Genomic DNA, 57,671 nt, shown 5'->3' on the forward strand with positions numbered 1-57,671 from the left:
AAAAAAGCGCTGTCTTTTTGCTACAAAAATAGATAACTAACTCATTAAATTAAATGTGTTCGAAATTTAATTGTGAACAAAGTATTTTGCTTTTTGGTTTACCTGCTACTATTTAATGATTTTTTATTGGTACTATTGTATTGGTTTAAGTGGGTTTGTACGTGCTTATGGGTTGTTTTTGGTGTTGGTGAGGATGATATAAAATAGGTACAATTTTGTCATTATAAATTTAATACAAAAGAGCCTTACGATATATTTAATAAAAAAGTAAAAAAGGTGTTGCTAGAGCACCATCACGATCAGGCTAACGAAGTAAACTACGCACCAGAAGAAAAATTGAAGATATATTTTGAGGTTGATTAAAAATTCGATTGGCCAATTTTTTTAGCAATATCTAAATTGATGTTTAGCCATATTTTTTCAAGCGTTGATACCAAACCGTCATAGCCGTCATCATCAATAGGCACTATGTTTGAAAAATTATGAATACTTACAAGACGTCGTCCGGTTTCTGGATGTGTATAGTACAAGCGCCAGAGCCCCGAAATATCGGCGTTACCTTGCATATCGCCATTAAAGTGGTGAATCTCGTATTCAAGTTCATAAAATGTTTGTTGATCAAGTTCAGTAATGACTGGTAAGCCTTTTATTACCATCCAGTTAGGCATAGCATTAAAGAGTGTTTGCTGGGCTGTGGCAGTAAGCATTACATCCGGCGATTCGCCCCACAGGTTGTAATTTGCAGCATGAATTTGGTTGCTATCTATTTTCATAGCAATGCCCAAATTATTTAAAGCGCCTCTGAGTACAACAGTTTGTATTCTTAGTTGCGCATCTGTATCCGCAATGTTGCGAGACGAAGCGCCTATTGGCTGTTCAAACTGGTAATACTGTGTCGCAGTTTGTATTGATGAACTACAACCTGACAATAGTAATAATAAACTTGCAGTTAAAAATAACGATCTCATTATTGCTTCCTTGGTTTTGGATCTGCGGGTAATGATTTATCAAAAATTAGCATATTAGGTTGCTCGTTCAAACCACGAGTAAGCGGTTGTAACCCTTCACTTAAACGTTTAAATTCTTTTAATGTTTGCTGTATTTGATGATGAAGTTCAGAACCGGCTTGGTAACTGGCCATTGTTTTGTCGAATTGACGCATGGTTACTTCAAATTGCACCATACTTTTTGTCATTTTCTCAAAATTACGGTTAAAGTCACCCGGTAAATTTTGTGTGTCTTTTTGGCTCAGTAGCTCTCGCATTTCATTAGCAAGCGCTCGATAGTCAGTAAATGTCGCTTGCATTTGCGCTAAGCTATCTTCAATTTTTAAGTCATTAACTTTATTGAGTACATCAGATACTTGATCTGCCAATACGGTTATACCGCTGGAAATACTTGGAAAAACATCATATTGAACAAGTTTGCCTAAATGCGCTGCGGGTGCGTCGGGATATATATCAAAATCAACATACACCGCACCCGTTAATAAATTGCCGGGCTTTAATGAAGCGCGCATCCCACTTTCAATCCAGCCTTTTAAACTACCTTGCCAATATTCTTTAGCTGAAGCACTGTCATGATACAAACGTCCGTATTCTACTTTTATAAGTACCGGAACAGCCGTATTGTGGTTTCTAAAGTGAGCGGGCTTACCGTTAACAATTACATTAGCAGGGGCTTCTACAACAGTCCCTACACGCATACCTCTATATTCTACAGGCGCTCCTGTGCGCAACCCTCTAACGGATTGTTCAAATTCAATTAGGTAGTAATCAAAGTCGTAAAAGCGCTCTTCTAACGCTTCTTTATAGCTTTGGCTTAATGAAAAGCTATGCCCATCTTGTGCTATTTCACCCGGGGCCTGTTGCTCGGGTAACCCAACAGAAACACCGCCTTTTAAAAGTTTGCTTAAAGAGCCAGTATTTATATTAATACCGTCTGCAGAGAGGTCAATTTCAATACCCGCGTTCACCCAAAAAATAGAATTCATAGTGATGAGGTTTTGATAAGGTTCTTTAATAAAAACGCCATACTTCATTGCTTGGTTTTCCCAATCAAAAGTAGCGGTTTCTATTTGCCCTATTTTATAATTTTTGAAAAATATACCGGTGCTTACATCAAGTACTTCAGCGTTATAACTAAGGAGTTTAAAGCGACCGCCTTTAACGTCTTTACCGATAAGTGCGGGTTCATCTTGGAGCGTAAACCTTTCTTTTAGCTCTTTACTTTCTCCTGGAGAAAACTCTAAATAAACACCTGATAAAAGAGTACTCATACCACTAATGCCTGTTTCATCAATGCGAGGTTTAACGACCCAAATTTTTGCATCATCGGTTAATAAGTTATTGTAATTTTTATCTATTTGTGCACGAGCAATAACACTGTCTTGTGTGTCAGATAAACGAATATGATCGATTTGACCTATTTTTACACTGCGTACTTTTATTTCCGTTTTACCTGCAATGATACCTTCGGCTTGTGGCATTTCGATAAAAATAGTAGGGCCTTTATTTGCTTGATACTGATATAGCATCCACATGCCCACTAAAAGCGCAATTGCCGGAATGATCCAGATGGCGGAAATCTTCGGTTCTTTTGTTATTTCAGCAGTTTCGGTCATGCTTTATTCTCTGATATCTTATTTTTAGGTGAATCCCACAACAGTCGTGGGTCAAAGGCATGGGCAGCCATCATTTGGCATAATACCATAACTGTAAAAAATACAATGCCAAGACCTGGAGTTACCGACATTAAATTACCAAGCTGTACCAAGGCAACTAAAATAGCAACGACAAATACATCTATCATTGACCATTTTCCAATAAACTCAGTCAGTTGATAAATTCGAGTATAACTTTTTGTATGCCGATTTGCAGGCTTTGTAACCATAATACATAAAAAGCTCAGCACAAACGCTTTAGCAAGCGGTACAACCACACTGGCTAAAAATATAATGGCAGCAATGGGATAGGAACCACTCTTCCAAAGTGTAATTACACCACCAATTAATGTAGAGGGGGATTCATCACCTAAACTAGTGGTATGCATTATTGGTAAAACATTAGCAGGAATATAGCAAATAACAGAGGTTATTAACCATGCAGTTGCTTTTTGTACACTATAAGGGTTTCTGATGTGTGTTTTAGTGTGGCAACGCTGGCATATATCACCGGTGCATAGTTGGTGGCATACATGGCAGGCTTTAATATTTTCATCAATTGCGCGTTTTGCGTTATCAGCGCCTTCGAGTAATTTTACAGGCTTAATTTGAGCCCATAAACGCGGGCGATTTAAGTGAACAAGTGCTGCTATATATAAAATAACAAACCCTACATAAGCCCAAAAACTTGCCCCAAAGCTAATATCAGCCAGCGACATAATTTTAACCATACTGACCAGCACACCGATTAAAAATATTTCTGACATAATCCAAGGCTCTAACGCAAGGGTGAATTTCAATAACCGCCTTGCTATGCCTTCGGGCAATGTTTTTAATACCCCTAAGTGCAGAGGGATCAAAATAAGGAGTAAACCCATAGGCAGGGCAATAATACTAAGATCAATAAATAAGCCGAGTAGTTCGCTATCGTAATTAAATAAAATTCGTGCGGCATCGGGTAGAGTAATTGTTTGAGTAATGCCGCTACTGCTAAATGAAATGAAAGGGTAAAACATGCTGCTTAGCAACATTAACAAAGCGCTAAAACTCAGTGCAACAATACGGCTGTCGTGATTCACATCGGCTTCGCAAAGTTTATGATGGCAATGTGGGCATATCGCCATTTGTTTCGCGATTATGCGAGGTATGTCTATGATCAGATCGCAGCAGGGGCAGATAGTTTGCAATTTAATACCAGGCAAGAAGAATGTTTGTCCAATTTTGCAATATTTAATGCATTAATACAACGCGAACAGTGAATAAGCCTTTAAAAGCCAAACACTTTAATATTGTTTGGCTTTAGGGCTTTTAGTCAAATAACGCCACCGTTTGGCGTGTAAGGGCTATTAACTCCCCTGATTGTGACCAAATACAGCCATCTTCTAAACCATAACCATCTTTTGAATGATGAGTGATTGCTTCAAAGCCAAGCCATTCGCCAGGTGTTAAGTTTGGTTCTTGCACAAACTCTAAGTACCAAGACATGCTACTAGCTGGAGCGGGTTGTTTAAACATTTGTAATAACGTAGGTGGCCATGCATCTGTTAATGCAATAACGTGCGCTTCTGTTATTTGCTCTGGGGTGTGCTTAAAGCGCATCCAGCCCCCTAAGTGAGAAGTTTCTGCGCTGCTAAATGGCATAGCGCCTTGTTGTGGGCATAAATCAACATGCTGAAAAAACTCAGGCATCTGGTCTTTAACAAAAGGGAGTGTATAGCGCTCGTCTACCGGTTTTAACCCTAAAGATTTCGAAACGGGCACATTAACACCCGACTCTCTACTTTTAGCAAAACATGCTTGTACGATAACGCACACTTGTTCATTTTGAATGGCTTTGGCAAGTACTTGTGTACTACTTTTACCTTGTCGTAGTATTTCTACTGATAAAGAAAAGGGAGTATCGGCAAGCAATGGTCCTACAAAATTAGTGCTAAGAGAAAGTAGACGACGATCACTTGCAACCTTACCTCTGATTGCTTGATACAACAGTGCGGCTGATAGCCCACCAAAAGCAGTTCTGCCTTGGCACCAGTTTTCTGGAAATTGCATTGTGCTAGTTAATTGTTCGGTATTGTCTGAACTTCCAATTTTTGAAGCTTGGAGAAGTAATTGTTCAAAATGCATGAAGATGTCCTTTTAAAGTGCGATTTAATAAATTTATAACACAACCAAACTAGTCAGACCAGTAATTAAAAGCGCCTCTGGCGGTGTAAAAATCATCATTCCTTACAATTATTAGGGTTATTTTGTAAATAAATCATAAAAAATGAATTTTTTTTCATTTTTACAGTTGAAATAAGTTTGGCGCATCCCTATTTACTAAGTCATCGAACGTATTAACGAATATTGAAGTTGGAGAAGTTTCATGGGTAAAATTATTGGAATCGATTTAGGTACTACAAACTCTTGTGTTGCAGTACTTGATGGTGGCAAAGCACGTGTTATTGAAAACGCGGAAGGCGATCGCACAACCCCGTCTATTATTGCTTACACGCAAGACGGCGAAACATTAGTAGGTCAATCTGCTAAGCGTCAAGCGGTTACTAACCCGACAAACACATTATTTGCAATCAAGCGATTAATTGGTCGTCGTTTTGAAGACGAAGAAGTACAACGCGATATCGGCATCATGCCGTTTAAAATCATTAAAGCAGATAACGGCGATGCATGGGTAGAAGCGGGCGGCGAAAAACGTGCTGCACCACAAATTTCTGCTGAAGTACTGAAAAAAATGAAGAAAACAGCTGAAGACTTCTTAGGTGAAGAAGTAACTGAAGCCGTAATCACAGTACCTGCATACTTTAACGATTCACAACGTCAAGCAACGAAAGATGCTGGTCGTATTGCGGGTCTAGAAGTTAAACGTATTATCAATGAGCCAACTGCTGCGGCACTGGCTTACGGTATGGATAAAAACCGTGGCGAAAACATCGTTGCAGTATATGACTTAGGTGGCGGTACTTTCGATTTATCAATCATTGAAATTGATGAAGTTGAAGGCGAGCACACTTTTGAAGTACTTGCTACAAACGGCGACACTCACTTAGGTGGTGAAGATTTCGATAACCGTGTAATCAACTACCTAGTAGCTGAATTCAAGAAAGATCAAGGCTTAGACTTAAAAGCTGATCCTCTTGCAATGCAACGTGTTAAAGAAGCTGCTGAAAAAGCAAAAATTGAACTTTCATCTGCACAATCTACTGAAGTAAATCTTCCGTATGTAACTGCTGATGCATCTGGTCCTAAGCACATGAACGTGAAACTAACACGTGCTAAGCTTGAATCACTAGTTGAAGATTTAGTAACTAAGTCTCTAGAGCCACTTAAACGTGCACTTGCTGATGCTGATTTATCAGTAAGCGACATCAACGATATTATCCTTGTTGGTGGCCAAACACGTATGCCTTTAGTACAAAAAACAGTTGCTGATTTCTTCGGTAAAGAACCACGTAAAGACGTTAACCCTGATGAAGCAGTTGCAGTAGGCGCAGCGATTCAAGGTGGTGTACTTGCTGGTGACGTTAAAGATGTACTATTACTAGACGTTTCTCCATTATCTCTAGGTATTGAGACAATGGGTTCAGTAATGACTGCATTGATTGAGAAAAATACGACGATTCCTACTAAGAAATCGCAAACATTCTCAACCGCTGAAGATAACCAATCTGCTGTAACAATTCACGTGTTACAAGGTGAGCGTAAACGTTCAAGCGACAATAAATCTCTAGGTCAATTTAACCTAGAAGGTATTCGCCCAGCACAACGTGGTACACCGCAAATCGAAGTAACATTCGATGTTGATGCCGATGGTATCTTACATGTATCTGCGAAAGATAAAGATACAGGTAAAGAGCAAAAAATCACAATTCAAGCATCTTCAGGCTTAAGCGATGAAGAAGTTGAAAAAATGGTTCGTGATGCAGAAGCACATGCTGAGGACGATAAAAAGTTTGAAGAACTTGTAGCTGCTCGTAACCAAGCTGATGCTCTAGTACACGGTACTCGTAAGCAAATTGAAGAAGCTGGCGATGCATTACCAAATGAAGACAAAGAAGCGATTGAAGCGGCTGTTGTAGATTTAGAAGCGGCTATTAAGAGCGACAATAAAGAAGAGATTGAAGCTAAAACTCAAGCGCTTGCTGAAAAGTCTCAAAAACTGATGGAAATTGCTCAAGCGAAAGCGCAGCAAGGTTCAGCAGATGCAGGCGAGCAACAGCAATCAGCTAAGCAAGACGACGACGTTGTTGATGCAGAGTTCGAAGAAGTGAAAGACGACAAGTAATTGTTGCTAACGCTTCTCGCTAGCCAAAAACACTTAACTCAGTTGAGTGTTTAGGTTAGGATGAACAATTGAGGCGCGCGAGCAATAGCTTGTCGCGCCTTTTGCATGTGTTTAAGGTTCAAATTCAATGATAAATCGATGCGATTTATCGGTTTATCCAGCAGCTTACGCTGCAAATAGAAAAGAGTAGTGTGATAGATATGTCAAAACGCGATTATTACGAAGCCCTCGGCGTAAGCAAAGATGCGAGTGAGCGAGACATAAAAAAAGCGTATAAACGCTTAGCGATGAAATATCATCCAGATCGTACCGCAGGCGATAAAGATCTCGAAACAAAGTTTAAAGAGGTTAAAGAAGCCTACGAAATTTTAACCGATGCGCAAAAACGCCAAATGTATGACCAGCATGGTCATGCGGCATTTGAGCAAGGCGGCGGTGGTGGCCATGGTGGTTTCGGCGGCGGCCAAGGTGATTTCGGTGATGTATTTGGCGACGTATTTGGCGATATTTTTGGTGGCGGCGGTGGTCGACGTCAATCTCGTCAGCAACGAGGCTCTGACTTACGTTACAACATGGACTTAAGCTTAGAAGAAGCGGTTCGTGGTAAAGAAGTTGAAATTAAAGTACCTACATGGGTGGGTTGTGAGCCATGTGACGGCAGTGGTGCTAAAGCGGGTTCTAAACCTAAAACATGTACTACATGTCATGGTGCTGGCCAAGTGCAAATGCGCCAAGGTTTCTTTGCTGTGCAGCAAACATGTCCAACGTGTCAAGGACAAGGTCAGATTATTTCAGATCCTTGTAACAAGTGTCATGGTCAAGGCCGCGTAGAAAAAACCAAAACGCTTTCAGTTAAGATTCCAGCTGGCGTTGATACCGGTGACCGTATTCGCTTAACAGGTGAAGGCGAAGCCGGAATGCACGGCGCGCCATCTGGCGACTTGTACGTGCAGGTATCGGTTCGCGAGCATGAAATATTTGTACGTGAAGCGAATAACTTATATTGTGAAGTACCAATTAGCTTTACGACAGCAGGCCTTGGTGGCGAAATTCAGGTGCCGACACTTGATGGTCGTGCAAAACTTAAAATACCGTCTGAAACGCAAACGGGAAAAATGTTCCGTATGCGTGGCAAAGGTGTTAAGTCTGTACGCAGTGGTGCCCAAGGCGATCTAATTTGTAAAGTGGTAATCGAAACGCCAGTTAATTTGAACGAGCGTCAACGTGAACTACTGACTGAATTAGATGAAAGCATGGGCACAGATAGCTCTAAAAACCGTCCTAAAGAGCAAGGCTTTTTTGACGGTGTTAAAAAGTTTTTTGATGATTTAACTAAGTAAATTTAAATTATTATAAATAATGAAACGGCGCTTTTTAGCGTCGTTTTTTTTGCTTTAAATTTTATTTTTGTTACTGTTAATAAAAAATGATTAAGTATTATGACACCTGCAATCGATCTATTGAAAAAATCAAAAATCCCGTTTGATGTCTTAAGTTACGAGCACGACGCTAGCAATAGTCACTATGGGCTTGAAGCAGTTGAAAAGTTAAAGCTTAATAGCCATCAAGTATTTAAAACATTAGTGCTTGAAACACATGAAGGCGAATTAATTGTTGCAGTAACACCTGTTTCTCAACAAATTCATTTAAAGCAATTGGCAAAATTAGCCTCATCTAAAAAGGTGGCAATGGCGGCTGCACAAAAAGTACAAGCCAGTACGGGGTATATTTTAGGAGGGGTAAGTCCACTGGGACAAAAAAAACGCCTCGCTACCTACATTCATGGTAGTGCATCACAGTTTGAGCACGTATATGTAAGTGCAGGAAAACGCGGTTTAGAAGTGAAATTAATGACAACCGATCTTATTACATTAACTGGTGCAAAACTGGGGATATTTTAACTTTTTCTTTTTGACATTTACGGGGAGTCCATATAAGGCCCTAGTTTCCAGATTATGAGTTTGCCGCTTTAATAATTATTAACTACAGTCAAATAACCTCTCATGCATAAGTTATGGCAGTATATGAATTTTTCTGATGTTGATTATTTTGCGGTATTAATTGCCGCGCTCTCTTGTTTTATGCTTGGTGGCATTTGGTATTCAAATAGAATGTTTAAACAAGCTTGGCTTGAAAGTTGTGGTTTAACAGAGCTAGATTTGCAATCAGCAGATCCAAAATTAATTTTTGGAGGGAGCTTTTTATTATCTTTTATAGCCACTTTTTTGCTTGCATTGTTTCTAGGTGAAAACCCTAACGTTGGTGAAAGCGTAGGAACTGGATTTATTATCGGTGTATTTTGGGTTAGTAGTTCACTTGGGCTTAGTTATATTTTTGAGCAACGGCCGATGAAGCTGTTTTTAATTAATGGTAGTTTTCATATTTTACAATTTTCTTTAATGGGCCTAATTTTGGGTATTTGGCCTTAGTCTTGTTACACTTTAGGTATTACTTTGAATTAATGACTAATTATGGCTAAACCAAATAAAAAAGGGCCAACAAAAACGGTTGATATTTTTTGTTCTGCTTGTAAAACCCCCTTATTTAAGTATCGAAAGGGCGGTAAAGGAGCGCTTGTTAAATGTTTTATAGAACGTATTAGCCAAAATTTCACAAAAGAGCCCTGTATTTGCCCTAACTGTAATCGTCCTTTTGCAAGGCCTGCTGTGATAAGAGGGATACCCGCTTATAAAATTATTGGTGGTAAAGTTACATTTAAATAAGCATATTGCTTATACGGACATATGCCCTTGTTAGAATTTATCATCTTGATAGAATCGCCCGGTTTTGCTGTTTCAATGAATGAAAAAATACCCTCCCCACGGATCGGGCCAGTTTTTTGGGTTATTTAAAAATGGATAAAGGATAGTTTCGTGATAGCACTCTTATTTGACATCATAGGTATGACAGGTACTTTTTTAGTCGTTGGCTCATTCTTTTTACTGCAGCTAGGTAAAACATCTCCAACTAGCTTAATGTACAATATGATGAATTTAACGGGGGCCATTTTATTGTTGATCAGCCTTTGTTATAACTTTAACTTAGCCAGTTTTGTAATCGAAATATTCTGGATTGCAGCGTCATTAATTGGTTTATACAAATATGTTAAAAATCGAAGAGCTGTAACTGCAAGCTAATTTAGCGAATAGATAATGCTCTATATCAATCTGCAATAATACGTTATCAATTTAAGGGATGAAGCCTGAGGCTAACAGAAGTCAAAACTTCTGATTTACAACGCCATGGATGCAGTAGATAAAGCAATGCAGAAGTTATTGCTGGGAACAACGAAATAACGAATTTTTACCTTGTTATCGGCAATGTTTCCTACCTCAAAATAGATAACTTAATGAAGTGAATTGGTATAATAAAAATCACCGTGAATATTTTTGTTTGCGGTGATTTTTTGTTTTTACTCGCTCTGATTTTTGTTAACAAAAGTTTATATCGCTATGGCTAATAAGCCGTTAAACTAGGTTCTTTAAATTCATCAGGTTATTTTGTGGGTCAGTATGTTTTCTCTTTCTAAAAGAATCATTATTACTTGTATATTACCCATATTTATTTTGTTGATATCATTTTTTCTCGGACGAACTCATGATATTGAGCAAGCAAACCTTCAGGCTGAACGCCAAGTTACTCAATTAAATAATTATATTGATACTGAACTTGCACGCTTTTCTGCGATCCCAGAGTTATTAACTTATAATGAGTTGATGATAAGTTTTGTATCAGGATCACCACAACATTATAGCGCAATTAATAATTATCTAGCTGATATTCAGCAAGCCAGCGGTGCGTCTGACATCTTTGTGTTGGATACGCAAGGTGATGTTATTGCAAGTAGTAATTGGCAGACTGATTACACTTTTTTGGGCAGTAACTATGCTTTTAGACCCTATTTTAAACGTGCTTTTACGGATGATAAAGTGGCCTATTTTGCACTTGGTATACGTTCAAATAAACGAGGCATATATTTTTCACAAGCAGTTTATAGTGATAATAAAGCCATTGGAGTAGTGGTTCTAAAAGTTAATGTAAGTAAGTTCGAAAATGATAGAGAGTTGCTAAACACGTCGAAGGGGAGCCATTTTTATTTACAACTTCCCGATCACGTTATTGCCATGTCTGATATTGAACAGTGGCGTTTGAATAGCTTTACTCAGCTCGGAATTACTGCAAAGCAGGAGATTAAATCTAGCCGTTCTTATCTGGATCATCAACCGATATACATAAAGCAGTATCAGTCTCAGAGCCAAGGTACGACGCAATTTAAAATTGATAAACAGCGATATGTTTCGTCCTCAATGAAACTCAATAACTTTAACGCCACAATGCATATTCTTGTCGATGTATCAAAGGTCGATAGCGCACAAATATCGCGCTTATTTTGGGTTATTATTATCTACAGTTTTCTAATTATTATTGGGTATAGCTTATTAGCTCGTTTTGCTGGATATAAAAAATTACTTTATTCAAGGCATAGTCTTGAGCAAAAAGTAATAGAGCGTACCCAAACGCTTGAAAAGGTACAAACGGCTTTAGTGCAATCAGCTAAACTGGCTACTATAGGGCAGCTGAGTGCTGGTATAAATCATGAAATAAACCAACCTCTTAGTGCAATTAATACATACCTAGCAAGTGCTAAGCGGCTATTAGCAAAAGGTAATTACGAAGCCTTAAGTCAAAGTTTGGTTATTATTGAAGGGCTAGTTGAGCGAGTGCATAAAATTGTGGGGCAGCTGAAACACTTTAGTAAACCATCAGGGATGCAATTAAGACCATACCCGCTTGCTGCGCTTGTTAATAATGCATTAATGATTTCTAGCGCGCAGTTAAAGCAAGACAATGTGCAGGTGCAGCCCCCGCAATTTGATGAAGCAGTCATCGTCTGGGTTGATGCTCTTAAGTTTGAACAAGTGCTGGTTAATTTAATTACCAATGCCAGCCAAGCTATGAATGGTGCTGTTGAACGTAATTTGACCTTCAATTTGGAGTGTTTTGAAGAACGCGTTAAATTCTCTATTTTAGACACCGGTTCGGGTATTGAACAACATGTATTTAGTCATTTATTTGAGCCCTTTTACAGCACTAAAGATAGCAAAGGTCTCGGTTTAGGGTTATCAATATCAAAACAGATTATTGATTCATTTAATGGCTCTTTAAGCGCACACAATAGATTGCAAGGTGGGGCTGAATTTATTATTAGTCTTTCAAGTAAGCAGGGGGATAAGCATGATTGATAGTTTGTTGTGTAAACACATTATAGTGATTGATGATGAAGCGATGATCAGAGATTCGCTAAAACAACTACTCACACTAGAAGGTTATACAGTAGAGTGTTTTAACGACGCAAGTACGGCTCTTAGTAAGCTTAGCCGACGGTATAATGGAATTGTGCTTAGCGATATTAATATGCCCACAATGAACGGTTTAACTTTACTCGAGCAAATCACAGCCTTTGACAGTGAGCTTCCTGTGATATTTTTAACCGGCTATGCCGACGTGTCCATTGCGGTAAAAGCGATGCAATTAGGGGCATACGATTTATTCGAAAAACCGCTGAACGAACACTTACTTGATTGTATTGCCAGAGCTTGTGATAAGCGCAGTCTTGTTATGGAAAATCGCGCATTAAAAGTGGTTGTGCAAAAAGCATCTGCGCCGGGTGTACGTATATTGGGGGATACGCCCAAAATGCAACATATGATGCATTTATTAAATACAGTAATAGATACGCCAACAGATATAATGATTGAAGGCGAAACCGGCACAGGAAAAGAGCTCGTAGCACGCTATTTACATGATCAGAGTATTCGTTCGAGTTGTAACTTTGTGGCGATTAACTGTGGGGCTGTACCAGAGCAATTAATAGAAAGTGAACTGTTTGGTGCAGCAAGTGGAGCATACACGGGTGCTACGCAAAGCCGTAAAGGTAAGTTTGAATATGCACAAGGTGGTACGGTCTTTTTAGATGAAATAGAAAGTACCCCAATGTCGCTGCAAGTTAAATTACTGCGCGTTTTAGAAGAGCGAAAAGTAACCCCTGTAGGTGATAACAAAGCCATTGATTTAGATATAAGAATTGTTGCAGCGACTAAAGTAGACTTACTGTCATTAGTTGAAAAGGGCGAGTTTAGAGCTGATTTATATTACAGGTTGAGCTTAGTTAAAGTTAATATCCCGCCATTACGTGATCGCAAAGCCGATATATTACTTTTGTTTAAGCATTTTAGTTCCATTGCTGCAACGCGCTATCACAAGCCTCCAGCACCCCTGAACAGCGAAATACAACAGCGCTTAGTTGCTTATGATTGGCCTGGTAATGTAAGAGAGCTCAGAAACCAAGCCGAACGTGCGGTATTACTTGGCGCCGAACTTGCCTTTACCGAGGTGAATACGCAGCAGTTTGGTGGATTATCTCCTGATTTGAGCTTATCAGAAAAAGTGGCTTTTTATGAGCAATCACTGATTGAATATGCGCTTGAGCAAAATCATGGAAGCATCAAAAATACCATGGAAACACTGCAAATTGCGCGTAAAACACTTTACGATAAAATGAGTAAATATAATCTCAATCGAGATATGTTTACGGAATAGTTGTGCGGATTTAGTGACAACATGTATTTCTAAGTGTGCGGTTAACCGCACACGCTTGTGTAAATAATAACAGCAATTTTTTTTAAGGTTATGAAAAAAAAGGTTTTTATATCATTGGCAGTAAATTTGCCTTATTAGAGCCGACAATAAGTTGATTCTAATAATTAGGACGCACAATGATAAAAACAACACACCTATCTACTTTGCTTATACCCCTGAGTAGTTTAGCAATATTGCCCAGTATTACTTTAGCCGCTGATTATACCGTTTACGGTAAAGCAGAAGTTCAAATCGCAAATACCGACACTGGTATTATGCGCTACGCCAAAGAAGGTACGCAAATTGAAGCGCCTTTTTCTCGTATTGGTATAAAAGGTCAGCATAAATTAAATGAATACTTAAGTGCAGTTTTTAAATACGAAGTACAGGTGAAGGGCTTTGAAGAGGATGATACAGAAGAGCCCTTTACAGCACGTAATACTTATTTGGGTCTAAAAGGGGCGTTTGGTGAAATCGTTATAGGTAGAAACGATACGCGCTTTAAATACTCCGAAGGAAAATTAGATAACTTCAATGAAACCCAAGGTGATATGGCGCAGGTAATTGCTGGGCAAGATCGGCTTGGTGATACGCTTACATACACATCTCAATATTGGTCTAATGCTCAGTTTTCGTTTACCTATGCTCCAAAAGACGATAATAAAAATAACAAAGCAGGGTTTGCAGCGACGCTAATCTACGGTGACCGTAATTTAAATAATACACCTTATTACGTCTCATTAAGTAGGGTTGATTCTTTGAACAATATTACAGCTAGCCGAATCGTGGGCGTGTATAAATTTGAGAAATTACAGCTAGGTGCACTGTACCAACATTCGGAATCAGTTGATGAGACTAAGTCAGGCAACGGTTATGTATTAAGTGCAAGTTATACAATTGATAAATGGGTTCCAAAATTACAATTTGCTAAAGATGACTCTGCAATTCGTCAAGAGTCAAAAGCGATTCAGTGGAGTACTGGACTTGACTATGTCTTTGACAAGCAAACCACAGCGTATCTTTTGTATACCGATTTAGATCTCCAAGAAAATGCGGATAATAGTGTCGCACTTGGTCTCAAGTACAAATTTTAAGGGCAAATTATGACTCAGAAAATTATAAAAAACGAGCCAGTGAAAAATACATTAACGCAAAAAATTATATTATGGCTTGGCCCTGCTGTAATGCTATTAACGTGCTTGATAGACCCTCCTAGTGGTATGTCTGGTCTTGCATTTAAAACCGCAGGGTTAGCTTTTTGGATGGCATCGTGGTGGGTTAGTGAAGTTGTACCAATACCTGCAACATCATTATTGCCACTTGTTATATCGCCGATTGCTGATATAGCACCTATAAAAAGTACCGCAGCGCCTTATGCACACCCCTTAATATTTTTATTTTTAGGTGGTTTTTTGATCTCCATTGCGATGGAACGTTGGGGGCTACATAAACGGATCGCGTTAACGACGATGCTTTATGCGGGTAAAAAGCCGAGTTTACAGATTTTAGCCATGATGTTGGTAACAGCATTTTTATCTATGTGGATGTCAAATACTGCAACGACAGTAATGATGCTACCAATTGCACTTTCAATCATACACTTAGTGAGCGAATCAAACTCAGAGGATGATGGATTTGCTAAAGCACTTTTGTTATCTATTGCATATGGTGCGAGCATTGGAGGAATTGCAACACTAATAGGTACACCGCCGAATGCCTTAATGGCGGCCTATTTGTCAGAAAGCTATCAAATCGAAATAGGGTTTGGTCAATGGATGCTTGTTGGTGTTCCGTTAGCAATTGTTATGTTGATAGTATGTTGGGTTTGGCTCACAAAATTCAGCTACAAGGTTGATGAAAAAACAGAACATTTACACGACAGTAAATCTGTTTTTATAAAAGAACTGACGACCCTTGGTCCTTTGCAGCGTGCTGAAAAAGGGGTGTTTTATGTGTTTGTATTAGCCGCTCTTTGTTGGGTTTTTAGACCTTTACTCGCTGATTTTTCTGGACTTAAAATTTCAGATACAGCAATAGCAATAGCGGCTGCATTGTTATTATTTGTTTTACCAGCCAATAAAGGCAGTGATGAACGAATTTTAGATTGGGTGAGTGCATCGAAAGTACCATGGGGAGTACTATTATTATTTGGAGGAGGGTTATCACTCGCTTCGCAAATAAAATCATCTGGCTTAGCACAATACATTGCGCATTTAATTGAAGGTGCAAGCGCAATACCTCTGGTTATGGCTGTATTGGTGGTTGTTGCGTTAATTACATTTTTAACCGAAATAACCAGTAACACGGCTACTGCCGCTGGTTTTTTACCTCTTTTAGGCCCTGTTGCGGAAAGTATTTTCGGATCGCCTTTAGTTTGGGTTATTCCAGCAGCTATTGCATGTAGCTGTGCGTTTATGATGCCAGTGGCAACACCACCAAATGCAATTGTTTTTGGCTCGGGGAAAATACAAATACGAGATATGATAAAAGCAGGGTTTATGCTTAATATTATTGCGATAATTTTAATTACATTAGTGACGATGACTATTGCAGCAAAAGTATTTAATTTTTAAACAAACTTAAACTTAGCTTATAGCTATCTCGATATGAGTCGTTTTGCTTATCATCTCAGTTCTGGGCAAAACGACTCTTAATGCTTACTTGTTTGGCTATTATAGCTAAATTAGTGTGATTGCTCGAAAAACAGTTCAGGGTTATTATCTGTAGTAACTTTGAAAATTGAGTAACCTACTTTGACCACTGACACTTCTAATACAGTTTCTTTAACCACACAGTTTGATGGGTTACAAGATGCCTTTCTAAGTACGCCTTATTTACCAATCAATAAACGTATTACGTTGCTAAAAAATCTCCGATTACGAATTGTTGAACTTGAAGAAGAGCTTGTAGATGCAGTTTCAAAAGATTTTGGCTACCGAACGGCATTTGACACTTTACTTGGCGACATTCTGCCTACAGTACAAACACTTGCGCATATAATAAAAAAATTGCCTAACTGGTCTAAACCAAGTAATCGTGCGGTAGGTTTAAGTTTATGGCCTTCAAAAGTCAGTGTAACTTATCAGCCTAAAGGGGTTGTTGGTGTTATTGCACCGTGGAATTACCCTATTCAATTAGCTATAGTACCTGTTGTAACAGCGATTGCCGCAGGTAATAGAGTGATGTTAAAACTGAGCGAATTTACACCACACACAAATGTGGTACTTGAAAAATTATTTAGCGCCGAAATACAAGAGCACTGCAAAGTAATTCAGGGCGGCAGTGAGGTTGCAAGTGAGTTTTCATCGTTGCCATTTGCTCACTTATTGTTTACGGGCTCAACTGCGGTGGGTAAATTGGTGATGGCCTCAGCGAGTCATAACTTAACACCAGTAACACTTGAACTTGGGGGGAAGTCACCCGTTATTATTACCGAGCAGGCTGATATTAAAAAAGCAGCGCAAACGTTACTATTTGGGAAAATGGCTAACGCTGGGCAAATATGTGTCGCACCCGATTATGTATTGGTACCACAAGCACTTGAGCATCAGCTCATTCAGCAATTATGTGAGCTTTATAAAAAGCATTTTGAAGAGGGTGTTGAAGGTAAAAACTTAACATCGATTATTAGCGATGCACATTACAAGCGTTTAACGGGTTATTTAGCGCAAGCACAAGAACTCGGTGCAACGATTGTAAAACCGCTTGAGCAAAACCAGCAAGATGCAGAAAAACACCGTATGGGGCTGCATATTGTTACACAGGTAAGCGATGAAATGCAGCTCATGCAGGATGAATTATTTGGCCCTATATTACCAATAATGAGTTATAACAAACTTGACGATGCTATTGATTACATTAAACAACATCACCATCCATTAGCACTTTATATTTTAGGGCAAGATAAATCTGCTCAAGACTATATTATTAAGCAAACACTCAGCGGTACAGTTGCTGTTAATGACACGCTAGTGCAAGTTACAGCAGATGATGTACCATTTGGTGGTGTTGGGCACTCTGGTATGGGTCATTACCATGGTAAAGAAGGATTTTTAACCTTTAGCCATGCTAAAAACACGCTAGTTTCAGGTTCATTTAATCCGCGAGTTGGTATGTTACTCAAGCAAAGTAACGTGCTTATAAAGCTTTTAAAGTGGCTTTATATTAAGTAGGTGTGGCTTCAGATGAAAAAAGCTGAACTATGGTAATAGTTCAGCTTTAGTGAATATAAAGATTAGAACAATCGGCCTTCACCAGCATATGTACCAGCTAAAATTTTGGTATAAATAGCGTCCGCTTTTTCTTTAGCTTCCTCAACTTCTTTAGGTAGCATTTTTCGTTCATCGAGCTTTCGGCTATGGCTTGCTTGCATATTACCGTTGTATTCAGCAATAGTATTCCAAATGTATGACTTTTCTAAGTCTTTTGGCATGCCTAAACCTTCAAAATACATGAGCGCTAAGTTAAATTGCGCTAGTGAGTAATTATTAGCGGCTGCTTTTTCGTACCATTTTTTTGCAAGTTCAAAATCGTGGCTAACGCCATCACCATTCGCGTACATAACACCAAGATTAAACTGCGCAGCGGGTAAATTTTTATTGGCTGCTTTTTCAAATAAGTTTAATGCCATTTGTTTATCTAACTTAACGCCTTTGCCTTCATCATATAACACCGCTAATGCAAACATAGAGTCTACATGGTTCTTCTTAACACCTTCTTGATAAAGTTGAGCGGCTTTACGGTAATCGCGAATTACACCGTAACCCCCTTCATATAACTTCGCGAGTTCATATATTCCAGGTGCATAACCTTTATCAGCAAGGTATTCAAACTCTTTCAGGGCTTCTTCAAAGTAACCTTCATTAGCTGCTTTAATGCCATCTTCGAGCCCTGCATGGGCAAAAGGGCTTGTAAGCAACACGCTAGCAAGTATTAAAGTTTTTAAATTAAACTGTGACATATTCATGTCTCCAATTAGTAATCGTTGCAATATGTATTAGTCAAACGTCATTTTATTACAAATTAATGCGCTAAATAGACTGTTGTAACGTTTAAATGTGAGTGCAAAAAGAAGTGTCTACTGTTATGTTTTACGCCAGCTTTTATATAAACGCAAGATACAGTGCTTCTAGTTTGGCTGAATATGTAATGTATAGCTCAAAACAGAGTTTTTTTGCATGAAGTAAATTTATAAGTGGTGTGTAAGATACAGATATTGCAGAAAATTTAAAGAAATAAAAAAAGCCCGTTAGGGCTTTTTTGAGTCATATCAACCGTCACTAATATGAGCAATGTAGCAAGTAATTGTGATCTTGAGTGCTGACTACTTGGGTCGAGTAAGTAGCAAACACGAAGCGGCACAGTCTTCTTAATTAAATATCAGCATCCTTGCTGTAACTTCTTCCTTAGGCACTGAGGTCGTTACACTGTGTTTATGCGAACGATTATCACTTGTAATAGAATGCAAGTCAATAGTAAATGATAATTATTATCAAATGAATTTATTTAATAACAATATAAGTTAAAAAAGGAATGGGATGCTAAACAACACTAAAATGAAAAAATTCAAACATGTAGGCGTCGCTATTAGCATGTTGTTTTTATGCAGTTGCTCTGCCTCATTTACTTATAATAATTTAAGCTGGCTTTCATCGTTTTGGGTTGATGATTATGTTGATTTAAATAAACAACAAAACAAGCAACTAAAAAAAATTATCGAAACAACACAGCATTGGCATAGGTCAACGCAGTTACCAGCATACAAACAAGATATACAAAATATAAAAACCTTGTTTAACGAAGGTTTAAAACCCGTTCGGCTTAAAGAACACGTTGTTTTTGCAAAAAAACATTGGCGAAATTTACTTGAATTCGCTTATTTGCCTTTGGCTGAATTAGGTGAAAATTTAACGCCTTTACAGCGCAAAACATTCATAAATAATATTCAAGAAAAAATTGATGAAGAACGCGATGAACTTAACGAGCAAACATTTATAGCACGTAAAAAAGATCGTTTAGAAGAACAATTAGAATATTACGAGCAATGGCTCGGAAAACTTAATGCTGAGCAAAAAATACTAATTAAACTGACCAACGATAAACATCAGGACTCAAGTGAGCTGTGGCTCGAATACAAACAACAGCGTTTAAATGCTGCTAAGCAAGTATTTGAAAGTGAAAATTTAACGCAATCTGAGTTTATTGAGCAATTAAGCACGGTTATAAAAGAGCGTGAATTATATATGAGCCCAGAGCTGCTTAAAATTAATGATGAAAATCTTAGTTTATATGTAAATTTATTAAATGAGTTAAATACCACTTTAAGTGATAAACAACGCGAAAATGTAAATGAACGTTTTGATGAGCTAATCGACACATTGGATGATATTATTGAGGGCTAAAACATTAATAATCAATCACTTTGCTATAAAAGTGTTACATAAGGTTACGGCAAAGTAAGGTTGCTGTTCAATTTTTGTAGTTGTTTAAACGAATCTAAAAATTGTCACGTAAAGTGGCAGTAATCATCGGCACACACGATGATTTTTTAAGGTAAAAGTGTATGGTTACTGATTTAAAAAATATATTAAATAGCTGGGAGCCTCTCAAAGATAAACAAGAGTGGGTTTTAGCCACTTTGTATCAAATAGAAGGTTCTAGTTATCGTAAGCTAGGCGCAATGATGCTTATTTCGAGTTTAGGGCAGCGTTTAGGTATGCTCTCTGGTGGTTGCCTAGAGGCTGACATACAGCGACATGCTAAGCAAGTAATGAGCACGTTAACTAGTAAAACGATAAGTTACGATGCAACAGATGAAGATGATTTAACATTTCAGTTAGGTATTGGATGTGGCGGTATAGTGCATATTTTACTTCAGCCAATTCATAAGGCTAACGAGTATTTGCAGCTTGAACATATGAGAAAAGCACTTAACGATAATATAGCGGGGCACTACCTTCAACAAGTGAACCCTATTATACCCAGTGGCTGTGGTGAATTTGCTCTAAACGCAGAGCAACAAGGTTTATCAATTAATCGAAAAGCTCAACTGATTGAAATTAATGATGCAACGTTTTTAGATATTTCTATTTACCCTGCGCCTCATATACTTATTGTAGGAGGTGGGGCAGACGCGGTGCCTGTTTATACACTTGCTAAACAACTTGGTTGGAGTGTAACCGTATGGGATACGCGTCCAGCAAATGCTAAAAGGCAGTACTTTACAAATGCTGATGCTATTTTACGTTCTAAGCCAAATCAATTACGTGAGTATTGTATAGAAAACAAAGTGGATGCCGCTGTTTTAATGGCCCACAGTGTTGAGCTTGATGCTAGTGTGCTTTGCAAACTCGCTGATATAACATTTAAATACATAGGTTTACTTGGCCCTAAACATAGACGGGCGCAAGTGCTAACGCAGGCGAATACTTCGCTAGAGAAAGTAAAGTCACCTGTATTTGGTCCTGTAGGCTTAAATCTAGGCGGCGACTCACCGGAGAGCATTGCACTTTCACTCATTAGCGAAATACACGCCGTGTTTTCAAATAAAAATGCCACCTCATTGAGTAACTGGGGAAATGAAAAGTGTTAATCGCTAAGGTGATATTAGCGGCGGGGCAGTCATCACGGTTCAATGGTTGTAAGTTAACTGCCGATATTGGCGCAGGCCAAACGATGATTGAACGTGCGGTTGATGTTATACAAGCACTTGATAGCTCACCTGTATTTGTCGTCACGGGTGCATGGCATAAAGAAGTAAAAAACACGCTCGAAAATAATAAAAATATTAAGCTGATTGAAAATAAACAATGGGATAAAGGTTTAGGTGATTCTATTGCGACAGCCACAAAAGCTATTTTAAAAGATCAGCAGCCAGATGGTATTTTATTTATGCTTGCTGATCAGGTTGAGCTTACTACAGATCATTTGAGTGAATTAGTTGCAAATTTTAAAAAGCATCCTGCTCGTTGGTGCGCTAATTACGGCGAGCGTTTAGGCGTGCCTGCGATATTTCCTAACGTTGATCTATCGAAGCTTAGCGACTTAACTACAGATAAAGGTGCGCAGCATCTACTGCGTTGCAATGATGAAGAAGTTAATACTGTTAATTTAAAATGTGCGAGTTTGGATATAGACACTCAAGCGCAACTCCATGAGTTTATAGAAAAACGCTGTAAAGTATTTTCACGACAAAAGTAATGAGTAAGGTCAGTAATTACATTTTTTAATAGTTATAGTAACTCTTTAAGCTATACGAATAACTTAAAGAGTTGCTATAAAAGCTTAATCAAGGGGCAAGCTATGGTGACGTTTACAATTAATGGCAAGGTGATTGAATCACACGCGAGTGAAGATACACCGTTGTTATGGGTTATTCGTGATGAAATTGGACTAAAAGGGACAAAATTTGGTTGTGGTATTGGGATGTGTGGTGCGTGTACTGTGCACTTAGATGGACAAGCTACGCGTTCGTGCTTGTTACCTGTAGGCGCTATTGCGGGCAAAAAAATTACTACCATCGAAGGATTAAATAACGAACACCCACTGCAAAAGGCATGGGTTGACGAACAAGTCCCACAATGTGGTTACTGCCAATCGGGTCAGATAATGCAAGCAGCTACATTACTAGCAACGAACCCAAATCCCTCTGAAGACGAAATAGCCAACTATATGAACGGCAACTATTGCCGTTGTATGGCATACAAACGCATTAAAACAGCGATTCAACGAGCGGCTGATGAGTCACAAAGTGTTGTCAATATTTTTGATCCAAACGCACAAGACGCTTAACTGGAGCTAATAATGAAAAAATTATTTCAAAAAAATAGTGAAACCGTTAATTTAAACCGCCGTTCGTTCATGATTGGTACTGCAAGCGCAGGTTTGGTTATGGCGTTTGCTCCAGCATTTTTTTCGGGCTCGCTAAGCGCTAAAGAATCAATAGCTCAGCAAGCATTCTCTCCTACAATTTGGTGGACAATGAACACCGAAGGTGGCGTCGAAGTAAGCATTGCAAAGGCTGAAATGGGTCAACATATAGGCACTGCATTAGCGCGTATAGTTGCAGATGAGCTGGAATGTGATTGGGAAAAAGTATCAATTACATATGTAGATACCCATGAAAAATGGGGTTATATGGTAACTGGCGGTTCGTGGTCGGTTTTTCAAAGCTTTAAACCACTTTCCCAAGCAGGTGCCGCTGGTAGAATTGCGCTAATAGAAGCAGGCGCAAAAATGCTGGGTGTGGCTGTAGATACATGCCACGCTGAAAAAGGGTATATAATCTCTGGCGATAAATCTGTTAGTTATACTGATTTAGTTAAAAAAGGTGAGTTTAATCGTACTTTTACAAGTGAAGAAGTTGCTACTTTACCACTAAAACCTGCCAATAAACGCCATTTAACAGGGCTTAAACAAGATTTTAAAGCGCTTGATATACCAGCTAAAACCAATGGTACTGCTGTGTATGGTATTGACGTAGAAGTTGAGGGGATGCTCTATGCTCGTCCAGTAATTCCGCCAACACGGTTTGGCAGCAAAGTGATAAGTGTTGATGACACAGCAGCAAAAGCTATTAAAGGGTACAAAGGTTATGAGATTTTAACCGACCCGAGTAATACGGTAGAAGGGTGGGTTGTTGTACTTGCTGATAACTACCCCAGTGCCATTAAAGCGGTTGATGTATTAAAGGTTAAGTATAAAAAAGGTAACGCAGCAAACGTAACTGAGTCTGATATTCAAAAAGAGGGTATACGTTTGTGTGAGCAAACCGATTCAGGCACTTTATTTGTTGATGAAGGCAATATTAAGAAAACGCAAAGCGATGCCAAAGAATTACTTGAATCAATGTATACCACAGCGACCGCTAGCCATTACCAATTAGAGCCTTTAAATGCCCTTGCTCAGTATAAAGATGGAAATTGGATTATCCATACCGGTAATCAATGGCAGTCGCTAACACTACCTGCGATAGCTAAAGCACTTGAAGTAGCGCAAGAGAAAGTGATTATTCGCCCTTATTATTTAGGTGGTGGCTTTGGTCGTAGATTATTTGGTGATTGGACTGTACCCGCAGCCCTTACAGCTAAAGCAGTAGGCAAACCTGTAAAACTTGTATTTACTCGAGCTGATGACAGCTTATTTGACCAATCACGCTCAGCTTCTGTTGCAAAAATGACGGCATCGTTTGATAAAAACGGCGTTTTCACGGGCTTAGAACATGCTTTTGCTGCGGGTTGGCCAACCAAGGCAATGGCACCGGGGTTTTTATCCCCAGGTGTTGATGGAAAAGGCAAGTTTGACGCGTTTTCTGCATCGGGTGCCGATCATTGGTATAGCATGAACAGCCATCGCGCAAGAGCCATTAATAATGAGCTTGTACAAAGCACATTCATTCCAGGATGGTTACGCTCGGTTGGGCCAGGTTGGATTGCGTGGAGCCTTGAATCGTTCATTGACGAGGTTGCACACAAACAGGGGAAAGACCCTGTTGCTTTTCGCCTTGAAATGCTAGATGCAAAAGGCAAGCAAGCAGGTAAAGCACCAGAGAGTATCGGCGGGGCAGCACGCTTGCATAACGTACTTACAAAAGTATCTGAAAAAGTAGCCAATATTAAGTTAGGTGAAAGTGAAGGTATCGGCTTTTCAGCGAGTTCAGGGCAAGAACGTACAATGCCTGCATGGATTGCTACAGCGGCACATGTGCATGTAAATCGTGGTAATGGAAAAATTACCCTTAAAAAGCTGTATATTGTTGTTGATGCAGGTTTAATAGTTCATCCTGATGGCGCGTTAGCGCAATTAGAGGGGTCTGCACTTTGGGGAACGAGCCTTGCGTTGCATGAATCAAATACGTATCAAAACGGACAGGTTTCAGCGACCAACTTTAATACTTACTTACCACTTAGAATGAAAGATGTACCGGATATGGATATTGAATTTATACAAAGTGACGAGTTTCCGGTTGGTTTAGGTGAGCCGGGCGTTATTGGTATCGCCCCCGCGATTGGTAATGCGGTGTTTAATGCGGTTGGCGTTCGTTTACGAAACCTACCTATGAAACCAGATGAGCTTAAAAAGGGCTTATCAACATAAAACAGTAAAAGCAGTATATGTGTAAGAGGTTTGTATTTTAATGCGACCTCTTTAACATGTAATAAATATACTTAAGTTATACCCAAGGTTTAGTTATGTTAGTCGATCCAGCAGGACGAGAATTTAGTTACTTACGTTTATCAATTACCGACGTGTGTAATTTTAAGTGTGTTTATTGTTTACCAAATGGTTATCAATGTGACCACGACCGAGACTTTCTTTCGCTTAACGAAATAAGTAATACAATTAAAGCATTTGCTCATCATGGTATTAAAAAGGTACGTATTACCGGCGGGGAGCCAACGCTTCGAAAAGACTTTATAGATGTCATCCGCGCAGCAAAAGACACAACCGGTATAAGTCAAATCGCCGCGACCACAAATGGTTTTTCTTTACAAAAAAACATTAATGATTGGGTAAATGCCGGCTTAAGTGCCATTAATGTGAGTATTGATAGCTTTGATCCACGTATGTTCAACTCAATTACAGGGCACGATAAATTTGCGTCTGTGATGCGTGGTATAGATGCAGCGGTTGATAGCGGTATTTCGTCAGTAAAAATAAATAGTGTACTGATGAGACAATATAACGCCTCAGAGCTAGACACCTTTTTAAGTTGGCTTAAACACCGACCTGTCACTATTCGTTTTATTGAATTGATGCAGACAAACGATAATAAAGATTTTTTTGATGCAAACCATCTCTCAGGTGAATCAATAAAAACCAAGTTATTGCAAAAAGGGTGGCAACGTATCATTCAAGGTGCTTCAGCGGGCCCCGCGCAAGAGTTTTCGCACCCAGATTATCAAGGTAATATTGGCTTAATAATGCCCTATAGCAACGACTTTTGTAGTACCTGCAATAGATTAAGGGTGTCTTCGTTAGGTAATTTACATTTGTGTTTATTCTCTGAAGAGGGCATCTCTCTAAGAGAGCATATGAACAGCGATTCAAACGAAGCGTTAATCGCATTGTTATCGCGCTATATTAAAACTAAAAAGCCATCTCACTTATTGCAACAAGGTAATACGGGTATTACGACTAATTTATCGATGTTGGGTGGCTAGCTGATTTTTAAGTATAAATAAGCCCGCAGCAATAAAGTGTTTTTTTATTACTATTGAAGGGCGATTTAATCGCGGCGTGAGGTTTGCGAACTCGGTAACAGTTTCTGCGTTACTTTCCTTGTTACATCTATGTATGCAACAAGGAATAAATCGCTCCTAGGATGAGCCAACTGGCTGCGCGTGTTTGGTATTTATGTTGCGGTATCGCCTATTGATGGGGAATAACCACACTGCATAGGCTTTGCCTTGCCTAAAAACCAAACACACTGCTGCAAATTCACCCTCCAAAGGTCAACACGCCCTAGCTTAACTTACTAAAAACAGTACTAATACTCAGAATTTTATATTTGTAAAGCTTGTTATCTCTATTTTTCACGTTAAACTGGATTTTTATTTCATTATTAAGTTTTATGAATGGATATCGCAGCTCTTAATAGTACCAAAGTTCTGAGATGGAATGTACTTAGGTGGATGTGCTTCTGCTTTGGCAGCTTATCTGCAATCTTTTCTGCCTTTAATTTAACAGTAAACAACTTTTATACACTTGGTTATTTAGAAATATGTTTTTCTTTATATTGTTTGTACACTTTTATTCGCTTAGGTAAACAAGCGCTTCAAGCTTGGCAATCGATTGTAATGTGCGCGCTTATTACATTAATAGTGGTGTTTGGAACTTACATAGCAACGCCTAAAAATGGTGTATTCATTTGGTCATTTGCGCTCCCCATTTTGTATTATCTTCTGCTTGGTAAATACGCAGGGGTAATTTTATCAGCGTCCTTACTTAGTCTGCAAAGTATTATCTTATTCGAAAAGTCGCCATTGCTCCCCTTTACCACATTTAATCTAAGCTTAAATTTATCACTCACGTATATAAGTATATGGGCAGTGTCACATATTTTTGAAGTGAGTAGGGCACATTCTTCTAAACGATTAAAAAACTTAGCATTACTTGATCCATTAACAGGAGCAGGCAATCGACTTTCAATGAGCCATTATTTTGAAGTGGAACTACAAGATAAATCTCAACTTTTTTTGTTTTTATTAGATTTAGATTTTTTCAAACAAGTGAATGATAAATATGGTCACGATGTCGGCGATAAAGTACTCGTAGAAATTGCTGCATTGTTAAGAGTGACTCTCGCTAAAGGGTATGTATTTAGAGTAGGAGGCGAGGAGTTTGCACTTCTTAGCTCATTCAAAAACGCTGATGATGCGTTTGCCGCTGCAGAAAAACTAAGATCGATAGTTGAAACCACTAATATAGACATTGACGGTAAAGTGATTAATTTAACCATCAGTATTGGGGTAACTGAATACAAAAATGGTCAAACTCTTCTTGAATTTGTGAACTTAGCAGATAAAGAACTCTATAAAGCAAAACGCCTTGGGCGCAATAAAGTATATGGTTAACGTATTGAAGAAAACTCTACTCAACTTGGTTTAATACATTTGTTCAAAGTTAGGAATGCCATTTTCCCAAATTGGTTTATCTTTTCCTAAGTACTCTCGGACCGCATCAAAAAACAATCGCGTTCGCACAGGTAAGTCACGATGTGGGTAAACAGCATACATAGCACTGTATTCCATCAATTTTATATCCGTTAAGAGCGGAATTAATTTACCTTCGGTGATTTCATTGCCAATTATAAATGCGGGTGCTACAAAATAGGCCGTGCCTGAAATTGCTTTCATTAGGAGTACTTCCGCATCGTTTGCACGATATACGCTCTTTATTTTTTGCTCACAAGGCTCACCTTTACTATTGTAGTAATCGACTCCTTCAACCCTTATAGAATTGCTAGCATAGCTTGCTGCGGGCAAATCTGCTAAATCTTCCATTGTTTTAGGCATCCCATAAGTCTCTATAAACTCAGGTGCTGCGACAATCAATAGTCGGTTACGCGCAATTTTACGAGCAATAAGCGATGAATCTTTTGGCTCGCCAACTCTAAATGCTAAATCAAAGCCTTCGGACACAATATCAACGAGCCTATCATCTAAACGAAGTTCTACCTCAACCTGAGGAAAGCGTTTTTGAAAGTTATTCAGTACCGGTTGCAAGTAACGGCGTCCGATCAAGGTTGATGATGTGATTTTTAATACGCCTCGGGGCTCTAAATGGTAGTTTTCAGCCATGCGCACTGTTTCACCAAGCAGCTCTCTTAGCTCAGCGGCTTTTTTTATCATTTCTGCGCCTGCAGCAGTGAGTGAAAATGAGCGAGTCGTGCGATTAAGTAGCCTAACGCCGAGTTCGTCTTCTAAGCGACTAATTTGCTTAGAAATAACAGAACGGTCAATGTTACGAATTTCAGCCGCTTTGGCAAAAGAGCCTTGTTCTACCACCTCAAGCAACATCAAAAGCCGACTTGTCGTATCCATTATTACATCCTAATTAATTTATTGATGCCATTTTGGCACTAATGAATTTAAAAATCTATGCTTTTTGTCCGCAAGCTTAATACGTACTATGCAACACTAATTATAAAAGGAGCGTCTTCATGAAAAAACATTTAATTGCTGCTGCACTCGCTGGCGCATTATTAACACTTGCGGGTTGTGCTGACGAAAGCACACCACCTTCAGCTCAGGCGCAACATCTTCAACCAATTGATGTTGCAACGGTACTTGTTAAACCAGTACAGAGTTGGCACACCTATACAACGCGTTTAGAGTCTCCTCAAGAAGTGGCATTAATGCCGCGTGTGTCAGGTGTTATTGATCACATTGCATTTAATGAAGGCGACAATGTTAAAAAGGGCGATCTATTATTTAAGTTAGATGACCGCCCATTTGCGGCTGTGGTAGCAAGCCTTGAAGCACAAATTAACAGTGCACAAGCTGCATTAGAACAAGCAAAAAGTGAAGCTAAACGCGCGGTACGTTTAACACAGCGTAAAGCAATCTCTACTGAGCAGGCTGAATCTCGTACATCTGTTTTACGCCAACGTGAAGCACAGCTTGTTGCTTTGCAAGCACAGCTTACATCAGCCGAACTAGATTTAGAATTTACTTCAATTGTATCGCCAATTGATGGAGTTATTTCGCGTGCAAACATTACTAAAGGCAATAATATTATTGCGGGTCAAAGTGTATTAACAAGCATTGTTTCTAACGAAAAAATGTATGCATACTTTGATATTGATGAACGCACTTGGAATAGTGCTTTTAGTAATGTAACAGCCGCTAGCCGCCAGCCTGTTGTTATGCAAAAAGTAGGGCAACACGACTTTGCATACAAAGGGTATATCAACTTTATTGATAACCAAATTAATGCCTCTACGGGTACTTTGCGTGTGCGCGCTGTATTTGACGAAGATAATAACCAACTTCGTTCAGGGTCATTTGCGCGTATTAAATTAGCGGCGAATTCAATTAGTGAACAAATTATTGTGCCAGACAGAGCAATCGGCACTGATTTAAAAAATCGCTTTGTATTAACCGTTGGCGAAAACAACGTATTGCAGTACAAATTAGTCACTGTGGGTGAGCGTTATGGTTCGCTTCGCGCAGTAACATCGGGTTTGTCTGAAGGTGATGTGATTGCCGTAAATGGTCCTGCTCGCGTAGGCCCAGGTATGCCAATTGCACCAAACACAGTGACAATAGACAGCAGTGATGTTGCATTCACACTCTCTAATGACGAATCACGCTTAGTGGCTAAGCAATAAGGTTTATTGATGAAATTTTCACACTTTTTTATTCAACGGCCGATATTTGCGGCTATGTTGTCTTTAGTTATTTTAATTGCAGGTGGCATTTCTTTATTTCAGCTACCGGTCAGTGAATATCCAGAAGTTGTTCCACCAACAGTAGTTGTAACAGCAAGTTACCCCGGTGCTAACCCAACGGTTATTGCTCAAACAGTGGCAACACCACTGGAGCAAGAAATAAACGGCACTGAAAACATGTTGTACATGTTTTCACAAGCAACCAGCGATGGGCGTATGACCCTAACGGTAACATTTGCATTGGGTACCGATTTAGACCGTGCTCAAGTACAAGTACAAAACCGTGTAAACAGTGCATTGCCGCGTTTGCCAGAAGAAGTACAACGTTTAGGCGTGGTGGCCGAAAAGTCATCACCGGATCTAACCATGGTGGTGCATTTATATTCGCCAGAAAAAACACACGATACCGCGTATTTATCTAACTATGCCGATTTGTATGTTAAAGACGAAATTGCACGACTACCTGGTGTGGGCGACATTCGCTTATTTGGTGCGGGCAAATACTCAATGCGGGTATGGTTAAACCCAGATGCATTAGCAGCACGTGAGCTAACAGCAACCGATGTTGTAACTGCGCTTCGTTCGCAAAACCAACAAGTGGCCGCAGGTAGCTTAGGTGCTCAGCCGGTATCAAACGACAGCCAATTCCAAATACTATTAAACGTTAAAGGGCGTTTAAATAGTATTGAAGAGTTTGAACAAGTAATTATTAAAGTAGGCGATGAAGGTCAGTTAACACGCTTATCTGATATTGCACGTGTTGAATTAGGGCAAGATACTTACTCACTGCGCGCAGAGTTAGACACTCAACCAGCGCTTGCAATGCCTATATTTCAGCGCCCAGGTTCTAATGCTATTGAGCTTTCGGATCAAGTGCGCGAAACCATGGCGCGTTTATCAAAAGATTTTCCTGAAGGGGTTAAATACGACATTGTTTACGATCCTACTGTATTTGTACGCGGCTCGATTGACGCAGTAATTGCAACGTTACTTGAAGCCATTGTACTGGTTGTAATTGTAGTTATTGTATTTTTACAAACATGGCGTGCGTCTATTATCCCGCTTATTGCTGTGCCTATTTCACTTATTGGTACGTTTGCTGTTATGCAGTGGTTGGGTGTGTCGATTAATACCTTATCGTTATTTGGCTTAGTACTTGCCATCGGTATTGTTGTAGATGATGCGATTGTAGTTGTAGAAAACGTTGAACGTAATATTGAGCAAGGTTTATCACCACTTGAAGCCACCCGCGTTGCTATGAACGAAGTAACCGGCCCTATTATTGCTATTGCATTGGTATTAAGTGCAGTATTTATTCCAACCGCCTTTATTACAGGTTTGTCTGGTCAGTTTTATAAGCAATTTGCACTTACAATTACAATTTCGACTATTATCTCAGCGTTTAATTCATTAACACTTTCACCTGCATTAGCAGCGCTGTTATTAAAATCGCACGATGCAAAACCAGATGCATTTACACGTTTACTAAATAAATTATTTGGTCGTTGGTTATTTAAACCATTCAACCGCATATTTGACCGTGGCGCAAAGGGCTACGAAAAATTGGTTAAAAAGCTAATTCGTCTAAGCCTAATTGCTATGGTGGCCTATGTTGCACTGGTTGGCGGTACAATTAAACTGTTTGATACCGTACCTGGTGGCTTTATTCCACAACAAGATAAGCAATACTTAGTGGCGATTGCTCAGTTACCAGACGCAGCAAGCCTTGACCGCACTGAAGATGTATTAAGACAAATGCAGCAAATTGCCTTAGATGTTCCGGGTGTTGCGCATACGGTTGCTTTTCCTGGTTTGTCGGTAAATGGTTTTACCAATAGCCCTAACAGCGGTATTGTTTTTACACCTTTAGATGCGTTTGAAGACCGCGCCGATCCAAGTAAATCTGCAATGGCTATTGCCGCGCAGCTAAACCAACGGTTTGCCGCAATTGATGAAGCATTTGTCGCGGTATTCCCACCACCGCCAATTCAAGGTTTAGGCACAACAGGTGGCTTTAAGTTGCAAATTGAAGACCGATCAAACAAAGGATTCGAAGCGTTATTTAATAGCCTGCAAACGGTTATTGGTAAAGCACAGCAAGATCCTGCGTTAATGGGGCTTTACTCAAGTTTTCGTATTCAAGTACCACAAATGGATATAGATGTAGACCGCGAACAAGCACTAATTCAGGGTATTCCACTTGATGAAGTATTTAATGCATTACAAATTTACTTAGGTTCGGTGTATGTAAATGACTTTAACTTGTTTGGTCGTACGTACCAGGTAAATGCGCAAGCAGATGCTGATTACCGTTTAGACCCTGACCAAATCCTTAATTTAAAAGTGAGAAACCGCGCGGGTAACATGGTGCCATTAGGTTCAGTATTAACGGTTACACCAACAATTGGTCCTGACCGTGTAATGCATTACAACGGTTACCCAAGTGCAGAACTTAACGGCAGCCCAGCGCCGGGTTACAGCTCAGATCAAGCACAGCTGGCGATTGAAGCAATCCTTGCTGATAACTTGCCAAGTGGTATTGAATACGAGTGGACTGAGGTTACTTACCAACAAGTACTTGCGGGTAATACCATGGTGTATGTATTCCCACTGGTAGTGCTACTGGTATTTATGGTACTTGCTGCTCAGTATGAAAGCTTGCGTTTACCATTGGCTATTATTTTAATCGTGCCAATGACCATATTTTCAGCGTTACTTGGTGTGTGGTTTGTAGGTTCAGACAACAATATATTTACGCAAATAGCATTAATCGTATTAGTTGCCTTGGCATCCAAAAATGCGATTCTTATGATTGAATTTGCGAAAGATCAAAATGAGACTGGATTATCACATTTTGATGCCATATTAGCGGCGTGTCGTATGCGCCTGCGCCCAATATTAATGACCTCAATTGCGTTTACAGCTGGTGTTATACCGCTTGTATTGGCAACCGGCGCAGGAGCCGAAATGCGCCATGCAATGGGTAATGCCGTGTTCTCAGGCATGATTGGTGTAACCGTGTTTGGCTTATTGTTTACACCGGTATTTTATATGCTTGTAGTAAATAAAAAAGAAAAAGCGCAGGAGTTACCACATGAATAAGTTAGCAAATAAAACGCTAAAAACACGCTTAACAATAAGTACTGTATTGGTGGCTGCGTTTTTATCAGGCTGTGCGAGCAAAATAGATACGCTCAGTGAGCAAAACGCAATTAATGAGTTTGTTGCAAAAGCAGCCGTTGCTGAGCAGCTTACTGGCGCTGACGAAACAAGCTGGTGGAAAGGGCTTGAATCAAGCCAATTGAATCAGCTGGTAACTCAGGCACTTGCAAATAACTACGATTTAAAAACTAGCCAATTAATGCTTAAAAGTGCGCTCGCACGATTAGGTGAGCAAAAAGCACAATACCTGCCGCAAGGTGGTGCTGAAATTAGTGCTCAGCGCAGTGGTTTGGGTGACGTAAATAGTCGTCAATCGAGTGCTAATTTAGCGCTCGACTGGCAACTTGATTTGTTTGGGCGCATTACAGCATTGGTTGATGCGGCAAATGCATCGGCTATGAGCCAAGCAGAGCAAGTACGTTTACTTCAGATTGAAGTAGTCTCGTCGGTTGTTAAAGGGTTTGTAAGCTATCAGGGTAATGTTGAAAAACAACACATTGTAGCGCTGCAAATAGAAGCGCTTGAACAAAGCATAGACGTACTACAAGCTCGCGTTGATGAAGGTGTTGCAAGCGAACTTGATTTAAATCGTACTATGGCGCAGCTTAGACAGCAGCAAGCACTTGTTCCTGCTTTTGAATATGCAAAATATCGCGACCTGTCAACGCTTGCCGTGCTTACTGGGCGTTTAACGCAAAACGTTGAATTAAGTAATGAACAAGCTATTTTAGAGCATGAGTTTGAGGTGTCTCTTAATGAGCCAAATAACGCAATTGCACTAAGACCCGATATTAGCCGTGCGCTTTATAACTTTAGCCAAGCTAACAGTTTAAGTGTTGCCGCAAGCAAAGCGTTATTGCCAGATATAAGTTTAAGTGGTTTTGCTGGAGTACTTAGTTTAGGTAGTAATGGCTTTAGTGATACACAACAACAGTGGCAAGTAGCGCCGCAGTTACAGTGGTCTATTTTAAGTTATCCTGCGCTTTTAGCGCAGCGTGACGCGCAAAAGTTTTTAAGTGAGGCCGCTTACAGCGATTATCAACAAGTGGTGTTAAGTGCACTAAGTGAAAGTGAACTTTCACTGCAATTGTTGGTCAATCAAGCACAGCAAAAACGCTTTGCCGATGAGCGTTATGACTTTGCTAATAAAGCATTTTTACAAGCACAGGCAATGTACGAAGAAGGGCAAATTCCTTATCTTGAGTTGTTAGATGCGCGTCAGGATGTTTTAATAGCGCAAGAGAACGCTGTCGATTCAAAAATTTCATCGCTACTCGCTAAAGTTAATGCCTATCAGTCATTTAACGGGCGATGGAGTTATGCTTTAAGCAACACTAAGAAGTAGAGTTATATTGATGCCTAATACTGATGTTACACATGAATACATTATACCGCACACTATGCGCGCCATTGTATTACCAGAGCCAAACGAAGAAATTAGCTTGGCTGACGTTCAATTGCCTGTCCCAGAGTGTGCAGACAACGAATTGCTTATTAAAGTTGAATACGTTGGCTTAAATCCTGTTGATGGGCAATTTGCCAAATCGGGTTTTTGTAATTGGCAATACCCCCATGTTTTAGGTCTTGACGCCGTGGGAGTGGTGGTAAAAGCAAATAAAGGCGTTTTTCCTAGCGTGGGTGAGCGGGTCATGTGGCATGCCAGTGTGGGTGGTCAAGGTGTATTGAGTGAATACACAAAAGTACCTAACTACGCAGTATCGGTATTACCAGCAGGGTTAAGCCCTGCGGTGGCCGCTATTTTGCCTTGTGCCGGTATGGCTGCACTTATAAGCATAGACAAATTAAGTATTAACGAAGGCGACACTGTACTTATCGAAGGTGGTGCGGGGGCCGTAGGGCAGTTTGCTGTTCAGTATGCTAAGCAGCGGGGGGCAAACGTTTTTGCAACTGCATCGAAAAGAAACCATAAACTGGTTAAGCAGTTAGGTGCTGAGGTGGTTTTTGATTACAACGATAAAAAGTTGTGTGACAAAATTCGCAGAGAGCTCGGCCCACAAGGTTTTGATGCCGTTATAGATACAATTGGTGGTGAGTCAACAGCTCGTAATATTGAGTTAATGCGTTTTTGCGGCAAAATTGCATGCCTAAATCCATTGCCATGCTTTGATCAGGACCTAATGTATCGCAGAGCGCCCAATATTAGCGTGGTATCGCTTGGTGGTGCATGGCTTGCTAATAGTTTATGTGCGCAACAGCGTTTAAGCTTTATGGGTAACTTATTGCTAGAAGGCGCGTGTAATGGCGATATTAAAACGCCTGCACTCACCGCAGTTGAGTTTAATGCACAGGCTGTGTCTGATGCGCTTAATAAGCAATTAGCGGGTGGCTTTACGGGTAAACAAGTTGTTCATGTAGCTCCATAAGCATACGTCACTTTAAAAAACGCAGCATTTTTGCTGCGTTTTTTTATGCCTATTTTATGTATTTTGCATCCCACCAAATCGTATTTTTATTTATTAACCTGAACTTTGGTTAAGAGATTTACTAACATATTGAATCATGGTGATATTTAAATTTATTTTCTCTAGCCAGAGATTTTCAATGAAAACAAGGCGAATTTACGCGTCAATAGCTGGCCTATTGCAAGTAAATTCAACGCAGTTAGCGCTGAAAATAGCTGCTAGAGATAGATTTATTATCCAGAGTTCAGGTTTATTAGCTGTTTTATTCGTCATTTTAATAAAAACAGTTATTTTCAGCGTACAACTGTAAGCCTTTGTGTTTCAACAGTTTACGTTCAGGTAAAGAAAATAAATTGAAAAAACTGTTAATTAATTGAATAGAGTAATTGATCTAAACGATTTTTTATGACGTAATGTAGGTATTATTTAGCTGGTCGGATGAGTTCAATCATGAGTTTACGTACAAAACTAAAAAAAGTATTACCAAGTATTTCTATCACTGAACAAGAAGCGTTAGACGCGGGTGATGTATGGCTTGAAGGGTCTATCTATCAAGGTAAACCTGATTTCAGCGCATTGCGCGACGTACCTGCAGCTACATTAAGCGCAGACGAGCAAGCATTCTTAGACGGTCCAGTAAAAGAACTACTGGGCATGATTGACGATTCAGTGATTCAAAACGGCATTCATCTACCAAATGACATCTTAGAATTTTTGAAAAAAGAGCGTTTTTTCTCGCTTATCATTCCTAAGTCGTTTGGTGGTTTAGAGTTTAGCCCTTATGCAAACTCTACTATTGTTGGCACAATTGCGACTAAAAGTTCAGCAGTTGCGGTAACCGTCATGGTTCCAAACTCGTTAGGCCCAGGTGAGTTACTACTTCACTTTGGTACGCAAGAACAGCAAGCACATTACCTACCACGCCTAGCAAATGGTACAGATATTCCATGTTTTGCATTAACAAGCCCAGAAGCGGGTTCTGATGCAGGCGGTATTCCTGATGTTGGTAAAGTAACTAAAGGTATGTATAACGGCGAAGAAGTGCTTGGTTTAGAAATTACTTGGGACAAGCGCTACATTACACTAGCACCTATTGCTACCGTACTTGGTTTAGCATTTAAAGTAGTTGACCCTGATGGTTTATTAGGTGGTAAAGAAAACTTAGGTATTACCTGTGCACTTATTCCAAAAGAGCACCCAGGTGTTGAGCTTGGTAATCGCCACGACCCTATGGGTATTCGTTTTTACAACGGTACTACACGTGGTAACAAAGTATTTGTACCAATGGATTTTGTTATCGGTGGACAGAAAAACATCGGCCGTGGTTGGCAAATGCTGGTTAGCTGTTTAGGTGCCGGCCGCGGTATTTCATTACCTGCGCTAGGTGTGAGTACAGCACAAGTTGCATTTAAATCAGCGTCTGAATACGCAGCAGTGCGTGAACAGTTTGGTTTAGCGATTGGCCAATTTGAAGGTATTCAAGAAAAACTAGCTGACATTGCAGGTAAAACATACCTACAAGAAGCAATGCGCGTACTTACAACTGAAGGCTTAGGCATGGGCTTAAAGCCATCAGTAGTAACCGCAATCGCTAAATACCACATGACAGAGCTTGGTCGCGACGTACTTGATTCAGCAATGGATATTCAAGCAGGAAAAGCGATTCAAAACGGTCCACAAAATACCTTAGCAAGTGGTTATGTTGCTCAGCCGATTGCCATTACGGTAGAAGGCGCGAACATTCTTACTCGTAACCTAATGATTTTTGGTCAAGGTGTTATGCGTTGTCACCCATATTTACAATCTATGGTTGAGTCAATTCATAGCGAAGACAAAGGCGCAGATAAAGAATTTAACGGTATTTTACGTAAAACAATTGGCTACAGCACAGCAAACAGCTTACGTGCTTTCCGCCTTGGTGTTTTACCATTTACAGCAAGTGCTAACTCTGAATTGCCAGAAGTACGCGACTACGAAAAAGCAGTACATAAGTTATCTGCAAAACTTGCAGTGTACGCAGACTTTTCGTTACTTGTACTTGGCGGTAAGTTAAAACAAGCAGAAATGCTATCGGCACGTTTAGGCGATGTAATGAGCTTTTTATATGCAGCTATGGCATCAATTAAATATTACGAGCAAAAAGTATCAAGTAGTGACCGTGAACAAGCTGCACCGTATTTCCATTACGCAACGCGTTTTGCACTACAAAGTGCTGAAGAAGCATTGCATAAGTTTTTAGATAACTTCCCTGCAAGTGGTACACGTAAGTTTATTCGTTTCATTACAATGAACTACTCAACTAAAATGCCAAAAATTAGCGATGATTTAATCCGCGAACTAGCTAAGCAAGCTCAGCTAGATACCGCATTTAAAGCGCAAATTACGCATTTAGTTAAGCCAGTTGAGGGCGATGGTCATCATATTAATGAGCAAGCTTACAAAGCTAAAATGGCATCACTTGGCGAGCTGGCTAAAGTTAAAAAAGCACTACGTGCTAAAGTAATTAAACCAGGTGCACGTTTTAACATTACGCTTGATAACGCACTAGCGGCGAACGTAATTACCCAAGCTGAACACGTTCAGTTAATTGATTACAACATCAAACGTGAAAAAGCGATTCGTGTAGATGAGTTCGATTTTGATATGAACATACTAGACGATAACGCACAGCCGATTAACCCGCTTAAAAGCGTAGTTAATCAGTAAAATTAAATTCAATGATGCAAAGCGCCCGCAGTATCGGCGCTTTTATTTTTGAGTAAATAATTAGTGTGGAGCCCCGCTTGTGTAAAAACAAGCGGGGCTTTTTTATGTTTTTAAAATGGAAATAGATAGCGGTATTGATTTGTAAGCGAGTATGTATGTGTAGAGGACTAAAAAGAGACGCTTATAATCTCGAAAAAGGACTGATAACCCCGTTAGCACCTTGTTGTAGTACATGGGTATAAATTTGTGTAGTTTTAACATCAGAATGGCCAAGCTGAGCTTGAACAGTTCTTATATCGGCGCCATTTTGCAGTAGATGAGTAGCAAAAGAGTGTCTTAATGTATGAGGTGTTATTATTTTTGTTAACCCTGATTTTTGGACGGCTTTTTTAACCTCTTTTCTAATACAAGAGTGATGAAAATGATGTCGCCTTATTTCACCACTTTGAGGATCTGAACTTAATATATGAGAAGGAAATAAATATTGCCACGCAAGCGATTTTGCGGCACTTGGATATTTTTTTGTTAAAGCATATGGCATCCATACGCCAGAATATTCCGTATTATTTAAATCCAGTTTTAAATAGTCATCAACGTTCAAAATTTGATTTCTCAGCATAGGAATTAGCTCTGTGGCCAGCGTAACAATGCGGTGTTTATTACCTTTTCCATTCCATACTTGAATGCATTTATAATCAAAATCAATATCTTTTACTCTTAATTGCACCGCTTCCATTACTCTTAAGCCACTTCCATACATAAGGGCTGCAATTAAATAATAGCGCTTATTTAAATGAGCCATCAACATTTTAACTTCCTCTGGGGTCATCACTACAGGGATCTTTGCTTGTTTTTTACTACGGGCAAAATTTAAATTTAATGAGAGTTCTTTTTTTATTATGTGCTTGTATAAAAATGACAATGAATTGAGTGCGGTGGCTTGCGTACGTGGTGCAACGTTTTGCTTTAACACTAAATGTTCTAAGTAGCGTTCGACTTCATTGTCCCCCATTGAGGCGGGATGGCGTTTATTATGAAAATGGATATAAGATGCAATCCATCTTAGGTAGGTATCTACGGTGCGTAATGAATACTGACGTACCAACATATAATCGGCTATATAATTTAAAAATGGGGAACGTGTTTTCATACTATCACCAATAATAATGCTGTATTTATATACAGTGTAGTTGTGCTGCTCCCATATTCAAGAAAATGAGCGGCGAGCGCATTTTCTCTTTTATTGAGAGTTTGAATGCTAATAAAAAATTATATATAGCAATGTGTTAAGTTATTTGGTAAAAATGATTTATAAAATACATGAGCGTATCGTTGGCAGAAATATGCGCGATGAGCGCACTATTAAATTGTTGAACTAAGCCGCTACGCGGAGATCCTATTCTGACCATTTGAGCCACACTTACCTTGGGGTTATCCCATATTTGGAGGTAAGTCATGAATACACTCATTGAACAAGTCAAAACTGAAATAGCCTACCGTGGTTATTCACAAAGTACCTGTAAAAGTTACTGCGAGCATTTGCTTAAACTCAGCCATTATTTTAATAAACCACTCGATTTAATTACTGATGATGAGCTGAATATCTTTTTTAAAGATCCCGCCATTCGCAAGCTCTCCAGAGCGAGTCAAAAAATACAAATAAACAGCATTTGGTTTCTGTTTAAGAATATTTTACACCGCCCACTGAACTTAGACATAGCCTTGCCTAAAGCAAAACCTCGGGCACCTACTTATTTATCGCGTGATGATATTCGACGACTTATAGAAAGTTGCACGGATATGCGCTTAAAAACATTGATAGTGGTGTGTTATGGATGTGGTTTGCGTATTGGCGAACTACTGCGCATCAAAGTGCAAGATATCGATGGACAGCGTAAAACCATTTTAATTGAACAGGGTAAAGGAGATAAGTCACGCTATGTTGTTGTATCAGATAGCGTGCTAAATCAATTACGTTGCTATTGGAAAATGTATCACCCAACGGGCTGGATGTTTTATTCACGATGGTTAATGGATAAACCTATATCACCCTCAAGCTTCAGAAAGGCATTGAAAAAACATGCACAAATGTGTGGTTTAAAGCACTGTAATCCACATGTATTACGCCATGCTTATGCAACACATCAACTTGAGTTAGGGATGCCGCTTCATCAACTTCAACATCAGCTTGGTCACAGTGACATTAGAACCACGCAAAGTTACTTACACTGGTTACCTGAATTAGGGCATGGTGGTATTGATTTACTCGCAAGTTGGGGAAACCAATGAGCGGCTTGCACCTCGCTGATATTTTAAATTCTGGCCTTGGGAATTATCGGCAGCACCACATAATGAGTTATCAGCAGTTACGAGTCTGCCAACACCTTCAATCATGCAGAACGGGTCAGCTCGGTTATCAAGCATGGCAATGTGATAACTGTAGTGAAGTACAACAAATTGGATGTAGCTGTCGAGATCGGCATTGCCCACGTTGCCAAGGTATGGCAACGGCTAAATGGGTGCAAAGACAACAAGAGGATTTATTATCGTGTCGCTATTTCCACCTTGTTTTTACGCTCCCGCATGAGTTAAATATCATTGCGCACTATAACCCAAACGCGTTGTATCACTGTTTATTTAAAGCCGCATGGCAAACGCTGTGTAAATTTGCGAAACGAAAGAGGCATGGCCAGTTAGGCATGACAAGCGTACTGCATACGTGGGGGCAGAACTTAAGTCAGCATATTCACCTGCATTGCTTGATACCCGCAGGTGCGCTTGATAAAGCGCAATGGCATGAAATAGAAAAAGGTTATTTATACCCCGTTAAAGCATTATCAACAGTGTTTAGAGGGAAAATGCTCGCGGCGCTCAATGAATGCGATAGTTCATTCGCGAAGGTAAGCACACCAACCAAATGGTGCGTGTATAGCAAAGCCTGTTTAACGTACAGTGAAAAGCTAGTTAGTTACCTTGCTCGTTATACCCGAAAAGGCGTGATGTCAGAATCGCGATTAGTGTCAGCGACTGAAGAAACAGTGAGCTTTAAATACCGCGATTATGCAGATAACAACCGCGATAAAGTCATGACTCTGAGTTGTGATGAATTTTTACGGCGCTACTTACAACATGTATTGCCCAAAGGGTTTATGCGCATTCGCCACTATGGATTTTTAGCTAATGCGTGTCGCAAGCGAAAGTTAGGGTTAATAAAGGCTCAAGTATCAGCAACCCCATGCAAAGCGGTGAAGCCGAAGGTAGAGCAAGAACGATTAATACCCCATTGGCCTTGCCAGTCATGCAAGACGGGTACCTTACGATTTATTGGTGTGATGAATTTAGATGAGGCGACAAATAAAATAGCGCGAACGAGTTAGCAGCCTTGCTTGCTGCATCAAATTAATAAGTTAACCTGCTTAATTGCTCAGGCTAATAGCGACTGTGCGAGCGAAAAATATCCTTGCTTAACGGTTAAACATTCGGTTTAATGAATAGATAATAAACGCTGAGCAATGCAGGGAAAGCTTAAATTATAATAGGTAAGCTTATTAAATTAGCTGATTTAGCTAGAGCCTCTAAAAAGCAAATTCCCATAGCATAAACAACACCAACTCTGACACACCGAGCAGGTAGCGCCTCAGTCCAACAAGCGATTATGCAACACCAACAGCGTGTCGCATAAATACTAAAATGTTAGGCTCTAAGAGGAATATTTCATGATTCAAACCAATCAATACTTTTGGGGTAACTTAATTGTTCAGTGGACGGGTGCTATAGTGATTTTACTTCTCCTGTGGCTGTTTTTATTTAAGACAAACCCAGGTGCATCATACCGTGAAAACTTCTTAAGCGTACATATAAGGGCGCTTGGACTAGTGGCATTAGTTATCGCATTAGTTTACTTAGCCTTTTTCGTGGACCGTACGCGATTAACTAGTGACGCTGATACAAAAAGGGTTACGCTGGCGAATGAAGTTGCTTACTTACAAAACACAATTCCTTCTATTAATGAGGAGTTTTCTAAATCGCTAAGTCTTCTTGGGGAGCTACAAGCTATCTATGGCGGAGAGCATGATAAAGCATTGCTTATTCCTAGTATTTCTCAAGCCGAATCCAGAACTAGAGCTTTATATGAGAAAACAGATGGCGCTAAAGCAAGAATATTATCAGCCAGGTTAAGCTCGCCCTCCTTTATTACCGATTTGAACTCAGAAGAAAAGACAGACATAGGAAAAAGGCTGATTGTTTTAGAGCGTGGACTTTCAGATATTGGCGATGATAAGAAAATGCTGGATGTTATTTTTGCCGGAAAAGTAAATGAGCTCAAAGTTGCTGAAGCTAAGATCTCCATTCTTAAGGAGTCAAAATTTACGGAAAACATATTCTATGCAATGAGAGCTTTAAGTTTAGGAGGTCTCGGGGCACTTATTACTCTATTAGCTTCTCATATGCTTGTACCTCCCGCCAACGGTAAGTCGAAAGACTTCATGAGTAGTAATAATTATTGGTCTTTGCTCCTCGCTCACACAACGATGGGGGCTGTGGTATCCACGGTTATATTTGGTCTTTTTTATACTAAGCAGCTCACAATCTTTCACCCAGAAAAAGTTTTAAGCGATGGTGTATCGCCCGAATTTTGGAGAGTTACAATGCTGTGCATTATCGCCGGCGCTTTTGCAGAAAAGCTTTATAATGCAGCATCGAATAGAGTCGATGTGTACGTTGAAGAGCCTAACAAGCAAAAGCAGCCGGACGCATAAATGCGCTGCTGTTTTGGGCGTTAGTTTTCTATGAATATATATGGCATATTATTTCTAAATTTAATTTTTATATCGGTTGCAACATTGGCAAGTGATAAACCTGAAGGCACTACTGATGAACAATGGAATAAGTATATCGAGCACAAAGCTTCTTGGGAGAAAATTCTAAAGGATCGCTACGATAATAAATTAAAGCATGCTCCGCCTAAACCGGCTTGGATTAAATATCCTAATCACCATCCAACTGATATGTGTTGGCGTATGGGAATGGTGAGGATTACTTAGTTGATTATTTTGGTCTTTACTTTAAATATTCGGCTAAAGCTGAGAGATATGCTTATAAGCTCAAACACCCAGAACACAAAGACTGGCTTTGGACGTATGAGAGTATCGAAAACTAACAAAATACTAAGGTTACGACAGTCCGCTTATGGCACTGAACCGAACTTCGGCAAAAAGCGATAATCGGCTACTCAAGTGAGTCATCATTAACTTAGTAATAATAAGAGGAGACTTTCCTCTTTTTTACATGTTTATATAAACTAAAGAAAGCATAATATTTATAGCTGGCAATAACTTACACTATTTGCTATTAATATAAATTCACAAAGTGAGGGCTCTTTCGCGCTAAATTGGTAAAAGTGTCCTCTGATAAAGTTATTATGCGGTTTATTGGAGTAAGTAACTCGTGGCAAAGAAAAAACCTCTGTCTCATTATGTACCGAAGTTTAGTAACAAATATTGGGCTGATGAATCTAACTTTATATCTTACTTTTGGTGTGAGTTCACAGGAGTCGTTAAAAAAGAAACAAAAGGAAAAAAACAGTGGGGGCGAAAAAGAGGTTTGTACACTTGGGCTGTTGAAAATGCTTTAGACAAAGATCTAGAAACTAAAGTTGGTCCACTCTATGAAAAACTCATCGCCTACAATGAACTCAGCAGAAGTGAACGTTTTTTATGGGCACAATTTATCTTGTCCCAATTAGTCCGTACTCCTAGCTACATGAAATATGAACAGATGTCGGTTGAATTAACAGGTGTAAAATCAGAGCCAACTTGCGATCGAGTAGGTTGCCAAGAATGTCTCGATTTGAATTTTGTAGCTAATAGAAACTGGCTGTTATTGAAAACTCATAGTGAAGACTATTTAGTAAGATCTGATAATCCCGTTTTACAAACGGGGTTTATCGAACTTCCCGAAAGCTACATTCTTTATCCTTTGACGCCTAACTTATGCTTTGTTGCTACACCAATGAGTAATAGTTGGAATCCTTTTGACGACAACACTAACGCAATTATGGGCTACGAGATGCCCAAAGGGTGGGCTCACATGGTTAACTTTTATCTTGCAAAGTCAGCCTATCGTTCGCTGGTACTCAGCCCAGAACATGCCGGTGTAATTTCAGATACTATGTTTACTGAAGTATTGGGTGCGTACACTCAGCCACCTTTCTCGCTACACATTACAAAAAAACAATTTGCTGACTCGGCATTTGATAGTATCAGACTATTAATGTCTATTACTGATGGTTATGACTATCCTAAATGGGAGGTAGAAAGGCTAACACCTGATTATCCCGAGGACACAATCGCATAACATAACATTTATCAGTGATTCGCAACGCTTGAAGTTTCGCTTTGCCAAAACAACCCGAATTCAGGTTCCAAGTGCACCAAACCTTAAATCACTAATTAATAAAGACTTCTTCAGCTGTCTGATAATTTAGTATTTTCCTTGGGCGAGTATTAATTTTCATTACAACCTCTTGGAGTTGTTCATTAGTTATAGTTGAAAAATCAGTTTTCTTTGGGAAATAACGCCTGATCAGACCGTTTGTATGTTCATTTGTTCCTCGTTGCCACGAACAATAAGGATCAGCAAAGTAAATAATAAAATCTAGTTCTTCTTCCAAAGCTTTAAATTTCGAAAATTCTTTTCCATTATCCAAGGTCAGAGTTAACTGTTTATGCTCTGGAATCTCTTTAAACATCTCTACTGTAGCCGTATTGAATGACTCAGCTTGCTTAGTCTCTATTTTTTGCGCAATTAAATATCGAGAGCTACGGTCAACATGGGTTACAAAAAAACCAGAGCCCTTTTTGCCTTCAATTAAGTCACCTTCCCAGTCACCTATTCGGCTTCTGTCTTCGACTATTTTTGGTCGTTCGCTAATACTTACTCTATTCTTAATTTGCCCACGTAAATCGCCATATTTACGTTGTTTACGTCTTTTTTTATGCCTCTTAGCTAAGTCTTTGTATAGCTCTCCACCTGCTTTAAAATCCTTAATCACCCATTGATAGATTGTTTCATGACTGACATGCATTAATTCATCTGACGGGTTATCCTTCTTAAGCCGACCTGCTATAGCATCTGGAGACCATCCCATTGCTATCTTACTCAGCACAAGCTCGTACAGTGCCTTATTGTTTCTTTTTCTTGCATGCCTAGAGACCTTCCTTCTTGCCATCGCTTTTTCGTGCGCTGCCTCATCGAAATAATCATAGTAGGGTGGCTTATTTCGCTTAACTTCACGCATGATAGTTGTATGGTGTCGATTTAATAGTTTACCAATGGATCGGCAGCTTTCGCCACTGTTGAATCGATAGTAGATAGCTTTTCGTTCGAAACTGTTAAGATGTTCATAAGACATTCTGAATTCCCTCGATAATGAGTTTGGTCGCACTTACTACATTAGCAAATACTTCAGAATGTCATATTTATTGGTGGGTTATGGTCAGTGGTGCACTTGCAAAATGAATTCGGGTTGATAGTATACACTTGCCTTTATTAGAAAGGGTGAATATATCTTTAGAAAACTGGTTAAAGCTTACAACCCAATTTACGCGTGTATTTCATGGCGCAGTAGGCAGGCCAGCCTCACAAAAAAGTTATTGTGAAAACTTAAAGCGAAAGCGGCGAGCGAATATCAGTAACTGCGAAAAGCTATTGGCATAAAACTTAAACTACTCAGTAAAACTATTCAGTAATAAATCACAACTGCACCATACAGTTATTTTCATGGGCCGAATTTAGGTTTAAGCGTGCTAATTTTTTTATGGATGAAATGTAAGTAATCGAGTAGTAAAAGATAAATTCTTAACCAACAAATTAAATTTAATGGCAACGTTTTGTTTGTTTAATTATAGTGGCTGTCTAGTTTAACTCTATAGCTGTCTAGTTTAACTCTATAGCTGTCTAGTTTAACTCTATAGGTACAGATGTTAATCTTTAGGAATAGTTTCTTCGAAGTCATCAATGTACATAATAACGGGCGCAACTAATATACAAGTAAGGAAAAGTACAAATAATGAATAAGTTATCATTTCATAAACTGAATAACCACCAGCATAAAAATCAAAAACTGTCTCCAAAATTATTAGTAATGGATAAGCAATAACCGTTATTTTCCATATTATAGAATTCAAAATTTTTATTTTAAATGCATAACCAAAACTACCTAGAAGGATAAAAAAATCGAAAAGAAACAACCCACACATTATGAGGTTAGATTTTTCATTCCCTTCAATTACAGGCATTTTGAGATTGTTATTAATGCTGTATATTGTTAATAAAAGAGATAAAACAAAAATCAGCTTCCACAAAAGTCTATCTTTCATGATTTAATACCAGTATCCATAAGGAATTTTTTCTGGGTTTTCAGGCAGTTTTTTCCAATCAATAGAGTTACTAAAATACTTTCTTTTGAAGTTTCTTCTTTTCGCACCGAAAGGAGCTGATTTAATCAGGATTTCAATAAGAACTTGACTTTCTTCTGAAGTATAACCTTGAACAGTTATTGTCCTTTTGAGAGAGGGTAGAATTGCTTTATATAGCTCGTTTGCTTCTTTCTGATCTTGAAAAAAAACTTTATAGAGAAAATGTACACCGGAACCTACTTTGCTCAAACGTCCAAAATTAAAGCTTTATTCATAGAAGAAGTTTTTTGAATTAATTCTTTCATACACCAAGATATCCTTATCATTAATATTTTTTCATTGTAGTTCATACTGATATTAGTGTCTATATTTTTATACCTGTTGTTCCTAGTTAATATTTTTCTTGAAATGTTTATTCATTTATATAATTAAGATGGGAGTCATTATATTCCTTGGGCTATATTTAAGGTAAGGGCCTGCGTTAAACTAAGAAAAACAGTCGAGTAGATATTTTTACCATGGCATTTTACATTCCTTTATTACAACCTCATTTTAAGCACATTGAAATTGGCGATACGTTAACATCCCTTTGGAGTGGCTGTGGCAGTATTGTGCAGTGCCAGCTTGATGATGAGGCATGTGTTATTAAAGCGATTAAAATACCTAGCTATATAAACCATCCAAAAATTAAACAAAGCGAATTTGCACTTAAAAGAAAGCAGCATTCCTATAGCGTTGAATACACTTTTTATAAGCTTTATAGCCAGCATTTACCAGTACATGCGCAAAGTATTGAATGTATAAGCGCAATTAATAAAGATGATGAATACGCGCTGGTGTTTAAAGACTTTACCAAGCATGGGTTTACTCAAGCGAAAAGCGAACATATAAAAGCTATATTAAAGTGGCTTGCGCACTTTCATGCATTTAACCTAAACAAACCTGTTGACGGCTTGTGGCGGCAAGGCAATTATTGGCATTTAAGTACGCGGCCAGATGAGTTTAATAAATTAAAAACAAACGCGAATGAAAAGTCCGATATTAAAAATTTTGTACATAAAATAGATGAGGAACTACAAAGTTGTACGTATAAAACGCTGATTCATGGCGATGCAAAACTTGCTAACTTTGCAGCAAATGAGCGCGATAAAATACTCGGTTATGATTTTCAGTATATAGGTGCAGGTAGTGGGATAATTGATGTAATGTATTTTATGACCAGTTGCTTAAGTGATGCACAATTACACGAATGGGCTGAGGATTACCTTGTGTACTATTTTGATAATTTAAAGGCTGCTATTAATATTTATCACCCTACAGCACCAGCAGGTAAAATAGCTGACGATTGGCTCGTTTTATGGCCTGCGGCATGGGCTGACTTTTATCGGTTTTTAGTTGGCTGGAGTCCTGAACATCAAAAAATAAATAGCTATATGCTTAAGCAAGTAAATAACTGGTTAGCAGCTAATATTTAATAAACAGACTGTGTTAGCCACTTGCATAAATATCAAGCAAAGCAATAGATTTTTGCACAGCATATGAAAATCCCTTTAAAATTACAGGTCAAATGACCTTTTTTAATATAAAATACCGCTAATTATTGTCTCTGTAGGTTTTTATCATGGCTATTCACGTTATTACTCATCCTCTTGTTCAACATAAACTTGGTTTAATGCGCGCATATGGCATTAGCACTAAAAGCTTTCGTGAACTGTGCTCTGAAGTAGGCACATTATTAACCTACGAAGCTACTAAAAACCTTCCACTTGAAGATAATGAAATTACCAGTTGGGACGGCAATAAATTAAATGTGCAGCACATTAAAGGTAAAAAAATTACAGTAGTGCCTATTTTACGTGCAGGCCTTGGTATGATGGACGGTGTAATGCAATTACTACCAGCCGCTAAGGTTAGTGTTGTAGGTCTTCAACGTAACGAAGAAACGCTAGAGCCAATCCCTTATTTTGAAAAGTTAGTAGGTAATATTGACGAGCGTTTGAGCCTAGTAATTGACCCAATGCTTGCAACCGGTGGCTCAATGATTGCCACTATCGACATGCTTAAAAAAGCAGGCTGTAAAGAAATTAAAGTTATTATACTTGTAGCAGCACCGGAGGGCGTTGCAAAAACACTTGAGGCTCACCCAGACGTAGAAATATTTACTGCATCAGTAGACAGCCACCTGAACGAAAAAGGGTACATAGTGCCCGGTTTAGGTGATGCGGGCGACAAAATATTCGGTACAGTTTAGGAGTGTTCAGTGCAAAATAACGCCACATTTTCTATAAAAACCATTTTAACGGGTGCACAAATGCTGTTTGTAGCATTTGGTGCATTGGTGCTTGTGCCGCTATTAACAGGGCTCGATCCGAGTGTGGCATTGTTTACAGCAGGGTTTGGTACTTTGCTGTTTCAGATAGTGACTAAAGGTCAAGTGCCTATATTTTTAGCCTCTTCATTTGCTTTTATTGCACCTATTATTGCTGCCGTGCAAATGTGGGGTGTGCCCGCGACAATGGGGGGCTTAATGGCGGCTGGTTTTGCATATATGCTGTTGAGCTTATTAGTAAAATTTAAAGGCGTAGCAACGCTTCATAAAATTTTACCACCTGTGGTTGTAGGCCCCGTAATTATGGTTATTGGTTTAGCCCTTGCACCTGTTGCTGTAAATATGGCGATGGGTAAAAGTGGCGACGGCAGTCTTCAAATTATTGATTACAATAACGCTATTTTTATTTCGATGTTTTCGTTATTAGTAACGCTTGTTTTTGCAGTATGGGGAAGGGGCGTATTTAAACTTATTCCTATTCTGGCAGGGGTTGTAGCGGGTTATGGCTTATCGCTTATTTTAGGTGTTGTGCAATTTGACGCAGTTAGTAATGCACAATGGTTCGCTGTGCCTAACTTCACATGGCCAGAATTTAAATGGCAAGCTATTTTGTTTATGGTGCCTGTGGCTATTGCGCCAGCCATTGAACACATTGGCGATATGATGGCGATTAGCCAAGTAACCAACAAAGACTTTTTGAAAAAGCCTGGCTTGCACCGTACTTTGTTTGGTGACGGCTTAGCTACATCAGCCGCGTCATTATTTGGTGGCCCGCCTAACACTACTTACTCAGAAGTAACGGGGGCAGTAATGCTTACCAAAAACTTTAATCCAAAAGTAATGATGTGGACGGCCATTATTGCTATTGCTTTAGCGTTTATCGCTAAAATGGGGGCTGGGCTGCAAACAATACCGGTACCTGTAATGGGCGGTATTATGATTCTACTTTTTGGTTCTATTGCCGTTGTTGGCCTAAATACACTGGTTAAGTCGGGAGATGATTTAACTGCGCCGCGCAACTTAAGCATTGTTGCCCTTATTTTAGTGTGCGGTATTGGAGGAATGCATGTTGGTGGTAGCCAATTTAGTTTAGAGGGCGTAAGTTTATGCGCCATCTTAGGTATCGTACTTAACTTAATATTACCTAAAGCAGAGCCTGTAGAGGCTTAATTTTGAACATTAACTAATTAGTTTGCACCATAATAGCGCATTTTAAATGCGCTATTTTTTTAACCTATTAAAAAATATACAAAAAAAATATTGGTCTAGTATCTGCATTTACTCCTTCAGAACGTATTGTATGCAAGGAGTTACTATGTCAGAGGCCAATATTGTGGATATAACCCCGTTTTTAGCAAAGCACCAACTGCCTTTAAAGTATCAATATTTGAGTGAGCAATACTTTGTTCCACTCGCGCATGACATCCTCGAATCTAAAAAAACAAATACTCCTATTTTTGTTGCCATAAATGGATGCCAAGGATCAGGGAAAACAACACTCGCTGATTTTTTAGTCACGTGGTTTTCTAAAAACACATCCCTTAACAGTGTCGCATTATCTATTGACGATTTTTATTTAGCTAAGCAAGCGCGTAAACAACTTGCTGAGGATGTTCATCCACTATTTGCAACTCGTGGTGTACCAGGTACTCATGACACGGAGTTGATGAATAGCACTATTTCGCAGCTATTAGCAGGTGATATAAATGTGCCATTACCACGCTTTAATAAACACATTGATGATTGCGTTTCTCAAAATGAATGGTTAGCTAATTCAACGCCTGTCGATATTGTTATTTTAGAAGGATGGTGTGTAGGCAGTGAGCCGCAACCATTATTTTCATTGAGTGAACCGCTTAATGAGTTGGAGCAGCTTCATGATAAGGAGGGCGTGTGGCGTCGTTGTATAAACAGTTGTTTAGCCAATGAGTATAAAGCAATCTTTAATAAAATTGATTACACCGTAATGCTTAAAGCGCCAAGCTTTAGTGATGTATTTACATGGAGACAAGAGCAAGAGCAAAAACTAATTGCTAAAGAAGGTGCAGGATCAGGCACGATGACTAATGCGCAGTTAGTGTGGTTTATTTCTCATTTTGAGCGTATTACACGCGAAAATTTAAATACTTTGAGCAGTAAAGCAAACGCACTGATTGAGCTTGATGCTAATCGCGATATAAGTGGGATGCATTTAATTAGCGATGACACCCTTCAGCCAATTATTTTTACCGATTTAGATGGCACTTTACTCGATCATAGCGATTACAACACCAGTAATGTGAGTGTGTTATTGCAACAGTTACAAAACGCACATATCCCGGTGGTGTTTAATACCAGTAAAACATTTTGCGAAGTGGTTGAAATTAAAAACGAGTTAAACATCCAACAGCCTTTTATTGTTGAAAATGGCGCTGCAGTTTATATACCCGATCACTACTTTGAACTTAAACCGATTGGTTGTAAAAAAGTTGGCGCTTATTGGTGTTTTGTATTAGCTAAGCCTTTGTCGCGTTTATTAAGTGATTTAGAGTCGCTCGATTCTAAATACAAAGCGCATTATAAATTATTTAGTAACTTAACCGGTGAACAAATCTCTGAGTTAACAGGGTTGAGTGACGAACAAGCAAGGCGTGCGCAAACGCGAGACTACTCAGATCCACTTTATTGGTATGGCAATGATGACTTACTAAATACCTTTGTCGAAGATGTTAAAGCGCTTGGTTACGACATAAAAGTAGGAGGGCGCTTTATTCATATTGCCAAAAATACAGACAAAAGCGCTGCACAGCAGTGGTTAGTTAAGCAGTTTACCCATCACTTTAGAAAGCCTCTCACAGTCATAGCATTGGGCGATAGCGATAACGATAAGCAAATGTTAGAGCAAGCCAATATTGCCATTATTATTGCAAATCCGGCGAGCAAAAAACCGGTTAAATTGTCACATAACAAGGCACGCTATTCACAATCGCCAGCACCATTAGGTTGGATTGAAGAAATAACATCACTACCTTGTATTAACAGTATTTTAAGTATTACTGAGGAGCAAACATCTCATGGCTGATTTTTACCAAAATGGCGTAATTACTACATTACACAATATAGCTGACCGACCAATTGAAGAGCTAGAAAAAGAATTAATCGGGTTTAGTAAGCAGCGTCCAATGGGGCTTATATTACCATCGTTATTTAGCGAGTTAGAAGGCCCTGCGCTGCAAAATATAGTTAGCGAGTTGCGTGAAGTACCGTATTTATCGCAAATTACTATTGGCCTAGATAGAGCTGACGAAGCACAGTATCGCCACGCACTTGGTTTTTTTAAACAGTTAAATCAAAACCACAAAGTACTTTGGAACGACGGCCCGCGCTTACAAGCTCTTGATAAAGAATTACAAGAGCTAGGCGTAGCGCCAAGAGAGCTTGGAAAAGGCCGAAATGTTTGGTACTGCATGGGTTATAAGCTAGCAACAGCAGAAGTAGAATCTATCGCGCTGCATGATTGCGATATTTTAACCTATGACAGAAGCCTACTTGCTCGCTTAATTTACCCTGTTGCGCATCCGCGTTTTAACTATGAATTTTGTAAAGGCTTTTACCCGCGTACAGCAAACGGAAAAATTAACGGCCGTGTATCACGCTTATTAGTAACGCCACTACTGCGTTCATTCAAAACTATATTAGGTAACCGCGACTATTTGGAATACATGGACTCATTTAGATACCCATTAGCAGGTGAGTTTTCGTTCAGACGTGATGTATTAAACGACATTCGCATCCCAAGTGATTGGGGATTAGAAATTGGCGTACTAAGTGAAATGTATCGTAATTATTCACATAATCGTTTGTGCCAAGTAGATATCGCCGATAACTACGATCACAAACACCAAGCACTATCACTTGATGATCAAAGTGCTGGGTTATCTAAGATGTCGATTGATATAACCAAAGCTTTATTTAGAAAGCTAGCAACACAAGGCGTTACTTTTACCAGTGAAACTATTCGCTCACTCAAAGCAACGTATTACCGTATTGGTTTAGATTTTATAGAAACCTACCATAATGATGCAATAATGAATGGCTTAACGCTTGATGTGCATCAAGAAGAAAAAGCAGTAGAAATGTTTGCACAAAATATTATGAATGCAGGGCAGCAATTTTTAGATAACCCAATGGAAGCGCCATTTGTACCAAGTTGGAACCGTGTTGTGTCAGCAATGCCAGATGTATTTGAGCGCTTAAAAGAAGCAGTGGAGTTAGATAACAAAGAATATAGCCAACCTAAAAAATAAATGTTCAGGCTAAGTAACTAAAAAATAAAAGGGGCGCATGTGAGCACAGTTAACGAACTATTTTTACAGCGGGTAGAGCAACATCTTCGAATAATTTATGAGGATGTTGAACTGCCCTTATCAATTGCTGAGCTTGCTCAGCAATTGGTTAAGATTATTTTAGGCAGCAGTCCACTGCGCGACCCGACACCGCATACAAACAGGTGGGATGAACAAGATATAGTATTGATAGCTTATGGCGATTCAATTATTAAGCATGATAATAGTGATTTTGCGGTATCAAGCCCAATGGAAGCTCCGCTCAAAACACTACACCGATTTATAAAAGATCAATGCGATATGCAACTTAATGCGCTGCATATATTACCATTTTACCCGTACAGCTCAGACGAAGGCTTTGCAGTAATGAACTACGTGCAAGTTAACGAATCGCTAGGGGATTGGGGGGATATTCAAAACATAGCCAAAGATGTAAAGCTAATGGCTGATTTAGTAATTAACCATTGCTCAAGCAGAAGCGTATGGTTTGAGAATTTTTTAAACGATTTACACCCAGGTAAAGATTACTTTAAAACGGCAAGCTTAACTGATGATTTAAGCCAAGTTGTACGCCCGCGTACCTCATCGTTATTGAATACAGTAACAACGCCAAGCGGCGAAAAACACGTATGGTGCACGTTTAGTCACGATCAGGTTGATTTTGATTTTGGCAATCCTGATGTACTTAAAGAGTTTGTGGGCATAATTCGGCATTATTTAGACAACGGTGTGCGCTTATTTAGACTCGATGCAGTTGCTTTTTTATGGAAGCAACTAAATACAAATTGTATTAACTTACCACAAACACATGAAGCCGTAAGGCTAATGCGCACGCTTATTGAGCATGTAGAGCCAAGTGTGGTCATAATTACCGAAACCAATATCCCAAATCAAGAAAACCTATCGTATTTTGGTAACGCCAATGAAGCGCATGCGATTTACAACTTTGCACTGCCACCATTATTGCTACACACTTTGTTAAGTGGTGATAGCACAGCACTTAAACACTGGATGATGAGTATGCCGCCGGCGCAAAACGGCACAGCCTACTTTAACTTTATAGCATCGCATGACGGAATTGGGCTTAGGCCAATTGAGGGTTTATTAGAACCTAGCGAAGTGGCTTCACTCGTAAGCACAACGATGCAATTTGGTGGGCGTGTTTCAATGCGTACCAGTAATGACGGCACACATACCCCATATGAGCTAAACATTGCATTATTCGATGCGCTACAAGGAACACATAACGGCCCAGACAAATTTGGCCTTGAACGGTTTATGTGTGCACACGCAATTATGTTTGCACTTGAGGGAATACCAGGGCTTTATATCCATAGTTTACTTGGCACAACAAACGATTACGAGCGTTTTGAAAACTCTCAACACAACAGAGCCATTAATCGTCATCGTTGGCAAGAGTCAAAATTGTTAGCAGCGATTGGTGAAAAATACAGCCATCATCATAAAGTATTTAACGGTATTAAAGCGTTATTGGGTGTACGTAAAAAGCAAAGTGCGTTTCATCCTAATGCCACGCAGTTTACGCTGCATTTAGCGGGGGGATTATTTGGTTTTTGGCGACAAAGCATCGATCGAAAGCAAAGTATATTTTGTGTTTATAATATAAGCGATAAAGCACAAACCTTAATACTAGCCGATTTAAACCTAATTAATACGCAGCAATGGTTCGATTTAGTTGCAGTAAACACAATAGAAGAAGGGCAGTTAAATATTGAACTCGAGCCATATCAAAGCGTGTGGTTGAGCAACCTGCAGTAAATATTTTTAACGATTTAAATATAAAACTAACTGTAAAGGGGCTTTACAGTTAGTTTTAAGCCATTTCACTACCCGAGTTACTTTCTTTTCTATCCTTGATACAATCTGTATGTTTTTAACTTAGTAAGGTTGTTCATGAAGTCTTTTTATATATTTTTCACATTGTTATTTAGCTCATTAGCATTTGCTGATCAGCCTGTTGATCTCGAAATAAACATGAAAAACACAGGCCTTGCTTATAAACAAGCAGTACAAGCAACTGATCTAGTAGAATTTAATATCGCAATCGATAAGTTTATTAAGCTGGCAAAAGTAAGTAAAACAGCCAAATTTTATAAAGAGCCCGAACAGTCATTACAAGGCCTTGATAAAGTAATTGCTCAGGCTGAGCTTGCTAAAAATGCGGCTAATAAACAAGGGCTCGCAGGGGCGAAAGCATCATTAAAAAATATAGATGATTTACGTAAAAAATATCACAAACTACATGAGCCACCAGGCTTTTTTGAATTATTGTTTGGTTCGTAATCTAGGCTCAAACTAAAAAATTATGTATTAGTAAATATTTTAACCAACATTTAGGTTATATAAGGAATAACAATGGAAATTTCAGTTTCAATGTTAGAAGGCCAAAAGCAAAGTGCAAAATTTGGCGATTTAGAAGTGATAAGCGATCAAAGTATTGCTGCGGGTGGGAGTGCCGAACACCCTGAACCTTTTGACTATTTTTTAGTGAGCATGGTGCTATGCGCAGGGTTTTACGCACGAAAATTTTGTGAACAACGTGATATTTCTACACAAGGAATGACGCTAACGCAAAACAATGAAAACGTTGATGACAATGGTAAAAAGTTATTTGCTATTGAAATTAACCTACCAGAGGGTTTTCCTGAAAAATATAAAAAAGCCCTTATAGCTGCTGTTAATACGTGTACTGTTAAAAAAGTAATTCAGGCCATGCCTGAATTTTCAGTCATTGTAAAATAGTAACGTCCTAAAATTAGGTAGCTTAAATAAGCTACCTAATTATGTATTAATACCCCGCTGAGATTACTTCTTTTTCATCCCTTGAACGGCTTTAAAGCGAGGGTTGCTTTTACAGATAACAAATACACGGCCTTTGCGTTTAACTATCTGACAACCAGCGCGCTGTTTTGCACTTTTGAGTGAGCTAAGTACCTTCATTATTTTTCCTCTTTTTTACTCGTTGAAACACCTTTAAATCGACGATTAAACTGTGCAACACGACCATCTGTGGTTACGGTTTTTTGCTTACCTGTATAGAAAGGGTGTGAATCACTCGACACATCAATAGGCACATACGGATAAGTTTTACCGTCTACCTCAACAGTGCGGTTGGTTTTAATTGTTGAACCGATAATAAAATAAGAGTCGGCAGCGGTGTCGTGAAAAGCAACTACTTGGTAGTCAGGGTGAATATTTGGTTTCATAATGCGCCTCAGTAAATGATATGTGATAATATATCATTTAATTTAACGCATTTTTTTGTGCTTTGCAAATAGTTTTAAAAGCAGTGAAAAGCACCAGTTTGATGGCTATTTGTGCAAATAAATCAAAAAATAAGCACTTAGATTAAAAATGCTGGCTATTAGCGTTTAGGCTGTTATAACTATATTTAAGCTAATAAAAACGTTAAAACCGCATTTACAGTTGATCACAGAGGTAATGTATGAGCGACGCAGTACAACAACAAGAAAAAATAGATCAAGGGGTTATGGATACCCTAAGAGAGCGTGACCATAGTGCCTTAGCACATCAACTTAATCCTTTAAGTTGTAACCACAACGACATTGTTGAGTTATTGGCACAATATATGGCACTCAGTGAGCAAGACAATGATGAATTGTTTGACGATTGGTTTGATAATTTATCTAAAGAACAGCATACGGTATTAAAAGTTTTTGAAATTTATCGAGGTCAATATGAGCATCAAAACTAATATTGTTTTAGATGCTTAGTTTTACTCTAAATACGAATAATTTAACTTTATGATTAAAGCGTTATTAGACTAATATAAATTTACTCTCTGATTAAAGTTTGGTTATACCGAGCTAAATTAGTTTAATAATTTCAAGTTTTTAAGAAATGTTTGTTAAAATTAGTCAGTTAACAGGAGTCAACAGTGGCAGACATTAATAAGTTAGTAAATAATATAAAAACAATAGTGAAAGATAATCAAATACCGCTTAATAAACTAATGACACCTGACTTTATTAGCTCACATACAAAGTATAATGATTTTGATAGTTTATTGGCCGGAGGCGGTTTTGAAATAACGGATGAAAAACAATTTAATTTATTTCCTAGTAACGATTGGGAAGCGTACATAACTAGGCAAACGCAGTTTATATCATGGAGAGAGATGAGGATGAGAGCCATGGTTATTTATGTTGGTTATCAAATAACACTCGATGATTAATTTATTACCTTTATTATTTCTATTTTAAAAGATCACAAAGTTAGTTTTGGTTTTATAAAATCTAAAAAAGCGACAATACGAGACGAAACTGCGCTGTTTTTATAATAAACCGCTTGTATAATTTCACGATTATTTGGCCTCATAACCGCATTGGGTAGTAATTCAATAAGTCGCTTTTCATTTATGTCATTTCCAATCATAAAATCCGAGAGTAAAGCAATGCCTTGCCCTACTAAACATAATTGTCGTACTGTCTCTCCGCTACTCGCGCTCAGCGAATAGCTTAGTTTTAAAGGTTGAATTAACGGCCAGCTATTAAGTTTAGGTGAGTCGGTAAAACCAATTAATTTATGGCTGGTTAAATCATTTATAGCATTAATTTTAGGGTTACTTTTTAAATACTCAGGGCTTGCGACTATACGCAGTTTACTATGGCCTAACTTACGAGCATGTAGGTTTGAGTCCTTTAAATCACCAATGCGTATGGCTAGGTCGGTTTTATGTTCAAGTAAATCAATAATGCTATCGTGCGAGGTTATATCAAGCGTTATGTGCGGGTATTGCTTAGCAAATTCGCCAATTAAAGGCGTAAGTTGGTGCAATACAAAAGGGCTT

51 protein-coding genes and 1 pseudogene (1 of these 52 running past the window's edge) are annotated in these 57,671 nt (G+C 39.0%); 39 read left to right on the top strand and 13 right to left on the bottom strand.

The features are described from left to right. Positions 1-359 precede the first annotated feature (359 nt). The 4 genes from D172_RS19000 to D172_RS19015 all read right to left on the bottom strand — a co-directional run bounded on the left by D172_RS19000 (position 360) and on the right by D172_RS19015 (position 4,786). On the bottom strand, positions 360-968 hold the full coding sequence (locus D172_RS19000; RefSeq protein WP_007375535.1) for a PqiC family protein: 609 nt from the start codon (positions 966-968) through the stop codon (positions 360-362). Next, on the bottom strand, positions 968-2,623 hold the full coding sequence (pqiB, locus tag D172_RS19005; protein ID WP_007375534.1) for an intermembrane transport protein PqiB: 1,656 nt from the start codon (positions 2,621-2,623) through the stop codon (positions 968-970). The genes D172_RS19000 and pqiB overlap by 1 nt, the downstream gene beginning before the upstream one ends. Then, a complete protein-coding gene (locus D172_RS19010; RefSeq protein ID WP_007375533.1) occupies positions 2,620-3,786 on the bottom strand; it encodes a paraquat-inducible protein A in 1,167 nt (388 codons plus the stop codon). Before D172_RS19010 ends, pqiB begins: the two co-directional genes overlap by 4 nt. Positions 3,787-3,970: 184 nt before the next feature. Further along, a complete protein-coding gene (locus D172_RS19015) occupies positions 3,971-4,786 on the bottom strand; it encodes a thioesterase family protein (protein ID WP_007375532.1) in 816 nt (271 codons plus the stop codon). A 241-nt stretch (positions 4,787-5,027) separates the two neighbouring features. Here D172_RS19015 and dnaK point away from each other — a divergent pair, with 241 nt between their 5' ends. From dnaK to D172_RS19070, 11 genes are all read left to right on the top strand, one after another. Then, positions 5,028-6,944, top strand: coding sequence for a molecular chaperone DnaK (dnaK, locus tag D172_RS19020; RefSeq protein ID WP_007375531.1), 1,917 nt, complete (start codon positions 5,028-5,030; stop codon positions 6,942-6,944). A 200-nt stretch (positions 6,945-7,144) separates the two neighbouring features. After that, entirely contained in the window at positions 7,145-8,284 is a 1,140-nt protein-coding gene (gene dnaJ, locus D172_RS19025) for a molecular chaperone DnaJ (RefSeq protein WP_007375530.1), read from the top strand. 99 nt (positions 8,285-8,383) lie between these two features. Continuing rightward, positions 8,384-8,845 (top strand): Cys-tRNA(Pro) deacylase, encoded by a 462-nt coding sequence (gene ybaK / locus D172_RS19030; protein WP_007375529.1) that lies wholly within the window; start codon positions 8,384-8,386, stop codon positions 8,843-8,845. A 123-nt stretch (positions 8,846-8,968) separates the two neighbouring features. Beyond that, a complete protein-coding gene (locus D172_RS19035) occupies positions 8,969-9,373 on the top strand; it encodes a DUF1761 domain-containing protein (protein WP_007375528.1) in 405 nt (134 codons plus the stop codon). Between the two features lie 42 nt (positions 9,374-9,415). Then, complete coding sequence (locus D172_RS19040; RefSeq protein WP_007375527.1) at positions 9,416-9,667, top strand: hypothetical protein; 252 nt, start codon at positions 9,416-9,418, stop codon at positions 9,665-9,667. Positions 9,668-9,817: 150 nt separating this feature from the next. Continuing rightward, on the top strand, positions 9,818-10,081 hold the full coding sequence (locus D172_RS19045; protein ID WP_007375526.1) for a CBU_0592 family membrane protein: 264 nt from the start codon (positions 9,818-9,820) through the stop codon (positions 10,079-10,081). Between the two features lie 375 nt (positions 10,082-10,456). Beyond that, positions 10,457-12,187: a sensor histidine kinase gene (locus D172_RS19050; protein WP_033023021.1), complete on the top strand. Its 1,731-nt coding sequence runs from the start codon at positions 10,457-10,459 to the stop codon at positions 12,185-12,187. Then, the gene (locus D172_RS19055) at positions 12,180-13,544 is read left to right on the top strand and encodes a sigma-54-dependent transcriptional regulator (protein WP_007375524.1); all 1,365 of its coding nucleotides are present in this window, start codon (positions 12,180-12,182) and stop codon (positions 13,542-13,544) included. The genes D172_RS19050 and D172_RS19055 overlap by 8 nt, the downstream gene beginning before the upstream one ends. A 176-nt stretch (positions 13,545-13,720) precedes the next feature. Beyond that, a complete protein-coding gene (locus D172_RS19060; protein WP_007375523.1) occupies positions 13,721-14,677 on the top strand; it encodes a porin in 957 nt (318 codons plus the stop codon). A 9-nt stretch (positions 14,678-14,686) separates the two neighbouring features. Further along, on the top strand, positions 14,687-16,156 hold the full coding sequence (locus D172_RS19065) for an SLC13 family permease (protein WP_007375522.1): 1,470 nt from the start codon (positions 14,687-14,689) through the stop codon (positions 16,154-16,156). A 180-nt stretch (positions 16,157-16,336) separates the two neighbouring features. Next, positions 16,337-17,755, top strand: coding sequence for a coniferyl aldehyde dehydrogenase (locus tag D172_RS19070; protein ID WP_007375521.1), 1,419 nt, complete (start codon positions 16,337-16,339; stop codon positions 17,753-17,755). A gap of 62 nt (positions 17,756-17,817) precedes the next feature. Here the strand turns inward: D172_RS19070 and D172_RS19075 are convergent, their stop codons facing one another. Then, a complete protein-coding gene (locus D172_RS19075; RefSeq protein WP_007375520.1) occupies positions 17,818-18,543 on the bottom strand; it encodes a tetratricopeptide repeat protein in 726 nt (241 codons plus the stop codon). A gap of 577 nt (positions 18,544-19,120) precedes the next feature. On the opposite strand from D172_RS19075, the gene D172_RS19080 reads away from it, so the two are divergent. The 7 genes from D172_RS19080 (at position 19,121) to D172_RS19110 (ending at position 27,157) form a co-directional block, all read left to right on the top strand. Continuing rightward, complete coding sequence (locus D172_RS19080) at positions 19,121-19,984, top strand: DUF6279 family lipoprotein (protein ID WP_007375518.1); 864 nt, start codon at positions 19,121-19,123, stop codon at positions 19,982-19,984. Between the two features lie 161 nt (positions 19,985-20,145). After that, entirely contained in the window at positions 20,146-21,174 is a 1,029-nt protein-coding gene (locus D172_RS19085; RefSeq protein ID WP_007375517.1) for an XdhC family protein, read from the top strand. Further along, positions 21,168-21,782, top strand: a complete 615-nt coding sequence (locus D172_RS19090) for a nucleotidyltransferase family protein (protein WP_007375516.1) — start codon at positions 21,168-21,170, stop codon at positions 21,780-21,782. Before D172_RS19085 ends, D172_RS19090 begins: the two co-directional genes overlap by 7 nt. A gap of 102 nt (positions 21,783-21,884) precedes the next feature. Then, positions 21,885-22,373, top strand: coding sequence for a (2Fe-2S)-binding protein (locus D172_RS19095; RefSeq protein ID WP_007375515.1), 489 nt, complete (start codon positions 21,885-21,887; stop codon positions 22,371-22,373). Positions 22,374-22,385: 12 nt separating this feature from the next. After that, positions 22,386-24,677: a xanthine dehydrogenase family protein molybdopterin-binding subunit gene (locus D172_RS19100; RefSeq protein ID WP_007375514.1), complete on the top strand. Its 2,292-nt coding sequence runs from the start codon at positions 22,386-22,388 to the stop codon at positions 24,675-24,677. 95 nt (positions 24,678-24,772) lie between these two features. After that, positions 24,773-25,744 carry a GTP 3',8-cyclase MoaA gene (gene moaA, locus D172_RS19105; protein ID WP_007375513.1) on the top strand — a complete coding sequence of 324 codons (972 nt, stop codon included), beginning with the start codon at positions 24,773-24,775 and terminating at the stop codon, positions 25,742-25,744. Positions 25,745-26,158: 414 nt separating this feature from the next. Beyond that, positions 26,159-27,157, top strand: a complete 999-nt coding sequence (locus D172_RS19110) for a GGDEF domain-containing protein (protein ID WP_007375511.1) — start codon at positions 26,159-26,161, stop codon at positions 27,155-27,157. Positions 27,158-27,187: 30 nt separating this feature from the next. Here D172_RS19110 and D172_RS19115 read toward each other — a convergent pair whose 3' ends face one another. Then, positions 27,188-28,126: a LysR family transcriptional regulator gene (locus D172_RS19115; RefSeq protein WP_007375510.1), complete on the bottom strand. Its 939-nt coding sequence runs from the start codon at positions 28,124-28,126 to the stop codon at positions 27,188-27,190. Positions 28,127-28,245: 119 nt separating this feature from the next. Between D172_RS19115 and D172_RS19120 the strand changes: the two genes are divergently transcribed. The 5 genes from D172_RS19120 (at position 28,246) to D172_RS19140 (ending at position 37,766) form a co-directional block, all read left to right on the top strand. Beyond that, positions 28,246-29,415 (top strand): efflux RND transporter periplasmic adaptor subunit, encoded by a 1,170-nt coding sequence (locus D172_RS19120; RefSeq protein WP_007375509.1) that lies wholly within the window; start codon positions 28,246-28,248, stop codon positions 29,413-29,415. Between the two features lie 9 nt (positions 29,416-29,424). Further along, positions 29,425-32,577 (top strand): efflux RND transporter permease subunit, encoded by a 3,153-nt coding sequence (locus D172_RS19125; RefSeq protein WP_007375508.1) that lies wholly within the window; start codon positions 29,425-29,427, stop codon positions 32,575-32,577. Then, positions 32,570-33,982: a TolC family protein gene (locus tag D172_RS19130; protein ID WP_007375507.1), complete on the top strand. Its 1,413-nt coding sequence runs from the start codon at positions 32,570-32,572 to the stop codon at positions 33,980-33,982. Before D172_RS19125 ends, D172_RS19130 begins: the two co-directional genes overlap by 8 nt. A gap of 10 nt (positions 33,983-33,992) precedes the next feature. Beyond that, positions 33,993-35,021, top strand: a complete 1,029-nt coding sequence (locus tag D172_RS19135; RefSeq protein WP_007375506.1) for a zinc-binding dehydrogenase — start codon at positions 33,993-33,995, stop codon at positions 35,019-35,021. Between the two features lie 489 nt (positions 35,022-35,510). After that, positions 35,511-37,766 carry an acyl-CoA dehydrogenase gene (locus tag D172_RS19140; RefSeq protein ID WP_007375505.1) on the top strand — a complete coding sequence of 752 codons (2,256 nt, stop codon included), beginning with the start codon at positions 35,511-35,513 and terminating at the stop codon, positions 37,764-37,766. A 181-nt stretch (positions 37,767-37,947) separates the two neighbouring features. Here D172_RS19140 and D172_RS19145 read toward each other — a convergent pair whose 3' ends face one another. Beyond that, the gene (locus D172_RS19145) at positions 37,948-38,916 is read right to left on the bottom strand and encodes an integron integrase (RefSeq protein WP_007375504.1); all 969 of its coding nucleotides are present in this window, start codon (positions 38,914-38,916) and stop codon (positions 37,948-37,950) included. 305 nt (positions 38,917-39,221) lie between these two features. On the opposite strand from D172_RS19145, the gene D172_RS19150 reads away from it, so the two are divergent. From D172_RS19150 to D172_RS19170, 5 genes are all read left to right on the top strand, one after another. After that, complete coding sequence (locus tag D172_RS19150; RefSeq protein ID WP_007375503.1) at positions 39,222-40,055, top strand: tyrosine-type recombinase/integrase; 834 nt, start codon at positions 39,222-39,224, stop codon at positions 40,053-40,055. Continuing rightward, positions 40,052-41,143: an IS91 family transposase gene (locus D172_RS19155; protein ID WP_007375502.1), complete on the top strand. Its 1,092-nt coding sequence runs from the start codon at positions 40,052-40,054 to the stop codon at positions 41,141-41,143. Before D172_RS19150 ends, D172_RS19155 begins: the two co-directional genes overlap by 4 nt. Positions 41,144-41,482: 339 nt before the next feature. After that, a complete protein-coding gene (locus D172_RS19160; protein WP_007375501.1) occupies positions 41,483-42,526 on the top strand; it encodes a hypothetical protein in 1,044 nt (347 codons plus the stop codon). Between the two features lie 30 nt (positions 42,527-42,556). Continuing rightward, positions 42,557-42,811 (top strand): hypothetical protein, encoded by a 255-nt coding sequence (locus D172_RS19165; RefSeq protein WP_237113711.1) that lies wholly within the window; start codon positions 42,557-42,559, stop codon positions 42,809-42,811. A 403-nt stretch (positions 42,812-43,214) separates the two neighbouring features. Further along, positions 43,215-44,123, top strand: coding sequence for a DUF4238 domain-containing protein (locus D172_RS19170; protein WP_007375500.1), 909 nt, complete (start codon positions 43,215-43,217; stop codon positions 44,121-44,123). Positions 44,124-44,214: 91 nt separating this feature from the next. Here D172_RS19170 and D172_RS19175 read toward each other — a convergent pair whose 3' ends face one another. Then, positions 44,215-45,180: an IS30 family transposase gene (locus D172_RS19175; protein WP_007379122.1), complete on the bottom strand. Its 966-nt coding sequence runs from the start codon at positions 45,178-45,180 to the stop codon at positions 44,215-44,217. Positions 45,181-45,293: 113 nt separating this feature from the next. Between D172_RS19175 and D172_RS21810 the strand changes: the two are divergent. Then, positions 45,294-45,485 (top strand): annotated as a pseudogene (locus D172_RS21810) (transposase); the annotation flags it as partial. Between the two features lie 266 nt (positions 45,486-45,751). Here D172_RS21810 and D172_RS19180 read toward each other — a convergent pair. Both D172_RS19180 and D172_RS19185 read right to left on the bottom strand, forming a co-directional pair. Then, a complete protein-coding gene (locus D172_RS19180) occupies positions 45,752-46,147 on the bottom strand; it encodes a hypothetical protein (protein WP_033023872.1) in 396 nt (131 codons plus the stop codon). A 3-nt stretch (positions 46,148-46,150) separates the two neighbouring features. After that, positions 46,151-46,435: a hypothetical protein gene (locus tag D172_RS19185; RefSeq protein ID WP_033023871.1), complete on the bottom strand. Its 285-nt coding sequence runs from the start codon at positions 46,433-46,435 to the stop codon at positions 46,151-46,153. Between the two features lie 269 nt (positions 46,436-46,704). Here D172_RS19185 and D172_RS19190 point away from each other — a divergent pair, with 269 nt between their 5' ends. The 8 genes from D172_RS19190 (at position 46,705) to D172_RS19225 (ending at position 55,603) form a co-directional block, all read left to right on the top strand. Next, a complete protein-coding gene (locus D172_RS19190; RefSeq protein WP_007378879.1) occupies positions 46,705-47,661 on the top strand; it encodes a phosphotransferase in 957 nt (318 codons plus the stop codon). 146 nt (positions 47,662-47,807) lie between these two features. Further along, on the top strand, positions 47,808-48,437 hold the full coding sequence (gene upp, locus D172_RS19195; protein ID WP_007378878.1) for a uracil phosphoribosyltransferase: 630 nt from the start codon (positions 47,808-47,810) through the stop codon (positions 48,435-48,437). A 9-nt stretch (positions 48,438-48,446) separates the two neighbouring features. Further along, positions 48,447-49,685 (top strand): uracil-xanthine permease family protein, encoded by a 1,239-nt coding sequence (locus D172_RS19200; protein WP_007378877.1) that lies wholly within the window; start codon positions 48,447-48,449, stop codon positions 49,683-49,685. 145 nt (positions 49,686-49,830) lie between these two features. Next, entirely contained in the window at positions 49,831-51,576 is a 1,746-nt protein-coding gene (locus tag D172_RS19205) for an HAD-IIB family hydrolase (protein ID WP_007378876.1), read from the top strand. Then, positions 51,569-52,801 carry a hypothetical protein gene (locus tag D172_RS19210; protein ID WP_007378875.1) on the top strand — a complete coding sequence of 411 codons (1,233 nt, stop codon included), beginning with the start codon at positions 51,569-51,571 and terminating at the stop codon, positions 52,799-52,801. The genes D172_RS19205 and D172_RS19210 overlap by 8 nt, the downstream gene beginning before the upstream one ends. Before the next feature lie 39 nt (positions 52,802-52,840). Further along, a complete protein-coding gene (locus D172_RS19215) occupies positions 52,841-54,619 on the top strand; it encodes a sugar phosphorylase (protein WP_007378874.1) in 1,779 nt (592 codons plus the stop codon). Positions 54,620-54,754: 135 nt separating this feature from the next. Then, positions 54,755-55,144, top strand: coding sequence for a cytochrome b562 (locus D172_RS19220; protein ID WP_007378873.1), 390 nt, complete (start codon positions 54,755-54,757; stop codon positions 55,142-55,144). Positions 55,145-55,216: 72 nt separating this feature from the next. Then, positions 55,217-55,603, top strand: a complete 387-nt coding sequence (locus D172_RS19225) for an OsmC family protein (RefSeq protein ID WP_007378872.1) — start codon at positions 55,217-55,219, stop codon at positions 55,601-55,603. Between the two features lie 63 nt (positions 55,604-55,666). Here D172_RS19225 and ykgO read toward each other — a convergent pair whose 3' ends face one another. After that, positions 55,667-55,801: a type B 50S ribosomal protein L36 gene (gene ykgO, locus D172_RS19230; RefSeq protein WP_007378871.1), complete on the bottom strand. Its 135-nt coding sequence runs from the start codon at positions 55,799-55,801 to the stop codon at positions 55,667-55,669. Further along, positions 55,801-56,067 carry a type B 50S ribosomal protein L31 gene (locus tag D172_RS19235; protein WP_007378870.1) on the bottom strand — a complete coding sequence of 89 codons (267 nt, stop codon included), beginning with the start codon at positions 56,065-56,067 and terminating at the stop codon, positions 55,801-55,803. The genes ykgO and D172_RS19235 overlap by 1 nt, the downstream gene beginning before the upstream one ends. A gap of 239 nt (positions 56,068-56,306) precedes the next feature. Between D172_RS19235 and D172_RS19240 the strand changes: the two genes are divergently transcribed. Together D172_RS19240 and D172_RS19245 are read left to right on the top strand one after the other, a co-directional pair. Continuing rightward, the gene (locus D172_RS19240; protein ID WP_007378869.1) at positions 56,307-56,576 is read left to right on the top strand and encodes a hypothetical protein; all 270 of its coding nucleotides are present in this window, start codon (positions 56,307-56,309) and stop codon (positions 56,574-56,576) included. Between the two features lie 183 nt (positions 56,577-56,759). Beyond that, the gene (locus tag D172_RS19245; RefSeq protein ID WP_007378868.1) at positions 56,760-57,056 is read left to right on the top strand and encodes a hypothetical protein; all 297 of its coding nucleotides are present in this window, start codon (positions 56,760-56,762) and stop codon (positions 57,054-57,056) included. 32 nt (positions 57,057-57,088) lie between these two features. On the opposite strand, the gene D172_RS19250 is transcribed toward D172_RS19245, so the two are convergent. Further along, a protein-coding gene (locus tag D172_RS19250) for a LysR family transcriptional regulator (protein ID WP_007378867.1) crosses the window boundary here: on the bottom strand, positions 57,089-57,671 show its 3' portion. It continues 305 nt past the right edge of the window; the window shows 583 of its 888 coding nt (coding positions 306-888); its start codon lies off the right edge, out of view; it ends in the stop codon at positions 57,089-57,091.

Origin of the sequence: Pseudoalteromonas sp. Bsw20308 (assembly GCF_000310105.2) — a bacterium.
Taxonomy (GTDB): Bacteria; Pseudomonadota; Gammaproteobacteria; order Enterobacterales; family Alteromonadaceae; genus Pseudoalteromonas; species Pseudoalteromonas fuliginea.

Excerpts from the sequence above, each read along its gene's own strand:
- D172_RS19225 (WP_007378872.1), top strand. The coding sequence starts at position 55,217 with ATGGAAATTTCAGTTTCAATGTTAGAAGGCCAAAAGCAAAGTGCAAAA.
- D172_RS19130 (WP_007375507.1), top strand. The coding sequence starts at position 32,570 with ATGAATAAGTTAGCAAATAAAACGCTAAAAACACGCTTAACAATAAGT.
- pqiB (WP_007375534.1), bottom strand. The coding sequence starts at position 2,623 with ATGACCGAAACTGCTGAAATAACAAAAGAACCGAAGATTTCCGCCATC.
- moaA (WP_007375513.1), top strand. The coding sequence starts at position 24,773 with ATGTTAGTCGATCCAGCAGGACGAGAATTTAGTTACTTACGTTTATCA.
- ykgO (WP_007378871.1), bottom strand. The coding sequence starts at position 55,801 with ATGAAGGTACTTAGCTCACTCAAAAGTGCAAAACAGCGCGCTGGTTGT.
- D172_RS19165 (WP_237113711.1), top strand. The coding sequence starts at position 42,557 with ATGAATATATATGGCATATTATTTCTAAATTTAATTTTTATATCGGTT.
- D172_RS19080 (WP_007375518.1), top strand. The coding sequence starts at position 19,121 with ATGCTAAACAACACTAAAATGAAAAAATTCAAACATGTAGGCGTCGCT.
- D172_RS19120 (WP_007375509.1), top strand. The coding sequence starts at position 28,246 with ATGAAAAAACATTTAATTGCTGCTGCACTCGCTGGCGCATTATTAACA.
- D172_RS19065 (WP_007375522.1), top strand. The coding sequence starts at position 14,687 with ATGACTCAGAAAATTATAAAAAACGAGCCAGTGAAAAATACATTAACG.
- D172_RS19210 (WP_007378875.1), top strand. The coding sequence starts at position 51,569 with ATGGCTGATTTTTACCAAAATGGCGTAATTACTACATTACACAATATA.
- D172_RS19115 (WP_007375510.1), bottom strand. The coding sequence starts at position 28,126 with ATGGATACGACAAGTCGGCTTTTGATGTTGCTTGAGGTGGTAGAACAA.
- D172_RS19220 (WP_007378873.1), top strand. The coding sequence starts at position 54,755 with ATGAAGTCTTTTTATATATTTTTCACATTGTTATTTAGCTCATTAGCA.
- D172_RS19155 (WP_007375502.1), top strand. The coding sequence starts at position 40,052 with ATGAGCGGCTTGCACCTCGCTGATATTTTAAATTCTGGCCTTGGGAAT.
- D172_RS19175 (WP_007379122.1), bottom strand. The coding sequence starts at position 45,180 with ATGTCTTATGAACATCTTAACAGTTTCGAACGAAAAGCTATCTACTAT.
- D172_RS19135 (WP_007375506.1), top strand. The coding sequence starts at position 33,993 with ATGCCTAATACTGATGTTACACATGAATACATTATACCGCACACTATG.
- D172_RS19050 (WP_033023021.1), top strand. The coding sequence starts at position 10,457 with ATGTTTTCTCTTTCTAAAAGAATCATTATTACTTGTATATTACCCATA.
- D172_RS19110 (WP_007375511.1), top strand. The coding sequence starts at position 26,159 with ATGGATATCGCAGCTCTTAATAGTACCAAAGTTCTGAGATGGAATGTA.
- D172_RS19190 (WP_007378879.1), top strand. The coding sequence starts at position 46,705 with ATGGCATTTTACATTCCTTTATTACAACCTCATTTTAAGCACATTGAA.
- D172_RS19035 (WP_007375528.1), top strand. The coding sequence starts at position 8,969 with ATGAATTTTTCTGATGTTGATTATTTTGCGGTATTAATTGCCGCGCTC.
- D172_RS19160 (WP_007375501.1), top strand. The coding sequence starts at position 41,483 with ATGATTCAAACCAATCAATACTTTTGGGGTAACTTAATTGTTCAGTGG.
- D172_RS19235 (WP_007378870.1), bottom strand. The coding sequence starts at position 56,067 with ATGAAACCAAATATTCACCCTGACTACCAAGTAGTTGCTTTTCACGAC.
- D172_RS19015 (WP_007375532.1), bottom strand. The coding sequence starts at position 4,786 with ATGCATTTTGAACAATTACTTCTCCAAGCTTCAAAAATTGGAAGTTCA.
- D172_RS19145 (WP_007375504.1), bottom strand. The coding sequence starts at position 38,916 with ATGAAAACACGTTCCCCATTTTTAAATTATATAGCCGATTATATGTTG.
- dnaK (WP_007375531.1), top strand. The coding sequence starts at position 5,028 with ATGGGTAAAATTATTGGAATCGATTTAGGTACTACAAACTCTTGTGTT.
- D172_RS19100 (WP_007375514.1), top strand. The coding sequence starts at position 22,386 with ATGAAAAAATTATTTCAAAAAAATAGTGAAACCGTTAATTTAAACCGC.
- D172_RS19180 (WP_033023872.1), bottom strand. The coding sequence starts at position 46,147 with ATGAAAGATAGACTTTTGTGGAAGCTGATTTTTGTTTTATCTCTTTTA.
- D172_RS19040 (WP_007375527.1), top strand. The coding sequence starts at position 9,416 with ATGGCTAAACCAAATAAAAAAGGGCCAACAAAAACGGTTGATATTTTT.
- D172_RS19075 (WP_007375520.1), bottom strand. The coding sequence starts at position 18,543 with ATGTCACAGTTTAATTTAAAAACTTTAATACTTGCTAGCGTGTTGCTT.
- upp (WP_007378878.1), top strand. The coding sequence starts at position 47,808 with ATGGCTATTCACGTTATTACTCATCCTCTTGTTCAACATAAACTTGGT.
- D172_RS19060 (WP_007375523.1), top strand. The coding sequence starts at position 13,721 with ATGATAAAAACAACACACCTATCTACTTTGCTTATACCCCTGAGTAGT.
- D172_RS19055 (WP_007375524.1), top strand. The coding sequence starts at position 12,180 with ATGATTGATAGTTTGTTGTGTAAACACATTATAGTGATTGATGATGAA.
- D172_RS19010 (WP_007375533.1), bottom strand. The coding sequence starts at position 3,786 with ATGGCGATATGCCCACATTGCCATCATAAACTTTGCGAAGCCGATGTG.
- D172_RS19240 (WP_007378869.1), top strand. The coding sequence starts at position 56,307 with ATGAGCGACGCAGTACAACAACAAGAAAAAATAGATCAAGGGGTTATG.
- D172_RS19140 (WP_007375505.1), top strand. The coding sequence starts at position 35,511 with ATGAGTTTACGTACAAAACTAAAAAAAGTATTACCAAGTATTTCTATC.
- ybaK (WP_007375529.1), top strand. The coding sequence starts at position 8,384 with ATGACACCTGCAATCGATCTATTGAAAAAATCAAAAATCCCGTTTGAT.
- D172_RS19150 (WP_007375503.1), top strand. The coding sequence starts at position 39,222 with ATGAATACACTCATTGAACAAGTCAAAACTGAAATAGCCTACCGTGGT.
- D172_RS19205 (WP_007378876.1), top strand. The coding sequence starts at position 49,831 with ATGTCAGAGGCCAATATTGTGGATATAACCCCGTTTTTAGCAAAGCAC.
- D172_RS19000 (WP_007375535.1), bottom strand. The coding sequence starts at position 968 with ATGAGATCGTTATTTTTAACTGCAAGTTTATTATTACTATTGTCAGGT.
- D172_RS19095 (WP_007375515.1), top strand. The coding sequence starts at position 21,885 with ATGGTGACGTTTACAATTAATGGCAAGGTGATTGAATCACACGCGAGT.
- D172_RS19125 (WP_007375508.1), top strand. The coding sequence starts at position 29,425 with ATGAAATTTTCACACTTTTTTATTCAACGGCCGATATTTGCGGCTATG.
- D172_RS19085 (WP_007375517.1), top strand. The coding sequence starts at position 20,146 with ATGGTTACTGATTTAAAAAATATATTAAATAGCTGGGAGCCTCTCAAA.
- dnaJ (WP_007375530.1), top strand. The coding sequence starts at position 7,145 with ATGTCAAAACGCGATTATTACGAAGCCCTCGGCGTAAGCAAAGATGCG.